This window comes from Bradyrhizobium sp. MI1.4, assembly GCF_055811315.1.
Genome location: NZ_JBVVPP010000031.1, coordinates 1 through 54432 on the forward strand (window position 1 = coordinate 1; position 54432 = coordinate 54432).

Annotated in this window: 58 protein-coding genes (1 of these 58 only partly in view); 27 read left to right on the forward strand and 31 right to left on the reverse strand. The window is 64.0% G+C overall.

Annotation, left to right across the window (positions count from 1 at the left end; all coding sequences use genetic code 11):
- Positions 1–113 precede the first annotated feature (113 nt).
- Positions 114–1130, reverse strand: a complete 1017-nt coding sequence (locus AC0L23_RS26535) for an ATP-binding protein (RefSeq protein WP_018458021.1) — start codon at positions 1128–1130, stop codon at positions 114–116.
- A gap of 180 nt (positions 1131–1310) precedes the next feature.
- Between AC0L23_RS26535 and yajC the strand changes: the two genes are divergently transcribed.
- Genes yajC through AC0L23_RS26565 form a run of 6 tightly spaced genes read left to right on the forward strand, consistent with a single transcriptional unit; the run spans position 1311 to position 6964 of the window.
- Positions 1311–1676, forward strand: a complete 366-nt coding sequence (gene yajC, locus AC0L23_RS26540) for a preprotein translocase subunit YajC (protein WP_007610701.1) — start codon at positions 1311–1313, stop codon at positions 1674–1676.
- 59 nt (positions 1677–1735) lie between these two features.
- Positions 1736–3340, forward strand: a complete 1605-nt coding sequence (secD, locus tag AC0L23_RS26545; RefSeq protein ID WP_018458020.1) for a protein translocase subunit SecD — start codon at positions 1736–1738, stop codon at positions 3338–3340.
- Between the two features lie 10 nt (positions 3341–3350).
- Positions 3351–4370, forward strand: coding sequence for a protein translocase subunit SecF (gene secF, locus AC0L23_RS26550; protein ID WP_018458019.1), 1020 nt, complete (start codon positions 3351–3353; stop codon positions 4368–4370).
- Positions 4371–4430: 60 nt separating this feature from the next.
- The gene (locus AC0L23_RS26555) at positions 4431–4814 is read left to right on the forward strand and encodes an Mth938-like domain-containing protein (protein WP_018458018.1); all 384 of its coding nucleotides are present in this window, start codon (positions 4431–4433) and stop codon (positions 4812–4814) included.
- Entirely contained in the window at positions 4811–5674 is an 864-nt protein-coding gene (locus tag AC0L23_RS26560) for a phytoene/squalene synthase family protein (RefSeq protein ID WP_085353190.1), read from the forward strand. Before AC0L23_RS26555 ends, AC0L23_RS26560 begins: the two co-directional genes overlap by 4 nt.
- Before the next feature lie 45 nt (positions 5675–5719).
- Positions 5720–6964, forward strand: a complete 1245-nt coding sequence (locus AC0L23_RS26565; protein ID WP_018458016.1) for a threonine ammonia-lyase — start codon at positions 5720–5722, stop codon at positions 6962–6964.
- 16 nt (positions 6965–6980) lie between these two features.
- Here AC0L23_RS26565 and AC0L23_RS26570 read toward each other — a convergent pair whose 3' ends face one another.
- The 5 genes from AC0L23_RS26570 to AC0L23_RS26590 form a co-directional block, all read right to left on the reverse strand.
- Positions 6981–8159 (reverse strand): aminotransferase class V-fold PLP-dependent enzyme, encoded by a 1179-nt coding sequence (locus AC0L23_RS26570; protein ID WP_085353189.1) that lies wholly within the window; start codon positions 8157–8159, stop codon positions 6981–6983.
- Between the two features lie 78 nt (positions 8160–8237).
- Positions 8238–8795 carry a CAP domain-containing protein gene (locus AC0L23_RS26575; protein WP_085384636.1) on the reverse strand — a complete coding sequence of 186 codons (558 nt, stop codon included), beginning with the start codon at positions 8793–8795 and terminating at the stop codon, positions 8238–8240.
- A gap of 105 nt (positions 8796–8900) precedes the next feature.
- Positions 8901–9995: a serine/threonine protein kinase gene (locus AC0L23_RS26580; protein WP_473357530.1), complete on the reverse strand. Its 1095-nt coding sequence runs from the start codon at positions 9993–9995 to the stop codon at positions 8901–8903.
- Between the two features lie 7 nt (positions 9996–10002).
- Positions 10003–11430, reverse strand: a complete 1428-nt coding sequence (gene trmFO, locus AC0L23_RS26585; RefSeq protein ID WP_085353185.1) for a methylenetetrahydrofolate--tRNA-(uracil(54)-C(5))-methyltransferase (FADH(2)-oxidizing) TrmFO — start codon at positions 11428–11430, stop codon at positions 10003–10005.
- Between the two features lie 126 nt (positions 11431–11556).
- Positions 11557–11709 carry a DUF1127 domain-containing protein gene (locus AC0L23_RS26590; protein ID WP_018458011.1) on the reverse strand — a complete coding sequence of 51 codons (153 nt, stop codon included), beginning with the start codon at positions 11707–11709 and terminating at the stop codon, positions 11557–11559.
- Positions 11710–12326: 617 nt separating this feature from the next.
- Between AC0L23_RS26590 and AC0L23_RS26595 the strand changes: the two genes are divergently transcribed.
- On the forward strand, positions 12327–12653 hold the full coding sequence (locus AC0L23_RS26595) for a hypothetical protein (protein WP_018458010.1): 327 nt from the start codon (positions 12327–12329) through the stop codon (positions 12651–12653).
- Positions 12654–12729: 76 nt separating this feature from the next.
- Here AC0L23_RS26595 and AC0L23_RS26600 read toward each other — a convergent pair whose 3' ends face one another.
- A complete protein-coding gene (locus AC0L23_RS26600) occupies positions 12730–13554 on the reverse strand; it encodes a lytic murein transglycosylase (RefSeq protein WP_018458009.1) in 825 nt (274 codons plus the stop codon).
- Positions 13555–13684: 130 nt separating this feature from the next.
- Positions 13685–14593: a DUF2189 domain-containing protein gene (locus AC0L23_RS26605; protein ID WP_026233481.1), complete on the reverse strand. Its 909-nt coding sequence runs from the start codon at positions 14591–14593 to the stop codon at positions 13685–13687.
- Between the two features lie 334 nt (positions 14594–14927).
- On the opposite strand from AC0L23_RS26605, the gene AC0L23_RS26610 reads away from it, so the two are divergent.
- Positions 14928–15311 carry a DUF3597 domain-containing protein gene (locus tag AC0L23_RS26610; protein WP_085384623.1) on the forward strand — a complete coding sequence of 128 codons (384 nt, stop codon included), beginning with the start codon at positions 14928–14930 and terminating at the stop codon, positions 15309–15311.
- 53 nt (positions 15312–15364) lie between these two features.
- On the opposite strand, the gene AC0L23_RS26615 is transcribed toward AC0L23_RS26610, so the two are convergent.
- Positions 15365–15640, reverse strand: coding sequence for a GNAT family N-acetyltransferase (locus AC0L23_RS26615; protein WP_018458006.1), 276 nt, complete (start codon positions 15638–15640; stop codon positions 15365–15367).
- 247 nt (positions 15641–15887) lie between these two features.
- Positions 15888–16244, reverse strand: coding sequence for a hypothetical protein (locus AC0L23_RS26620; protein WP_018458005.1), 357 nt, complete (start codon positions 16242–16244; stop codon positions 15888–15890).
- Positions 16245–16423: 179 nt separating this feature from the next.
- Here AC0L23_RS26620 and AC0L23_RS26625 point away from each other — a divergent pair, with 179 nt between their 5' ends.
- Both AC0L23_RS26625 and AC0L23_RS26630 read left to right on the forward strand, forming a co-directional pair.
- Positions 16424–18031, forward strand: coding sequence for an acyl-CoA synthetase (locus AC0L23_RS26625; protein ID WP_085353178.1), 1608 nt, complete (start codon positions 16424–16426; stop codon positions 18029–18031).
- 9 nt (positions 18032–18040) lie between these two features.
- Positions 18041–18901, forward strand: a complete 861-nt coding sequence (locus AC0L23_RS26630) for a PCC domain-containing protein (protein ID WP_085353176.1) — start codon at positions 18041–18043, stop codon at positions 18899–18901.
- Positions 18902–18917: 16 nt separating this feature from the next.
- On the opposite strand, the gene AC0L23_RS26635 is transcribed toward AC0L23_RS26630, so the two are convergent.
- The gene (locus tag AC0L23_RS26635; RefSeq protein ID WP_085353572.1) at positions 18918–20990 is read right to left on the reverse strand and encodes a DUF1217 domain-containing protein; all 2073 of its coding nucleotides are present in this window, start codon (positions 20988–20990) and stop codon (positions 18918–18920) included.
- 1174 nt (positions 20991–22164) lie between these two features.
- Here AC0L23_RS26635 and AC0L23_RS26640 point away from each other — a divergent pair.
- Both AC0L23_RS26640 and AC0L23_RS26645 read left to right on the forward strand, forming a co-directional pair.
- A complete protein-coding gene (locus AC0L23_RS26640; protein ID WP_018458001.1) occupies positions 22165–22746 on the forward strand; it encodes an SRPBCC family protein in 582 nt (193 codons plus the stop codon).
- A 2-nt stretch (positions 22747–22748) separates the two neighbouring features.
- Positions 22749–23702, forward strand: coding sequence for a YVTN family beta-propeller repeat protein (locus AC0L23_RS26645; protein WP_085353173.1), 954 nt, complete (start codon positions 22749–22751; stop codon positions 23700–23702).
- Between the two features lie 48 nt (positions 23703–23750).
- Here the strand turns inward: AC0L23_RS26645 and AC0L23_RS26650 are convergent, their stop codons facing one another.
- From AC0L23_RS26650 to AC0L23_RS26670, 5 genes are all read right to left on the reverse strand, one after another.
- Positions 23751–24425 carry an HAD-IA family hydrolase gene (locus AC0L23_RS26650; RefSeq protein WP_085353172.1) on the reverse strand — a complete coding sequence of 225 codons (675 nt, stop codon included), beginning with the start codon at positions 24423–24425 and terminating at the stop codon, positions 23751–23753.
- An 18-nt stretch (positions 24426–24443) separates the two neighbouring features.
- Positions 24444–25007 carry a DinB family protein gene (locus tag AC0L23_RS26655; protein ID WP_085353170.1) on the reverse strand — a complete coding sequence of 188 codons (564 nt, stop codon included), beginning with the start codon at positions 25005–25007 and terminating at the stop codon, positions 24444–24446.
- Positions 25008–25053: 46 nt separating this feature from the next.
- On the reverse strand, positions 25054–28035 hold the full coding sequence (gene uvrA, locus AC0L23_RS26660) for an excinuclease ABC subunit UvrA (protein ID WP_085384625.1): 2982 nt from the start codon (positions 28033–28035) through the stop codon (positions 25054–25056).
- Positions 28036–28317: 282 nt separating this feature from the next.
- Positions 28318–29007, reverse strand: a complete 690-nt coding sequence (locus AC0L23_RS26665) for an outer membrane protein (RefSeq protein ID WP_018457996.1) — start codon at positions 29005–29007, stop codon at positions 28318–28320.
- A gap of 231 nt (positions 29008–29238) precedes the next feature.
- Complete coding sequence (locus AC0L23_RS26670; RefSeq protein WP_026233477.1) at positions 29239–30021, reverse strand: outer membrane protein; 783 nt, start codon at positions 30019–30021, stop codon at positions 29239–29241.
- A gap of 459 nt (positions 30022–30480) precedes the next feature.
- Between AC0L23_RS26670 and AC0L23_RS26675 the strand changes: the two genes are divergently transcribed.
- Positions 30481–30978, forward strand: a complete 498-nt coding sequence (locus AC0L23_RS26675; protein WP_007590726.1) for a single-stranded DNA-binding protein — start codon at positions 30481–30483, stop codon at positions 30976–30978.
- Positions 30979–31349: 371 nt separating this feature from the next.
- Positions 31350–34094 carry a DNA gyrase subunit A gene (gene gyrA, locus AC0L23_RS26680; RefSeq protein WP_085353167.1) on the forward strand — a complete coding sequence of 915 codons (2745 nt, stop codon included), beginning with the start codon at positions 31350–31352 and terminating at the stop codon, positions 34092–34094.
- 105 nt (positions 34095–34199) lie between these two features.
- On the opposite strand, the gene AC0L23_RS26685 is transcribed toward gyrA, so the two are convergent.
- Together AC0L23_RS26685 and AC0L23_RS26690 are read right to left on the reverse strand one after the other, a co-directional pair.
- A complete protein-coding gene (locus tag AC0L23_RS26685) occupies positions 34200–36053 on the reverse strand; it encodes a potassium transporter Kup (protein ID WP_085353166.1) in 1854 nt (617 codons plus the stop codon).
- A gap of 206 nt (positions 36054–36259) precedes the next feature.
- A complete protein-coding gene (locus tag AC0L23_RS26690; protein WP_018457991.1) occupies positions 36260–36517 on the reverse strand; it encodes a hypothetical protein in 258 nt (85 codons plus the stop codon).
- 247 nt (positions 36518–36764) lie between these two features.
- Here AC0L23_RS26690 and coaD point away from each other — a divergent pair, with 247 nt between their 5' ends.
- The 7 genes from coaD to AC0L23_RS26725 all read left to right on the forward strand — a co-directional run bounded on the left by coaD (position 36765) and on the right by AC0L23_RS26725 (position 40670).
- On the forward strand, positions 36765–37259 hold the full coding sequence (gene coaD, locus AC0L23_RS26695) for a pantetheine-phosphate adenylyltransferase (protein ID WP_018457990.1): 495 nt from the start codon (positions 36765–36767) through the stop codon (positions 37257–37259).
- Between the two features lie 41 nt (positions 37260–37300).
- The gene (locus AC0L23_RS26700) at positions 37301–37864 is read left to right on the forward strand and encodes a peptidylprolyl isomerase (RefSeq protein WP_018457989.1); all 564 of its coding nucleotides are present in this window, start codon (positions 37301–37303) and stop codon (positions 37862–37864) included.
- An 8-nt stretch (positions 37865–37872) separates the two neighbouring features.
- On the forward strand, positions 37873–38298 hold the full coding sequence (locus AC0L23_RS26705; RefSeq protein ID WP_085384628.1) for a hypothetical protein: 426 nt from the start codon (positions 37873–37875) through the stop codon (positions 38296–38298).
- Positions 38295–38759 carry a peptidylprolyl isomerase gene (locus AC0L23_RS26710; RefSeq protein ID WP_018457987.1) on the forward strand — a complete coding sequence of 155 codons (465 nt, stop codon included), beginning with the start codon at positions 38295–38297 and terminating at the stop codon, positions 38757–38759. Before AC0L23_RS26705 ends, AC0L23_RS26710 begins: the two co-directional genes overlap by 4 nt.
- A gap of 142 nt (positions 38760–38901) precedes the next feature.
- Complete coding sequence (queA, locus tag AC0L23_RS26715) at positions 38902–39975, forward strand: tRNA preQ1(34) S-adenosylmethionine ribosyltransferase-isomerase QueA (protein ID WP_085384629.1); 1074 nt, start codon at positions 38902–38904, stop codon at positions 39973–39975.
- A 57-nt stretch (positions 39976–40032) separates the two neighbouring features.
- Positions 40033–40275 carry a type II toxin-antitoxin system VapB family antitoxin gene (locus AC0L23_RS26720; RefSeq protein WP_085384630.1) on the forward strand — a complete coding sequence of 81 codons (243 nt, stop codon included), beginning with the start codon at positions 40033–40035 and terminating at the stop codon, positions 40273–40275.
- The gene (locus AC0L23_RS26725; protein WP_085384631.1) at positions 40275–40670 is read left to right on the forward strand and encodes a type II toxin-antitoxin system VapC family toxin; all 396 of its coding nucleotides are present in this window, start codon (positions 40275–40277) and stop codon (positions 40668–40670) included. The genes AC0L23_RS26720 and AC0L23_RS26725 overlap by 1 nt, the downstream gene beginning before the upstream one ends.
- A 113-nt stretch (positions 40671–40783) precedes the next feature.
- Here the strand turns inward: AC0L23_RS26725 and AC0L23_RS26730 are convergent, their stop codons facing one another.
- The 4 genes from AC0L23_RS26730 to AC0L23_RS26745 form a co-directional block, all read right to left on the reverse strand.
- Positions 40784–41821 (reverse strand): aspartate-semialdehyde dehydrogenase, encoded by a 1038-nt coding sequence (locus tag AC0L23_RS26730; RefSeq protein ID WP_247392000.1) that lies wholly within the window; start codon positions 41819–41821, stop codon positions 40784–40786.
- Positions 41822–42040: 219 nt separating this feature from the next.
- Entirely contained in the window at positions 42041–42643 is a 603-nt protein-coding gene (locus AC0L23_RS26735) for a PepSY domain-containing protein (RefSeq protein WP_085384036.1), read from the reverse strand.
- A 247-nt stretch (positions 42644–42890) separates the two neighbouring features.
- Entirely contained in the window at positions 42891–43637 is a 747-nt protein-coding gene (locus tag AC0L23_RS26740) for a TetR/AcrR family transcriptional regulator (protein WP_018457980.1), read from the reverse strand.
- 133 nt (positions 43638–43770) lie between these two features.
- On the reverse strand, positions 43771–44955 hold the full coding sequence (locus tag AC0L23_RS26745) for a patatin-like phospholipase family protein (protein ID WP_085384037.1): 1185 nt from the start codon (positions 44953–44955) through the stop codon (positions 43771–43773).
- 227 nt (positions 44956–45182) lie between these two features.
- On the opposite strand from AC0L23_RS26745, the gene tgt reads away from it, so the two are divergent.
- Complete coding sequence (gene tgt, locus AC0L23_RS26750) at positions 45183–46331, forward strand: tRNA guanosine(34) transglycosylase Tgt (protein ID WP_085384085.1); 1149 nt, start codon at positions 45183–45185, stop codon at positions 46329–46331.
- A gap of 15 nt (positions 46332–46346) precedes the next feature.
- On the opposite strand, the gene AC0L23_RS26755 is transcribed toward tgt, so the two are convergent.
- Positions 46347–46565, reverse strand: a complete 219-nt coding sequence (locus AC0L23_RS26755; protein WP_026233474.1) for a hypothetical protein — start codon at positions 46563–46565, stop codon at positions 46347–46349.
- 199 nt (positions 46566–46764) lie between these two features.
- Between AC0L23_RS26755 and cysK the strand changes: the two genes are divergently transcribed.
- The gene (gene cysK, locus AC0L23_RS26760) at positions 46765–47742 is read left to right on the forward strand and encodes a cysteine synthase A (RefSeq protein WP_018457976.1); all 978 of its coding nucleotides are present in this window, start codon (positions 46765–46767) and stop codon (positions 47740–47742) included.
- Positions 47743–47745: 3 nt separating this feature from the next.
- Positions 47746–47988: a BrnA antitoxin family protein gene (locus AC0L23_RS26765; protein ID WP_007610629.1), complete on the forward strand. Its 243-nt coding sequence runs from the start codon at positions 47746–47748 to the stop codon at positions 47986–47988.
- Between the two features lie 75 nt (positions 47989–48063).
- Here AC0L23_RS26765 and AC0L23_RS26770 read toward each other — a convergent pair whose 3' ends face one another.
- Both AC0L23_RS26770 and AC0L23_RS26775 read right to left on the reverse strand, forming a co-directional pair.
- A complete protein-coding gene (locus AC0L23_RS26770; RefSeq protein ID WP_018457974.1) occupies positions 48064–49494 on the reverse strand; it encodes a caspase family protein in 1431 nt (476 codons plus the stop codon).
- A gap of 203 nt (positions 49495–49697) precedes the next feature.
- The gene (locus AC0L23_RS26775) at positions 49698–50573 is read right to left on the reverse strand and encodes a DMT family transporter (RefSeq protein ID WP_085353150.1); all 876 of its coding nucleotides are present in this window, start codon (positions 50571–50573) and stop codon (positions 49698–49700) included.
- A gap of 150 nt (positions 50574–50723) precedes the next feature.
- On the opposite strand from AC0L23_RS26775, the gene AC0L23_RS26780 reads away from it, so the two are divergent.
- Positions 50724–51122 (forward strand): RidA family protein, encoded by a 399-nt coding sequence (locus AC0L23_RS26780; protein WP_085384038.1) that lies wholly within the window; start codon positions 50724–50726, stop codon positions 51120–51122.
- A 51-nt stretch (positions 51123–51173) separates the two neighbouring features.
- Here the strand turns inward: AC0L23_RS26780 and AC0L23_RS26785 are convergent, their stop codons facing one another.
- The 3 genes from AC0L23_RS26785 to AC0L23_RS26795 form a co-directional block, all read right to left on the reverse strand.
- Positions 51174–51719: a hypothetical protein gene (locus AC0L23_RS26785; protein WP_026233473.1), complete on the reverse strand. Its 546-nt coding sequence runs from the start codon at positions 51717–51719 to the stop codon at positions 51174–51176.
- Entirely contained in the window at positions 51664–52008 is a 345-nt protein-coding gene (locus tag AC0L23_RS26790; protein WP_018457970.1) for a hypothetical protein, read from the reverse strand. Before AC0L23_RS26790 ends, AC0L23_RS26785 begins: the two co-directional genes overlap by 56 nt.
- A gap of 199 nt (positions 52009–52207) precedes the next feature.
- Entirely contained in the window at positions 52208–52795 is a 588-nt protein-coding gene (locus AC0L23_RS26795) for a formyltransferase family protein (RefSeq protein WP_018457969.1), read from the reverse strand.
- Positions 52796–52982: 187 nt separating this feature from the next.
- Here AC0L23_RS26795 and AC0L23_RS26800 point away from each other — a divergent pair, with 187 nt between their 5' ends.
- Entirely contained in the window at positions 52983–53270 is a 288-nt protein-coding gene (locus AC0L23_RS26800; protein WP_085384040.1) for a hypothetical protein, read from the forward strand.
- Here the strand turns inward: AC0L23_RS26800 and AC0L23_RS26805 are convergent.
- On the reverse strand, positions 53267–53464 hold the full coding sequence (locus AC0L23_RS26805; RefSeq protein WP_143273395.1) for a hypothetical protein: 198 nt from the start codon (positions 53462–53464) through the stop codon (positions 53267–53269). The genes AC0L23_RS26800 and AC0L23_RS26805 overlap by 4 nt on opposite strands.
- Positions 53465–53608: 144 nt before the next feature.
- Between AC0L23_RS26805 and AC0L23_RS26810 the strand changes: the two genes are divergently transcribed.
- The gene (locus AC0L23_RS26810) at positions 53609–53845 is read left to right on the forward strand and encodes a hypothetical protein (RefSeq protein WP_026233472.1); all 237 of its coding nucleotides are present in this window, start codon (positions 53609–53611) and stop codon (positions 53843–53845) included.
- Between the two features lie 3 nt (positions 53846–53848).
- On the opposite strand, the gene AC0L23_RS26815 is transcribed toward AC0L23_RS26810, so the two are convergent.
- Both AC0L23_RS26815 and AC0L23_RS26820 read right to left on the reverse strand, forming a co-directional pair.
- The gene (locus AC0L23_RS26815) at positions 53849–54151 is read right to left on the reverse strand and encodes a hypothetical protein (protein ID WP_026233471.1); all 303 of its coding nucleotides are present in this window, start codon (positions 54149–54151) and stop codon (positions 53849–53851) included.
- Positions 54152–54242: 91 nt separating this feature from the next.
- Positions 54243–54432, reverse strand: partial view of an acetoacetate--CoA ligase gene (locus AC0L23_RS26820; RefSeq protein WP_473350744.1) — the 3' portion only. 1859 nt of this gene lie beyond the right edge of the window; 190 of the gene's 2049 nt are visible here — the last part of the coding sequence; its start codon lies beyond the right edge, outside the window — the gene reads right to left on this strand; the stop codon is at positions 54243–54245.

Sequence of the window (54432 nt, forward strand, 5' to 3'; positions counted from 1 at the left end):
CCCCGGGGCGACCCAGTCCGCCGCGGCCTCTCTATCGATCACAACCGTCTCTGTAATACTGGATCGCCCGCTTTCGCGGGCGATGACAGTTTTGGGTTGGGCTATGACTGTGGCTACGTCGCCGCCAGCTTGACGCCGAGCCGTCCCGCAAGCTCCTGGACGAACTGCCAGGCGACACGGCCCGAGCGCGAGCCGCGCGTCGTCGACCATTCAAGTGCCTCGCGTTCCAGGGCGTCATCGTCGATCTTCACGCCGAAATGGCTGCAATAGCCCCGCACCATGGCGAGATATTCGTCCTGGCTGCACCGGTGGAAGCCGAGCCAGAGACCGAAGCGATCCGACAGCGAGACCTTCTCCTCGACGGCTTCGCCGGGATTGATCGCGGTCGAGCGCTCGTTCTCGATCATCTCGCGCGCCAGCAGATGGCGGCGGTTGGAGGTGGCGTAGAGGATGACGTTCTCCGGCCGCCCCTCGATGCCGCCTTCGAGCACCGCCTTGAGCGATTTGTAGGACGCATCATTGCCGTCGAACGAGAGGTCGTCACAGAACACGATGAAACGGAAGGATGAGGCGCGAAGCTGTTCCATGAGGGCGGGCAGGCTCTCAATGTCCTCTCGATGAATCTCGATCAGCTTCAGTCTGTCGGCCGGTTTGCGCTCCGCGTTGATGCTGGCATGCGCCGCCTTCACCAGCGACGACTTGCCCATGCCGCGCGCGCCCCAGAGCAGCGCGTTGTTGGCGGGCAATCCGTTGGCGAAACGCTCGGTGTTCTCCATCAGGATGTCGCGCATCCGGTCGACGCCCTTGAGCAGGAACATTTCGACGCGGCTGACCCGCGGCACCGCCGCAAGGCGGCCGTCCGGGTGCCAGACGAAAGCATCCGCCTGCTTGAACGACTCGCGTTCGGCGGCGGGCTTGCCTTGCGCGGAGAGGTGCGCCGCAATCGTCTCCAGCGCGCGAACGATGCGCTGCTGGGAGACGTTTTGGTTCGTCTTGGACGTCGTCTTGGAAATCGTCTTGGAAGCCGCCTTGAGGGCCACCTTGGGACGTTTTGCCGCGACGCCGGCTGCCTTCGCGGCAGGGGTGCGAGGGCCTTTGCCGGCCGGGCTTTTGCTTGGTTTTTGGGGCATGTCCGAAGTTCCTGAGAATGCAGCCTTATCGGGCCTGTGCGCGCGCCGCAAGGTGGCTAAAAGGGCGGTCTGGCAGCGTTGCAATTGGGGCAATGGCCGCTATAGTCCGCGCGAATTTGACCGAACCGGTCGCCATTTGGGCCTGACCGGTTTTCCCCCGTTCTCACGAGGATCGTCCGAATGCTGATTACCCCTGCGTATGCCCAGGCTGCGGGCGCCGGCGACACCAGCGGCATGTTGATGTCGCTGCTGCCGTTCGCCCTGATCTTCGTGATCATGTACTTCCTGATTCTGCGTCCGCAGCAGAAGAAGGTCCGTGACCACGCCGACCTGGTGAAGAACATCCGCCGCGGCGACACCGTCGTGACCTCGGGCGGTCTCGTCGGCAAGGTCACCAAGGTCGTCGACGACGACCAGATCGAGTTCGAGATCGCCGATGGCGTGCGCGTGCGGCAGATGCGCTCGATGGTCTCCGGCGTACGCGCCAAGGGCGAGCCGGCCAAGGAATCCAAGGAAAGCGCCAAGGAAGACGCCGCGTCGAAGTGAGTGCTTCCGCGAGTCTCTCAAGTTTTCCTGCAAATCTCCTGATCTGACAGGTCCAGTCGATGTTGTATTTCACGCGGTGGAAGGCGCTCGGGATTATCCTGACGGCGCTGATCGTGTGCCTCTGCGCGGTCCCGAACTTCTTCCCCGAAGCGCAGGTCAAGACCTGGCCCGCCTGGGCGCAGCGTCGGCTCGTGCTCGGCCTCGATCTTCAAGGCGGCTCCTATCTGCTGCTCGAGGTCGACGGCAACTATGTGAAGAAGGAGCGGCTCGACCAGGTCCGCGACGACGTTCGCCGGACGCTGCGCGATGCCAAGATCGGCTTCACCGGCGGCGTCACCGTGCGCAACGACGCGGCCGAGGTTCGGATCACCAAGGAATCCGATCTGCAGCCTGCGCTCGCCAAGCTGCGCGAGCTGTCCCAGCCGCTGGGAGGACTGGTCGGATCCAGCGGTCAGCGCGACCTGGATGTGACTGACGCCGGCGGTGGCGTGATCCGCCTTACGATCCCACAGGCCGCGATGCTCGACCGCATGCGCAAGACGATCGAGCAGTCGATCCAGATCGTCGAACGCCGCGTCAACGAGCTCGGCACCGTCGAGCCTGTCATCCAGCGCCAGGGTAACGACCGCATCCTGGTGCAGGTCCCCGGCCTCCAGGACCCGACTCGTCTGAAGGAATTGCTGGGCAAGACCGCGAAGATGGAATTCCGCATGGTCGATACGTCGGTGCCGCCCGATCAGGCGCAGCAAGGACGTTTGCCGCCGGAATCCGAGCTTCTGATGAGCGCGTCACCGCCGCCCACACCCTATGTGGTCAAGAAGCAGGTGCTGGTCGCCGGCGGCGACCTGACCGATGCCCAAGCGAGCTTCGACCAGCGCACCAGCGAACCCGTCGTGAGTTTCAAGTTCAATACGTCGGGCGCGCGCAAGTTCTCGCAGGCCACGCAAGAGAACGTCGGGCTGCCTTTTGCGATCGTGCTCGACAACAAGGTCATCTCGGCTCCCGTGATCCGCGAGCCCATCACCGGCGGACAAGGCCAGATCTCGGGCAGTTTCACGGTGCAATCGGCCAACGATCTCGCGATCCTGCTGCGCGCCGGCGCGCTGCCGGCACCGCTCACGGTGGTCGAGGAGCGCACCGTCGGTCCGGGCCTCGGCCAGGACTCGATCGAAAAGGGCGAGCTCGCCGCCTATGTCGGCTCGATCTTGGTCATCATCTTCATGCTCTTGACCTACCGGCTGTTCGGCGTGTTCGCCAACATCGCGGTGGCCATCAACGTCGCCATGATCTTCGGCCTGTTGTCGCTTCTCAACGCCACGCTGACGCTGCCGGGCATCGCGGGCATCGTGCTCACCGTCGGTATCGCGGTCGATTCCAACGTGCTGATCTACGAGCGCATCCGCGAGGAGTTGCGTGGCGGCCGCAACGCGATCTCGGCGATCGACGCCGGCTTCAAGCGGGCGCTTGCGACCATCCTCGATTCCAACATCACCACTTTTATTGCCGCCGCGGTGCTGTTCTACATCGGTACCGGTCCGGTGCGCGGCTTCGCCGTGACGCTCGGAATCGGCATCATCACCACGGTGTTCACCGCTTTCACCCTGACCCGGCTGATCGTGGCCTGGTGGGTGCGGTGGAAGCGGCCGCAGAGCGTGCCGATCTAGGAGCCTGATCGTGAATCACACTGTTCTCATCGGGCTCGGCGTCCTCATTGCCATTCTCACCGTGGTTGCGGCATTCGGCTGGCTGCCGTCGCTGCGCATCGTCCCCGACGATACCCATTTCGACTTCACGCGTTTTCGCCGGATCAGCTTCCCGATCTCGGCGGCGTTGTCGATCGTCGCGATCACGCTGTTCTTCACCCATGGACTGAATTTCGGCATCGACTTCCGCGGCGGCACCCTACTGGAGGTGCAGGCCAAGTCCGGCACCGCCGATATTGCGGCGATGCGTACGACGTTGGATGCCCTGCGTCTGGGCGAAGTCCAGTTGCAGCAATTCGGCGGCCCCGCCGATGTCCTGATCCGTGTCGCGGAGCAGCCGGGCGGCGACGCCGCCCAGCAGGAGGCCGTGCAGAAGGTCCGCACCGCGCTTGGCGATTCCGTCGACTATCGCCGCGTCGAGGTGGTGGGACCGCGCGTATCGGGCGAATTGCTCGCCTACGGCATGCTCGGCCTGATGCTGGCGATCGTCTCGATCCTGATCTACCTCTGGTTCCGATTCGAGTGGCAGTTCGCGCTTGGCGCCATGATCGCCAACGTGCACGACATCGTGCTCACGATCGGGTTCATGTCGATCAGTCAGGTCGATTTCGACCTGACCAGCATCGCGGCGCTTCTGACGATTTTGGGCTATTCGCTCAACGACACCGTCGTCATCTACGACCGCATCCGTGAAATGCTGCGGCGCTACAAGAAGATGCCGATGCCGCAGCTCCTCAACGAATCAATCAACTCGACGCTGTCGCGCTCGATCATCACCCATTTCACTGTGACGCTGGCGCTGCTGGCCCTGCTGCTGTTCGGCGGCCATGCCATCCACAGCTTCACCGCGGTCATGATGTTCGGCGTGGTGCTGGTCGGCACCTATACCTCGATCTTCATTGCGGCCCCGATCCTGATCTATCTCGGCGTCGGCGAGCATCGCGAGGATGCGGTCGATAAGGCTACGCCGGCGAAGAAAAGCAAGGCATGATCCGAACCGCATGCCCTCGCAGGAGTTTGGGAGGGCAGTAAGCTCATTCGGACGAAGCTCATGGCCGGCGATCCCAACGCACCGCATTTCCCCCGCTCGGCGCCGATCGAAGCCTATGGCAAGGGCGGCTTTGCCTTTGCCGGCATGTCGCATCGGGGATCGCTGCTTTGCCTGCCCGACGCGATCTGGGCCTGGGACATAACGGACCCTGCAAAGATCGACCGCTATTCGCTGGATCGAGTCTTCAAGTCTGCCAACAGCATCGACACGCTCCTGGTCGGCACCGGAACCGGGGTCTGGCTGCCGCCGCCGGAACTGCGCCAGGCGCTCAAAGCGGCGAGGGTGGTGCTGGATGCGATGCAGACCGGTCCCGCCGTGCGTACCTACAACATCATGATGGGCGAACGGCGGCGCGTCGCGGCCGCGCTGATCGCCGTGCCATGAGTGGCTCCGCGCCGCCGCCGGATTCTGCTGCGTTGTGTGCTGACCTCGTGCGCAGCCACGACTTTCCGCACTATGCCGCGACCCTGTTCGCGCCCGCTGCCGAGCGCCGCGGGCTGCTGGCGCTCTATGCCTTCAATGTCGAGATCGTCCGCGTCCGCGATCAGGTGAGCCAGCCCTTGCCCGGTGAAATCCGCCTGCAATGGTGGACCGACATGCTGTCGGGCCAAGTCCATGGCAGTGCCGAGGGCAATCCGGTGGCGGCGGAGCTGCTCCGCGCAATCCGTGATTTCGACCTGCCGGTCGAGCCGCTGTCGCTGCTCGCCGACGAGCATCAATTCGATCTCTACAACGACCCAATGCCAACAATGGCGGCGCTGGAGGGCTACCTCGCGGCGACCTCATCGGCGCTGTTCGATCTCGCCGCCCGGATCATGGGACCACCGTCGGCGGCGGCCGAGCATCTCGCCCGCCATGCCGGGCTGGCGCAGGGCATCGTACAGGTCATCGCCAATCTGCCGCGCGATGCGGCGCGCCGGCAATTGTTCCTGCCGCAGCAGGTGCTGGCGAGCCACGATTGCGACGTGGAAGACGTGTTCGCCGGAAAGGAGACGCCAAACTTGCGCGCCGCGCTGGGCCAACTCTCGGGCGAGGCGCAGCAACATTTGACGACGGCCTTGTCGCTGCTGGTGGAGGTGCCGGCATCGGTGCGTCCAGCGTTCCTTCCGCTCGGACAAGCGCAGGCCGACCTCAAGCGCCTGTCGCAACCCGGGCGCAATCCATTTACGCCGCAACCGTCATCGCGGCTGCGTACGCTGTGGACGCTGTGGCGGGCTTCACGTTCGCGGGAATTTACCAAATAGCGGTTGGCTTATCGCCGGAGCCGGGCAAATGCTCTATGTTGTCCTATGGCTGAGTTGTCCCAAACCATATCTTCCGATCTGGGCGGCCTTCCGGTCGTACCGGCCGACATCCATGCCGCCGCCGAGACGATCCGCGGCGCCGTCGTCGAGACGCCCTGTAGCTACAGCCGCACGCTGAGCAATATCTGCGGCTGCGACATCTGGCTGAAATTCGAGAACCTCCAGTTCACGTCCTCGTTCAAGGAGCGCGGCGCGCTCAACCGCCTCAAGGCGCTGACGCCGGAGGAGCGCGCGCGGGGCGTCGTCGCGATGTCGGCGGGTAACCACGCGCAGGGCGTCGCCTATCACGCCAAGCGGCTCGGCATTCCCGCCACTATCGTCATGCCGGTCGGCACGCCCATGGTGAAGGTCGAGAACACCAGGCATCACGGCGCCGAGGTGGTGGTGACGGGCGCCACGCTGGAGGAGGCGGCCGCGTATGCGCGCAGCCACGGCGAAGTCCATGGCATGATCTTCGTCCATCCCTATGACGATCCGCTTGTCATCGCAGGGCAGGGCACGGTCGGGCTGGAAATACTCGAGGCCGTGCCGGAGCTCGATACGCTGGTCGTCCCGATCGGCGGCGGTGGCCTGATCAGCGGGATCGCCATTGCCGCGAAATCGATCAAGCCGTCGCTGCGGATCCTCGGCGTCGAGGCCTGGCTCTACCCCTCGATGTACAATGCCATCCATGACGGCAATTTGCCGGCACGTGGCGACACACTCGCGGAAGGCATCGCGGTGAAGTCGCCCGGCAAGATCACGACCGAAATCGTCCGCCGCCTTGTCGACGACATTGCGCTCGTCAACGAAGCCGAGCTCGAGCGCGCGGTGGCGACCCTGATCTCGATCGAGAAGACGGTCGTCGAAGGCGCCGGTGCCGCTGGCCTCGCCGCGCTGATGTCCGACCCGTCCCGTTTCGCCGGTCAGAAGGTCGGGCTGGTGCTAAGCGGCGGCAATATTGACACACGTCTGATCGCATCGGTCCTGACCCGCGAGTTGGCGCGCGAGGGGCGGCTCACCCAATTGTCGCTCGACATTCCCGACAGGCCCGGCCAATTGGCTGCGGTCGCGGCACTGCTGGCCGAGGCCGGCGCCAACATCATCGAGGTCTCGCACCAGCGCACGTTCTCGGATCTTCCGGCCAAGGCGACGTTGCTGCAATTGGTGATTGAAACCCGCGACAGCGCCCATCTCGACGAGGTCATGGCGAAGCTTGGCGCATCCGGATTGAGTGCGCGCTGCACCTGAGCGTGCATGATCGCCGCTATCGCCGCGTCAAACCCGCCAAATGGGCGATCAGCCGATCGATCTCCGCGTCCGTATTGTAGTAGTGCGGGGAGGCGCGCACCACCGGCGGCAGCGAGCGGATTTCGGCATCGATGCGCGTGCTCGACGGATCTGAGGCACCGATCGTGATGCCGGCTGCGGCCGCGTCGCTGACAACCGCTTCCGCCTCGTACCCTTCCACCGTGAAGCTGACGATGGCTCCCGGAGCGCGTCCGAGGTCGCGAACTCTGATGCCGCGAATGGATGCAAGGCCGCCCCGGAGGCGGTCCGCCAGCATGCGGCAACGCCGCTCGATCGGGCCGATCCCGATATCGAGGGCATAATCGACAGCCGCGCCGAGCCCAAGCCGCGCTGCGTAGTTGTTCTCCCAGGTCTCAAAACGGCGCGCATCGTCACGCAGCCGAAAAGCGTCCCGGGAGACCCAGGGTGCGGCGAAGTGATCGATCATTGGCGGTTCGAGCCGCTGCAGCATTTTTCGGCCGACGTAGAGAAAGCCGGTGCCGCGCGGGCCGCGGAGGAATTTACGCCCGGTCCCCGACAACATGTCACAGCCGATGGCCTCGACGTCGACCACCATCTGTCCGACTGCCTGGCAGGCGTCGAGCAGATAGGGGATGCCGTGCGCCCGCGCTATCTTGCCGACGGCTGCAGCCGGATTGACCAGCCCGCCATTGGTCGGAACCCAGGTGATCGCAATCAGCTTCACGCGCTCATCGATCATGCGTTCGAGCGCGTCGACGTCGAGCTCGCCGCTGGCATCGCTCGGCACGACGTCGATCGCGACGCCTGTTCGGTTGGCGACCTGAAGAAAGGCGACATAGTTGGCCGCGTACTCCGCCTCGGCGGTCAGGATCCGGTCGCCCTTGCTGAATGGAAGCGCGTAGAAAGCCATCTGCCAGGCAACCGTCGCGTTCTCCATGAGGGCGATCTCATCGGGCGCGGCGTTCAGGAGGCGGGCGACCGAGCCGTAAACGGATACAAGTCGGCGCGCCTCGCGGTCGGCGGCGGCATAGCCTCCGATCTCGCTCTCCAGATCGATGTGTTCCTTCATCGCCGCAACAACCGGCGCCGGCATCAGCGCTGCGCCCGCGTTGTGGAGATAGGCGAGCCGAGAGGCAGCCGGCGTGTCGCGACGAATTCGGTCGATATCCATCATCCATGCCTCCGCGTCTCGCGATCCTCGTGCATGGATTAAACGCGTCGAGGGATGCGAACAAGATGGCCAAGCTTGGTCTCAGATGCAAAGGCCGAGCAGCTTGATGTGGCAGCCGCTGGATTTTGGCTTGCTGGCGGGCGCAGCCTCGCGCTTCACCGCAACCAGCGGCTCCCCGTCTTTCTTGCCTTTGCCTTTGCCCTTCGGCTCGTAGTCGCCGGCGATCACCATTGCCCAATAGGTGCGCTTGCCGCTAGCGTTTTTCGCGCTCGCGATCCCGACGCGGGAAGCGTTGTGCAGCAGCAGATTCTTGCGGTGTCCCGACGAGTCGATCCACTGTCCGAGGGTCTTCTCGAAATTGTCGTAGCCGTAGGCGATGTTCTCGGCGGCGCGGCCTGCGCCGGCCGGTGCGACCCGGCGGTTGAACGGGCCGAGGGCGTCGTGACTGAGGTCGTCCTTCGTCGCCATCGCGCGCGCCTGGTCCATGGCGATGCGGTCGAGGGTCGAATCGCGGACGACGCGGACCTCACCATGCTTGAGGCGGAAGCTCGAGATCAGCTCGGCGGGGGACTCGGCCATTGCGGACGTGGTGGCGAGCAGCAGAAGGCTAGCGATCAGGCCGCCAACCACGCGATGCATCATGTACCCCCGAGTGCCCATGACCCCGCCAAGTCCCCCCGCCAAGTTCGAATTATCGGATCGCTTCTCTATCGCCAATGTGGACGCTTCAAGGCGTGATCCACGTTAGCTCGCCGGCAGGTCGGCCTCGAAATTGAAGCGGTCGCGCAGGTTCTTGCGCTGCTCCAGGATGTCCTTGAGGAAAGCACGGTCCTGATCGTTCTTCATCATCGGCTCGATCAGGTCGAGCTGGTTCATGGCGACCAGTTGCAGGATCTCCGTGCGCGGCTTGCCGTCCGGATTGCGTGGCAGTGCGTGCACGACCTGGATGTGTTCCGGCGGCTTTGGCCCCTTGGCAGCGGTGAGCTCGTTGCGCAATTGGCCTTCGAGCGCGGCCTGATCGGCTTCGACGAAGGCATAGAGGCCGACACCGGAGCGGCGGTCGGCAAAGGCGACGATGGCGGTGTCGCGCACGGCGGGGTTCTCGCGGATCAATTCTGCCAGCACCGGCGCGTCGTTGACGAGCCTTCGGCCGCCGCCTTCACGGTCGGTGAAGTTGAACAGGCCGCGGGTGATTGCCCGATAGACCTTCTTGCCGGTGGCGAGCCAGAGGCTGGCGGCTAACGACTTCTTCGCCAGGATCTTGCGCTCGCGCGGCGTCAGCGCCTCGGGCGCGTAGGATCGCTTGTGCTTGAGCAGATGCCGGAGATCTTCATAGGCCAGGATCCGGTAAAGCCGGCCGCGACGGTCGAAGCAGGCGGCGAGCTGGAAGTCGGTCACATAGGCGCGACCGTCGCGGCCGACCAGCCAGTTCTGTTCCTTGGCAAGATCGTTGTGGCAGATTCCGGCGCGGCGCAGCCGTCGCAGCGCGGCCTTCGCCGAGCGAAAATAGGCGAGGTCGCCATGCGGTTTCGCCAGATGCAGTGCGACACCATCGACGAAGCTGCGCACCAGCGCGCGGCGTCCGGCCCACAGCAGCTCCGGGCCGACATCGAGTCCCTTAGCGAGTGCCAGCGCATGCTTCTCGCGGGCGAACAGGTGGCGCGCCAAAAGGAATGACCACCACGGCACCTCGTCGAGGCGGCGCAGCACCGCGTCGACCTCGCCGTCATCGTCGCGGAATCGGCCGCGCTCGACGGTCGAGAACACGTCGCGCTTGAGCAGCACGCCCTCGGTCCAGCGCGCCGAGAGTGTTGCGGCGTCGTCTTTGGGAAGGTTCATCGAAAACTCACGCCGCGGCGGCAATGCGCAGGTGATCGGCGATCCAGCGATCGAGATCGGCGAGCGCCAGCGCGCTCATCGCCTGCTTTTTGGCCACCGTCTTCTCGTTCCCGCGCAGCCGGCTTCCGTCGGGCTTCTTCGTCGGTGCGCTGGCGAGCGGCGGGAACAGGCCGAAATTGATGTTCATCGGCTGAAACGAGCGCGTGCCGGGCTCGATGGTCTCGATATGGCCGCCGGTGATGTGGCCGAGCAGGGATCCGAGCGCAGTCGTGACCGGCGGACTCGCAAGCGTCTCGCCGCGCACCTCCGCTGCCGCATAGAGACCGGCAATCAGGCCGACGCTGGCGGATTCCACATAGCCCTCGCAGCCCGTCATCTGGCCGGCAAAGCGCAGCCGCGGCTGCGCGCGCAGGCGCAATTGGCCGTCGAGCAGCTTTGGCGAGTTGAGAAAGGTGTTGCGATGCAGGCCGCCGAGGCGAGCAAATTCGGCCTTCTCCAGCCCCGGAATGGTGCGGAAGATGCGCTGCTGCTCGCCGTATTTCAGTTTCGTCTGGAAGCCGACGATGTTGTAGAGCGTGCCGAGCTTGTTGTCCTGGCGCAGCTGCACGATCGCGTAGGCCTTGGTGGTGGGATCGTGCGGATTGGTGAGGCCGACCGGCTTCATCGGTCCATGGCGGAGAGTCTCGGGGCCGCGTTCCGCCATGACCTCGATTGGCAGACAGCCGTCGAAATAGGGCGTGTTGGTCTCCCATTCCTTGAACTCGGTCTTCTCGCCGGCGACCAGCGCTGCGACGAAGCCGTCATACTGCTCCTTTGTCATCGGGCAGTTGATGTAGTCGGCGCCGGTGCCGCCGGGACCGACCTTGTCGTAGCGTGACTGAAACCAGGCCACCGACATGTCGATGGATTCGCGGTGCACGATCGGCGCGATCGCGTCGAAGAAGGCGAGGGCGTTCTCGTCGGTCAACTCGCGGATCGCATCGGCCAGCGGCGCCGAAGTGAGGGGGCCGGTCGCAACGATGACGTTGCTCCACTCGGCCGGCGGCAGGCCTGCGACCTCACCGCGGGCGATCTCGATCAGCGGATGATCGTTCAGCGCCTTGGTGACGGCCGCCGAGAAGCCGTCGCGGTCCACCGCCAGCGCGCCGCCGGCGGGTACCTGGTTGGCGTCGGCTGCGCGCATGATCAGCGAATCGAGGCGGCGCATCTCGGCATGCAACAGGCCGACGGCGTTGTTGGCGGCATCGTCCGAGCGGAACGAATTGGAGCAGACGAGCTCGGCAAGCCCATCGGTGCGGTGTGCCTCGGTCATGCGGGTCGGCCGCATCTCGTGCAGCACCACGGGCACGCCGGATTTGGCCACCTGCCAGGCGGCTTCGGAGCCGGCAAGGCCTGCGCCGATCACGTGCACGGTATTTGATTGGGGTCCTGTCATGGGGCGGACAGGTAGCGCTTTTCGGCGATCAGTGGAATCGCCGAGATCGAGTTTTCTGCCTCCGGATGCGACAACGCCCGCACGAGGCGGGCGCTATCGGTCCGTCCGGTTCAGGGCTGAACGATATCAGCCCTGATACTGACCGGCGGCAACGCGCGGGATGTCCGAGCGATCGAGGCCGATATCGGAAAGCTCGCGATCGCTGAGCTGGGACAGCTCGGCAACATTGCGCTGATAGTCCCGGAAAGCTTGGATCATGCGGATGAGCGAGAGCAGCATTGGTAATCTCCTGTAGTTCGATTCAGCTCTTGCCCGAGCCTCATCGTTGAATTGAATATAGGTGAGAGTGGTGCAGTGCGAAAGTTCCGATGCTGCGATGCAGCTAAGCGCTGAATGCATGGCGCTGGTAACGGACGATTAACCCGAAAGCACTCCCGCCCAAAGCGTAGGCGGAACAGGGAGCACAGGTCTGAAGTCCCGTGAATTCACGGATTTGCTATGGGCTAGTCGGTTCCGTTCGGAGCGAAATAAGTCGCTTTGCTCTTGTCCGCAAGCGGATCGACTAGCTTCTATAACCAAGTCTCACATGCGAGAATCGCATGATTCTAATGAACTTATACTCATTACTTGGCGCGTGCGTACACTTTTGCCAACTCTCGCCAGCGGTTCGCCTGGTTGCAGCGGATCCACATGACGAAGGGCGGCGAGTCAGGACTATCCCGCTTGGTTAGCCACAGCCGTCCCCGCTCGCAGTGCACACACGCTGAACGTGTGGCGTTGATTACAAGCGTGTAATGAAAATCAGAAATTTTGCATGCAGCTCTGCGCGCCGCGCAACATCACGCAATTCTCGCGGGGAATTCATTGCGTCAAGTTGCCGCGCCCGGAGGAAGGTGATGTCGCAGATTCCGGCAATGTCGCTGGCTCTGGCCCAAGAACAAGAGAAGGAAGGTAACGTCATGACGAAGTTACTCGGGGTTATCGCAATTGCCGCCGTTGCGTTCGCCGTCACGCCGGCCCAGGCCGCCAAGCACGCCGCCGGCGGCTGCAGCTCGGCCAATCTGGAGAAGACAGAGACCGCGATCGAAAACATGGCCGATGGTGACGGCAAGTTCGTCGCGCAGAAGGAGATCGCGGCCGCGCAGGACTCGCTGCTCAACGGCAAAATGGGTGCGTGCGGCGCGCATCTGAACAAAGCGATGCACGCCACCATGGGCAAATAGGAACTTCAGGAACGCATTAGGAGAGGGCCGGTCGCCGAGCGATCGGCCCTACGCTTTTGTCCTGCAAGCATCTCATCTAAGGGGCGCGCGCGAGCTGGGTGGCGAAATAGGCGACGGTCTTCGAGTAGACCTCGCTCTTGTTCCACTGCTGCAGCACCGCGAAATTCGGACTGCCCGGCTGCCAATCCTTACCCTTCTGCCAGCCATAACCGGCAAGATAGTTCGCGGTGGAGGCGAGCACGTCAGGGGCGTTGTGCAGGAGATCGCGCTTACCATTGCCGTCGAAATCGACGGCGTATTTCATCCATGACGACGGCATGAACTGGGTCTGTCCGAGCTCGCCGGCCCAGGCGCCCTTCATGTCGGCCGGTGCGAGGTCGCCGCGCTGGACAATGCGGAGCGCATCCAACAGCTCGGCGCGAAACTGCTCGGAGCGCCGGCAGTCATAGGCCAGCGTCGCCAGTGAGCGGATGGTCGCGAACTTGCCGGTATTGACGCCGAAATCGGTCTCGAGACCCCAGATCGCGACCAGCACCTCGCCAGGCACGCCGTAGGTCTGCTCGATACGCGACAGCACCGAGCCGTATTGCTTCATCATGTTGGAGCCGCGCGTCAGGCGCGGCGGCACCATGCGGCCGGAAAACTCCTCGAAGGTCTGGCTGAAGACCTTCTGCGAGCGGTCGCGGTTGAGCACGTTCTGATCGAGCGTCACACCGGCGAGCCCGGCGGAAATGGCCTGTTGCGAGACGCCCTTGGCCGCGGCGTCCGTTTTGAAGTCTGCAAGCCACGCGTCGAAATTGCCTGAACCGCAGGCAACAGCGGCGAGCGCTGGCTGAGCGGATAGGATGGACGCGGTGATGGCTAAGGCTGCGAGGGCGAGACGAGAAATCGTCGGGGTCATTCGAGCAAATAAATTCCGTGAAGTGATCTGAACGGCGCGCGCAATCTCGATGGAAACCGCGGCCAAAGCAAGGCGTATGACAGTGCGCGATCCTGCCCGCACCGGGGCAGGATCGCATGTCACGATATCGTCAGGCGTCGGTCCGATTGCGCCAGGGGAAGAGGTTGGCGGGGAAGTCGGCGGCCGGCTTGCGTGCACGATGCGGCGGAGGCGGCACCGGACGCGCGCCCGGATCGGCCGCGATCACCTTGCGGTAGAGATGCCAGGTGGCATGGCCGAGCACGGGGACCACCACGGCAAGGCCGAGGAAGGCCGGAATGGTGCCCAGCGCCAGCAGGACGGCCACGATCAGGCCCCAGGCCGCCATCGGCACCGGGTTCTTCGCGACGACGCGCAGTGACGTCACCATGGCCTCGAACGCGCCGGCATGGCGGTCAAGCATCAGCGGGAACGACACGGCGCTGATGCACAGCGCGGCAAGGGCGAACAGGAAGCCGGTGCCGCAGCCGACCACGATCAGCCACCAGCCTTGCCGGCTCGTGAGCACGCGCGTCAGAAAATCCGAGATCCCGGATGCGCCTTCATAGCCGAAAGCGGCGACATAAATTGCCTGCGCGGTCGCAACCCAGGTCACGAACAGGGCCAGCAGCAGCGCGCCGAGACCGAGCATGGCGCCGAACGAGGGCGAACGCAGCACCTCCATGGCATCCCAGGCGCTGGCCTCCTCATGGCGCTCGCGCCGGCTGGAGAGCTCGTAGAGACCGAGAGCGGCGAACGGGCCGATTAGCGCGAAGCCTGCGGCCAGTGGGAACAACAACGGCAACACTGAATAGCCCATCACCACGCGGGCGAGCACGAGGCCCAGCACAGGATAGATCACGCAGAGGATGATGGCGTGGCTCGGCACCGCCTTGAAATCGTCCCAGCCGCGCTTGAGCGCATCCTGCAGATCGGAGAGTTGGATGGTTCGGATCACCGGTCCAGCCGCTTCGGCGGTCTGGGCCATGGACGGGACATTGCCCGGGTAGAGTGTGGCCATGGTCGCTAGCTCCCTTGCCATGCGGCCGCATCTGGCGCCAGCAACGGCGCAAGCGGCCGCTATTCTGAGTTTCGCGATCCCCAACCAGACGCGAATTCCGGATGGCATCGCGAACTGAACGTCAACCGTACGCCCATTTGCGAGTCCTGTCCCTCACGCTTGGGTGAGATTCGATGCCGCGGTGCAATCTCTACAGTGTCATTCGGTCGTTATTTCGCCGCAGATAAGCTGATGCTGCGTGCTTGTTCGCGGAACTTTGGCGGGCGCAACGACGCAACTTGGTCTATAAGTGCCACTCAAGGCCCTTCCAGCGGGTCCTTTTCGGGGAGCAGACATGAGCATTTTCGGGAAAATTATGGGCGCGATCTTCGGTAGCCAGCCAGCTTCCGCCGCGCCCGCAGGCAGCGCACCGTCGGGCAGCGCGCCCGCAGGGGCCGCGCCGAGCGGATCCGCGGCGACGGTGGACGTTGCCTCGATCGTCGACGCGGCGGCCGCTGCGCACAAGGGCGAAAAGCTGGAATGGCGCACCTCGATCGTCGATCTGATGAAGGCGCTCGACATCGATTCCAGCCTCGCTGCGCGCAAGGACCTCGCCAAGGAGCTCGGCTACAGCGGCGACACTAACGATTCCGCGACCATGAACGTCTGGCTGCACAAGCAGGTGATGTCCAAGCTCGCCGCCAATGGCGGCAAGCTGCCGCCGGAGATCAAGCACTGACCGATCGCCCGGTCGCAATCCAAGGGCCCGCGATCGCGCGGGCCCTTTTGCATTCAGGCGACGAGATCCGCATCTTCCGGATGCCTGTCGAGATAATCGACGACGAAACCGCAACCGGCAATCACCTTCCTGCCGTCGCGCCGGATCAATTCCAGCGCGCCCTTGACCAGCTCGGAGCCGATGCCGCGGCCGCGCAGCGCGCGCGGCGTCTCGGTGTGGGTGATGATCACCGCCGACGGCGTCAGCCGGTAATTGGCGAAGGCGATTTCGCTGCCGACATCGAGCTCGAAGCGGCTTCTGTCCTTGTTATCCCGTACCGACGGCGCCATGCAAAAATCCTTCCGACATGCTGCTTGCCTCTGATCTAGGCGCCTCAACCGGTCCTTGCCAAGGTGCGGCAAGAGTGGTTGCCGCAGGGGAGATATCCGGAAACTGCGTGTCCCGCTCAGCCTGGAATTGAAGCCGGGCTTGCCGACGGTGCAGGAGTCGTTATGGAAGCTCGGGGCGTTGTAGCCCCCCGCCGCTTCTCGCAACGCCGGCGTTGGATCTCTTCCTAGGCCTGATCGCCCGGATGCTTCAATCGGTCGCCTTGGCGAGCCTGGAATCCTCCGGCTGCGCCTGCGGGCGCAGGCATCCCTGGCAGATGACGAGGGAACGGTTGACCATGGCGTCCCGTTCCTCCTCGATGCCATCCTTCGCCTGCCACCATTCCTTTGAATAGGGCTGAAGCGCGGCTTGCGACCTGTTGCGCTCGGATCGGGCCGCGCGCACTGGTTCTGAAGCAGCGCGCGGGTGATTGGGATTTTCGCCGGCGCCGTCCCAGGCATAGCGCGCGGGCTTGAAGGCAGGATCGGAGGCGAGGTGCGCTTGTGGGCCCACGGCACACCCGGCAAGCGCCAGCGATAACATGAGGAGGGCGGGCGCTTTGACCATGATGCGGCACTCTGTACGCGAGAACTGAGCGAGGTTGCGCCGATCATGTTTAAAATTTCCTGAACGGTTGGATGGGCTGCGCTGCGCCCGGCAACCTTGCAGGGCTCCTGGCGATGGCGATAAATGGGCTGCAATGAGCGGGCGGCTCGCGTGCCGTCCGCCGCCGAAGAGGAAGCCCGATGCAGCCCCTGCGCATGTCCCGCCGCGTCATGAATCTCGCTCACATGCTGACCCAGAATGCGCGGCGGCATGGGGCGCGTCCCGGTTTCGTCTGGGGCGACAGATCCTGGACCTGGCGCGAGATCGATGCGCAGGTCTCGGCACTGGTAGCCGCTCTCGCGGCGCGCGGGATCGCGAAGGGCGACCGCATCCTCGTTCATTCCAAGAACGGCGATGAGATGTTCTTCTCGATGTTCGCCGCGTTCCGGCTTGGCGCGGTCTGGGTACCCACCAATTTCCGCCTGATGCCGGACGAGGTCGCCTATCTCGCGCAGGCCTCCGGCGCGAAGGCGTTTCTGTGCCATGTCGATTTTCCCGAGCACGCCGCGGCCGTAAGCGGTGGCGCGCTGGAATTCACCTGGAGCATCGACGGTCGGGCGCCGTTTGCCGAGACGTCGGTTGCGGATGCCGTCGCGTCGCGCGCCGGCACGGTGGTCGAGAACGTCGCAGTCGAGCACGACGATCCCTGCTGGTTCTTCTTTACATCGGGCACCACCGGCCGCTCCAAGGCTGCGGTGCTCACCCACGGTCAGATGGGTTTTGTCGTCACCAACCATCTCGCCGATCTTACGCCCGGCGTCACCGAAGCAGATGCCTCGCTGGTGGTGGCGCCGCTGTCGCATGGCGCCGGCGTGCATCAGCTGGTGCAGACCGCGCGCGGCGTGTGCACCGTGCTGCTGCCGACGGAGAAATTCGACATTGACGAGGCGTTCCGCCTGATCGAGGCGCATCGCGTCAGCAATCTCTTCGTGGTGCCGACCATTCTGAAGATGATGGTCGAGCATCCCGCCGCCGACAAATACGATCATTCCTCGCTGCGCCATGTGATCTATGCGGGTGCGCCGATGTATCGCGAGGACCAGAAGGCTGCGCTGAGGAAGCTCGGCAAGGTGATCGTGCAGTATTTCGGCCTCGGCGAGGTGACCGGCAACATCACCGTGCTGCCGGCAGCGCTGCATGACCCCGAGGACGGGCCGCACGCGAAGATCGGCACCTGTGGCTTCGAGCGTACCGGCATGCAGGTCTCGATCCAGGACGACGAGGGCCGTGAACTCGGCGCCAACCAGAGCGGCGAGATCTGCGTAATCGGCCCCGCGGTGCTGGCCGGCTACTATGACAATCCCGAAGCCAATGCGAAGGCGTTCCGCAACGGCTGGTTCCGCACTGGCGATCTCGGCCACATGGACGAGGAGGGGTTCGTCTACATCACGGGACGAGCCTCCGACATGTACATCTCCGGCGGCTCCAACATCTATCCGCGCGAAATCGAGGAGAAGATTCTGACCCATCCTTGCGTCGGCGAGGTCGCGGTGCTCGGCGTGCCCGATGCGACCTGGGGCGAGGTCGGCGTTGCCGTCTGCGTCGCCCGCGAGGGCGCGAAGCCGGTGAGCGAAGCGGAGATGGCGGCATTCCTCAGCCCCAAGGTGCCGCGCTACAAGATGCCGAAGCGGTTCTTCTTTTGGGAGGCCTTGCCGAAATCCGGCTACGGCAAGGTTCCCAAACGGATGGTTCGCGACGAGCTCGAGGCGCGCGGGCTGCTCGATCTCGACAAGACACGGGCGGGCTGAGCGAAGGTCATGCGCAGCATCAAGCAGCCCGGCGCGCCGGTCGCCGAGCGCATCCAATGGGCGGAGGCGAGGGGACGCGCTTTCTCCTTCACGCTTCAAGCAGGTCTGCCGCTGCTGGAGGCGGCGCGCCGCGGTTTCGCCGCGGAGGGATTCGCCGGCGGCGTGCTCAGCTTCGAGCGCGGCGCGCTCGGGCCGTTCGGCTATGTCATGCCGGCGCTGTCGAAGACCAGTGAGAACGCCGCGTTTTATAGCGACACATTCCGGCCAAGCGGCGTGACGCGCACCAGGCTCGGCAGCATGACGCTGGGCATGCGCGATGGCGCCCCGTTCTTTCATTGCCATGGGCTGTGGACGGAGGCCGATGGCCGCGCCGGTGGTGGCCACATGCTGCCGGACGTGACCGATGTCGCCGAGCCGTTCGAGGTCGAGGCCTTCGGCATCGATGGTGCGATGTTCGCCGCAGAGCCAGATCCCGAGACCAATTTCAAGCTGTTCGGGCCCGTGGCGGCTGCGAGCACCGGCGCACGCACGACCAGCCGCGCTTTCGCGCTGCGGCTGCGCCCCAATCAGGATTTCGCGGGCTGTCTCGAAGACTTCTGCCGCGCGCAAGGCATCGCGCGCGCGAGGATCCATGGCGGTGTCGGCTCGACCATTGGGGCGCGCTTCACCCATGGCGGCGTGACTGAGCCCTTCGCGACCGAGCTTGCGGTAACCGGCGGCGCGATTGCGGCCGGCTCCTCCGGCGCCCTCGAAGCCGCACTCGATGTCGCCCTGATCGACTACACTGGCGGCATAGCGGAGGGCCGTCTGATTCGTGGCGACAATCCCGTGCTGATGACCATGGAGCTGGTGCTCGAGGTGTTGGGCTAGTATCGGCGAGCGATCATCAGCGGGTGCGCAGCTTGGCGATGGCCAAGTATGTGGAGTCACTGATCCCCGAACTGGATCCCTGAAACAGGTTGAGCAGGGGGGATTGACCCTGGCCGGTGCTCTGGCTGTTTCTGATGTCATACATGGCGGAGAAACGGCTCAACAGCTTTGTCACCTTCGCGGGATCGGACAGATCCTTGATCTTCATGAATCTGTCTACGAACTTGGCCTGCTGATCGATCGGCATCGCCGCCATCGAGTCAGGCAAATCGAAAGTGGTCCTGAACACCTCCGAAAGAGCCTTGTCGGCAAGGATGTCGTATGCGGACGTGATGTCCCCCGCCTTTCGCTGGAAATAGAGCGCAAGGCGCACGCCGGGATTGGCATCGCCCTGCTGCTGCTCCAGGCTTTGCTCGACATAGTTCGCTTGTGTTTCCCGAAACTGATCCCGCTTTTGCGGACCCATCATCGGAAGACGCGCGACGTTGCCTTTACTGTCGAAATTGAACGACGCCACGATTTCGGCAAAGCGAGGATCGCTCTCGGTGTTCGCGAAGCTCTTTGGATCGTTCAGGTCGGAGCTGAAGATCTTCTTGAGAAATTCGGTGCTGACCTTCCTGGGATCCAGACCCTTGGCCAAGAGAATGAAATCGACCATCGGCCTGTTTGCGAGAAGATCGGAAACACTGTCGATGCCGGCGATGGCCTGCTGATATTCCGACGCATCCTTCGTGGCCTGTGCCCGAACTGCGGCCTGCTGCTGGGGAGTCGCCGTGCTGGCGCTCTTCACCGCTCCAATGACGTAGTCCTTGGCGATCTGGAGGACTTCAGCCGAGTCCTGAGCCACCAAGGGGGTGGTCAGATTGCCTTTTGCGTCGAAGTTGAAGGCGCGTGCCAGCTCCAAATATCGATTGTCCTTGAGGGTATAGACGTAGCTTTTGGGGTCGTTGATGTCGCTTTCGAGCACGGCCTTGACAGTCGCCGGCGAGACGTTCGCGGGCTCGAGGCCGACAGCTCCCAGCGCAAATTCATACACGCCCGGTGTCGATACGAACGCCTGGACTGAATTGATCTTGAGGATGGCAGTTCTGAATTGCCTGATTGCAAAAGCTTCGTTCAACGGGCTCGCCGCCGAATAGACGGCGGACTTGCTGTCGTCGAACTTCTGTTTCGTGATCGTGACATTTGCAGCAGTCTGCGCCGACACACCTGACGGAAGCGACCCGTCGGAGGAAAACTCGAACGCACCGGCCAGGTCGACGAACCCGCCAATCGTCCCTATCTGCTCGCTAAGGCTGGAAATGCTGCTCGCATATGACTCCAAATGATGCTTTTCGACCAGAATCTGGACGTTCAACTGGGCCACGTTCGCGCCCGGTTGCGATAGTTGGGCGGTGTAGTCGGCGATCCTTGAATTGGCCGCGGTGACATCCGATCGGGCCTGAGCAAGGTCGGCGTTGAGGCCACTTAGCTGAGAAGCGAAAGTGGTGTTGACGTAGCTGTTGGGATCGGATGGATCGCTGCGCAAGACCTGGCTTATGGTGTCACGCGACCACTTGCTTTGATCGATCCCGTACGCCGAATAGACATAGTTGCGAAGACGGTCGTTGTTCAGGAGCTGGTCTGCACTGCTGATGTTACCGATTTCGGCGCTGTAGTAATTCGAATCGCCGGCAAGTGCATCGACCTGGCTTTTCCTGGTCGCCGTGTACAGACCAATCATCTCGTCGGTCTGGTTCTCCGATTGCGCCACCGGCGTGGCACTGCCATTGAAGGAAAACGCGGCGGCGAACTCACGGTAACGCTTGTCGACCAGCTTGTTGACAAAGCTGTTTGCGTCGGAGAGGTCGCTCTCCAGCACCTTTTTCATGAAGGCCTTGGCGTAGGCCATGTCTTCCAGGCCATACGCCTTCGTTGCATAATGATAAAGGCGATAGTCTTTCATGAAGTCGTCGACGGACTTCACCTTGCCGATGTGGGCTTTGTAATAGGCGGCCTCTCGCGCTACGTCCTGTTGCTGTTCGACCCGCGTCAGGGACTGCTTGAGATTGCGCGTGATGTAGCTGTAACTGAAATACGTTGATACCATCGCGCACTCCTCGCGGCTCTTACGGTCCCGGACGTCCGTCAATCATTGCGGGGTCGCGAGGTGGGCGCGGGCCTTATGCCGGCAAACTGTCTCAGAGCCAGGTTCTCCAAGGCCATTTCGGACCGCGATCCCAGATTCAAGTTTGCCCTCGCGAGGCATATCGGGTTTTGTTGCTGCATGTTTCTCAGATACAGCTTTCGTGAGGGTTGCGTTCCGGATATGTCCCGATCAAGAGATCGATCGGAATGGCTCTCGTCCCGAACGCGACGCAGCGCCATAGCGCGTCGAAGACGCGCGTAAACGCGCTTACGGCGGTGTGGCGTTGAGCCGGGATCCAGAAGCCGTGCATTCTGCCGCAGGATGGGTCACGGCTCTGCGGCGCATCGCCGAAGGGGCGCTGCGCCGCGTCCGGGGCACGAGAGCCCGAAGTCATCTGGCATTGCTATTCACGTGATACGCGCGGTTTCGCATTCTCGCGGGCTGTGCGGCCCGAGCTTTGCGGCATTCTTTGCCCCCAAAATGCCGAGGGCGCAGGGAAGGCCGGGTGCCGGCTGGCACCCACGGTCCACTGTGCGAAGGTTGCGCTACGAGAGGCTGCACAGCGGCATACAGGTGAAGCCCAACACACGGCCTTCCCTGCGCAGTGGTTTTACGGCTTATGTCGTGATCTCCCCGGGGAGCGATGCACTATTGCCCCCGTCGCCTTGCGGATGGCTGACGCTGCGGCCCGGTCGGCCCGCACGCATCACCGCAAGACTTGGCGCACAGACCCCGGGCGCCAGGACCACACGATTTTGCCGTACGCAGGCTGCACCGGTCGTGTGCGCGACACTTTCGCTCACGGTTGCCCGCCCTGCGAAGCCTTCGCGCCGGGTGTGGCCCACGTCCACCACGTCCCATCCCGCGTTCGTGACGATCGCGATCCGCCCCTCGGCCGGGTTGGGATGGCTCTTTATATGATAATCCGAAATGCGGATAAAGAGAAATATTTTTAAGCGCCGTGATTGACCCGCTTATTGGTGTTTTGCCCGCCGGGGCGGCAAGGGGTTGTGGGGCGCGCGGGCCCCGCCGCAACGCGGCCACGAACGGGTCTCCCCGCGGCCGCAAAATGCGCTACCATGATTCCAGCGCGCTTCAAGTCGCGCATGATCAACGACACGTATGAGGAAACGAGATGAGGGTGACGATTGGACGGCGCACGGTCCTGGCCGCGGTGCTGATTGCCGCGGGCGCGGTGGCTTTGACGGCGGCGTTTGGCCCGGTTTCGACATCGGCCTGGGCCCACGGGCCGACCCGTCAGAAGGTGCGCGAATCCATCGAGATCAACGCCGCCCCGGCCAAGGTGTGGGCCGCAATGGGCAATTTCCAGGACATGAGCTGGCTGCCACCTGTCACCAAGACCGAGGGCGAGAAGGGCAACGAGATCGGCGCGACGCGGAAGCTGACGCTGACGGGAGGCGCGACCGTCGACGAGGAGCTCTACAAGTTTGACGCCGCCGCGATGAGCTATTCCTACCGGATCACCAATGTGGACGTGAAGGTGCTGCCGGTCACCAATTATTCCTCGACATTGACGGTGACGCCGAGCGCTGACGGCAAGGGCTCGACGCTGGAATGGGCCGGCGCGTTCTATCGTGGCTTTCCCAACAACGAGCCGCCGCCGGAGCTGAGTGACGAGGCCGCGGTCAAGGCGGTGAAGGGGCTGTACCAGGCGGGCCTCGAGGCACTCAAGAAGAAGATCGAGAGCGGAAGCTGACGGTGCGGGCGCTGGTCCTGGCGGCGCTCGCCGCCAGCTTTTGCCTGGCCGGCATCGCGCATGTGTTCGCCGAAGAGGCATTCGTCACCAACCAGCTCAGCGACGATCTGATGGTCGTGGACCTCGCCACGGCGCGCAGCGTCGCGACCATCCCGATCGGCGGCAAGCCGGCCGGCGTCGCCGTCAGCGCGGACGGACGTTTTGCCTATGTCACGAGCCCGGATGCCAAAGCCGTGACGGTGGTGGACGCAGCAACGCGGCAGGTTGCGGCGCGGATCGAGGTCGGCGGCGGGCCGCTCGGCATTGCCGTCGCGCCGGATGGCCGCACCGTCTATGTCGCGGACTGGTATGCGGCGGCGGTGCGGGTGATCGACGCGGCCTCGCGCAGCGTCACGGCCAGCATTGCGGTCGGCGCCTCGCCATCGGGGCTCGCGGTAACGCCGGATGGCAAGCTGCTGCTCTCGGCCGACCGCGACGACGACAGTGTGTCGGTGGTCGACACCGCGACGCGCCAGCGCACGACGACCATCAAGGTCGGCACCCGTCCGTTCGGCGTCACCATCGATGCCGAGGGCAAGCGCGCCTACACCGCCAATGTCGGCTCCAACGACGTCTCCGTGATCGACATCGCCACTGGGGCCGAGACCGGCCGCGTGCAGGTCGGGATGCGCCCTTATGCGGTGGCGCTGGCGCAGGGCCGCGGCTTCGTCACCGATCAGTATGGCGGCACTGTCAGCGTGTTCGATCTGGCGACCTTGAAGCCGCTCAAGCGCATCAATGTCGGCGATTATCCCGAAGGCATTGCCGCGACTGCCGACGGCAAGCGCATTATCGTCGCCTGCTGGGAAAGCAACACGCTCGATATCATCGATGCGGTCGAGCTGAAGCTGATCGGCGAGGTCAAGACCGGCGACGGCCCGCGCGCGTTTGGGGCATTCTTGCGCAGGACGGAGTAGGGGCGTGTAGCCCGCGTGAGCGGAGCGACATGCGGGACGGGGCTCTCCTCATCCACCGGCGTTCCCGGATATCGCTTCGCTCATCCGGGCTACGGCACCGGGGCACAGCGTCCATACAATCTCATCCATCTGATCAAACATGTGATCCGGCGCCATCGCCCGCAGCGCCGCCGGCGCCGCATAACCCCAGCCCACCGCTCCGCAGGCAATTCCCACTGTCCGCGCCGCCTCGATGTCGCGCACTTCGTCGCCGATCGAGATGACCTTGCCCGGCTCCACGCCGGCGCGGCGGATGACCCGTCGGAACTTCGCGGGCTTGCCGAAAAGCGAGGCCGCGCAATCGAAATGGGCGAACAGCGTCGCGCAATCGCCGAGCTTCTCGCGCGCATTGGCTTCGCTGTCCGACGTCACCATCGCGAGCTGCACGCCACTCTCCGCCAGCGTCCGCAGCATTGTCTCGACCCCCGCAAACAGCGAAATCTCCGCTGCAGCCTCCGCCTTCAGTCGCCGCGCATGCCGCGCGATCGCCGGCAGCTTCCACAGCGGCACCTCGAGCCGGCTCAGAATCTCCCGCGAAGAAGCATGCCGCAGCCCCTCGATATCCTCGTCCGCGACGCGGCGGAAGCCGAAGCGATCGGCGACGTCGTTGATGGTGCGCAGGAACCACGGAAAGCTGTCGGCCAGCGTGCCGTCGAGATCAAAGATGGCGAGGGAGTAGGGCATGGAGACGAAGCTACACCGCTAGGCTTTCCACACGGTTTCCTCGGTCCATCCGAGTTGGTCGAATTCGGTGGCCCTGAGCGGCGCCTCTCCCTCGGCGAAGAACTCGTCAAGCTGAGGCGGCGCGACGCTCGTTTCGGACAGCATGGCGTGCGCTTGTCCGCGGTGATGAATTTGATGCTGGAACAGATGCATGAGCAGTCGGTCGCGGCGTTCGGTCTGGACCCGCGTGTCGCGGTTGATCCGCACAATGCCGTTGAGAATCTCGGGCGTCAGTCCATCGCAGACGGCAATCAAGCGCTTGTCGATCGCGGCCTGCGCAGCCTTCAACGCGGCAAGGGAGGGGTGCGGCACCTCGTTCTTCCAAGCCGCCGGTCCTAGCCATCCGCCCTCCAGTGCATCGACATAGAAGAGGTCGATGACATGGATGTGGTTCAGCGTGCGTTGCAGGCTCGGAAAGAAGCCGGTCCGCTCGGCTTCGAAGTCGGCCTGAGACAGCGCCGCGCAAGCGGTGAGCAGCCGGTGGTTTGCCCAAGCATTATTGTGGGCGAACGCACGATAGGTTTGCACAAGTCCGGCAGGCAAACTCAGTCTCCCTCAGACAATGTGTCGGCCGCTCCCGCGGCGTAACCTACTCGGCCGCCTCGCTCGCCGCGCGTCTCCGCTTCGGCTTCCGAGCCTTCGCCAGCACCGGCGCCAGGAACTTCCCCGTATAGCTCCGCGGCGCTTTTGCGATGTCCTCTGGCGGGCCCCAGGCGACGATCTCGCCGCCGCCATCGCCGCCTTCGGGGCCGAGGTCGATGACCCAGTCGGCGGTCTTGATCACTTCGAGATTGTGCTCGATGACGACGACCGTGTTGCCCTGCGCGACCAGCTCGTGCAGCACCTCCAACAGCTTCTTGACGTCGTGGAAATGCAACCCGGTGGTCGGCTCGTCCAGGATGTAGAGCGTGCGGCCGGTGGCGCGCTTTGACAGCTCTTTTGCGAGCTTGACGCGCTGGGCTTCGCCGCCCGAGAGCGTCGTGGCCTGCTGGCCGACATGGATGTAGTCGAGGCCGACGCGATGCAGCGTCTGGAACGTCTCGCGTACACGTGGGACCGCCTTGAAGAACTCGGCCGCTTCCTCGACGGTCATGTCGAGCACGTCGGCGATGCTCTTGCCCTTGAATAGGACCTCCAGCGTCTCGCGGTTGTAGCGCTTGCCCTTGCAGACGTCGCAGGTGACGTAGACGTCGGGCAAGAAGTGCATCTCGATCTTGATGACGCCGTCGCCCTGGCAGGCCTCGCAGCGGCCGCCCTTGACGTTGAAGGAGAACCGGCCGGGCTCGTAGCCGCGCGCTTTCGACTCGGGCAGGCCGGCGAACCATTCGCGGATCGGCGTGAAGGCACCGGTATAGGTCGCGGGGTTGGAGCGCGGCGTGCGACCGATCGGCGACTGGTCGATGTCGATGATCTTGTCGATGTGCTCGAGGCCCTCGATGCGGTCGTGCGGCGCGGCGCCTTCGCTGGCATTGTTCAGCTTGCGGGCGATCGCCTTGTAGAGCGTGTCGATCAGCAGCGTCGACTTGCCGCCGCCGGAGACGCCGGTGACGCAGGTGAACAGGCCGAGCGGAATTTCGGCCGTAACGTTCTTGAGGTTATTGCCGCGCGCGTTGACCACCTTGATGGTGCGGCGATGGTTCGGCGGGCGCCGCTCGGGCACCTCGACCTCGAGCTCGCCGGTGAGATATTTGCCCGTCAGCGAGTTGGGGTTGCGCATGATCTCGGCGGGCGTGCCTTCGGCGATGATGTTGCCGCCATGCATGCCGGCGCCGGGGCCGATGTCGAGCACGTGGTCGGCGAGCAGGATCGCGTCCTCGTCGTGCTCGACCACGATCACGGTGTTGCCGAGGTCACGAAGTCTCTTGAGCGTGTCGAGCAGGCGCGCGTTGTCGCGCTGGTGCAAGCCGATCGAGGGCTCGTCGAGCACGTAGAGCACGCCTGTCAGGCCCGAGCCGATCTGCGAAGCCAGCCGGATGCGCTGGCTCTCGCCGCCGGACAGCGTGCCGGAGGAGCGGGAGAGTGTGAGGTAGTTGAGGCCGACATCGAGCAGGAAGGTAAGGCGCTCGCGGATCTCCTTGAGGATGCGGCCGGCGATCTCGTTCTGCTGAGTGTTCAGCGCCTCCGGCACGGTCTCGAACCACGCGCCGGCGCCCTTCACCGACATCTCGGAGATGTCGCCGATATGCTTGCCGCCGATGTTGACGCAGAGCGCCTCGGGCTTGAGCCGAAAACCGTGGCACGCCTCGCAGGGTACGTCGTGGAAATACTTCGCCAGCTCCTCGCGCGCCCACTCGCTCTCGGTCTCGCGATAGCGGCGGTTGATGTTGGTGATGACGCCCTCGAACGGCTTCTTGGTGTCGTAGGAGCGGACGCCGTCCTCGTAGGAGAACTTGATCTCGTCCTCGCCGGAGCCATGGAGGATCGCGTTCTGCGTCTTCTTGGGCAGATCCTTCCATTTGGTGGTCAGCGTGAACTTGTAGTGCTTGCCGAGCGCAGTCAGCGTCTGAATGTAATAGGGCGACGAAGACTTGGCCCAGGGCGCGATCGCGCCCTTGCCAATGGCGAGCTCCTTGTCGGGAATGACGAGGTCTTCGTCGACATGCTGCTCGACGCCGAGGCCGCCGCACGCGGGACAGGCGCCATAGGGGTTGTTGAACGAGAACAGCCGGGGCTCGATCTCGGGGATGGTGAAGCCGGACACCGGGCAGGCGAACTTTTCCGAGAACAGCATGCGCTCGGGTCCGCTCTTGTCGTGGATCTTTGCGGTCTTCTTCTTCTCTTCCGCGAGTGCTGCCGCAGCCGGCGCATCCGCGAATTCGATGACGGCGAGGCCCTCGGCAAGTTTCAGCGCGGTCTCGAAACTTTCGGCGAGGCGCTGGCCGATGTCGGGGCGCACCACGATGCGATCGACGACGACGTCGATGTCGTGCGGGAATTTCTTGTCGAGAACAGGGGCTTCGGCGAGCTCGTGGAAGGCGCCGTCGATCTTGACGCGCTGAAAGCCCTTCTTGAGCCATTCGGCAAGCTCTTTGCGGTACTCGCCCTTGCGGCCGCGCACGACCGGCGCGAGCAGATAGAGGCGCGAGCCCTCGGGCAGCGCCAGCACGCGATCGACCATCTGCGAGACGATCTGGCTCTCGATCGGCAGGCCGGTGGCGGGCGAATAGGGCACGCCGACGCGCGCCCACAGCAGGCGCATGTAGTCGTAGATTTCGGTCACCGTGCCGACGGTGGAGCGCGGGTTCTTCGACGTCGTCTTCTGCTCGATCGAGATCGCCGGCGACAGGCCGTCGATCTGGTCGACGTCGGGCTTCTGCATCATCTCCAGGAACTGGCGGGCGTAGGCAGACAGCGATTCGACGTAGCGGCGCTGGCCTTCGGCGTAGATGGTGTCGAACGCGAGCGAGGATTTGCCGGAGCCCGACAGCCCCGTGAACACCACCAGCTTGTCGCGGGGAATCTCGACATCGACGTTCTTGAGATTGTGCTCGCGCGCGCCACGGATGGTAATTGCGCGCAGGTTTGATCCCACGTTCTGCTGTTGGCGCTTCGCCTTGATCACTTCATCCATCCGGGTTGCCCTCAAGGAATCCCAAAGGCGCGCGATCGCGCCAACAAAAAAGGCGCGCTTCGCCCGGAACCGGGATCGGCGCCGATGGGGTTGTCAGCGAACGTAGGAAGAACGGAGACGGATTTCCAGTGGGACTTGCGAATCGTCAACGGATTGTTGGCGCACTGGCGGCATCTGGCAGGAGCAGGGTGGAACTGCGCGGCAACGTGCCCGACAAAACAAAAAGGCCGGCACAAGGCCGGCCTTTCGTAACGCGGATGGCGTTGGGGCTAAGTACTGAACTCAGTACTTGGCGACCACCGGGCCCCCGAAGTGATAGTTCACGCCGACCTGCACGGTGTGAAACTCGAGCGTGCCGGAGGGCAGGGCGCCCGAGAAGTAGGTCTCGCCGCCGAGGCTGCGAAAGAGGTACTCGCCCTTGACCGACCACTGCGGAGCGAAGAACGCTTCGACGCCCGCACCGACGGTCCAGCCGGAGTGCCACTTGCTGTCGGAAACGGTCACGCCGAGCGCGCTGACGCTGAGCTTGTTGTCGATCCAGGCGTAACCACCGGTGCCGTAGAACAGGACGTTGTTGACGGCGTAGCCGATGCGGCCGCGCACGGTTCCCATCGCATCGGTTTTGGAGCTGAGGGTGGTGCTGACGAGGCCGAAGCCGGGGACGGCAACGGGGCCGGTGACCGACGCGCTGACATCAGCCCAGGAACCATCGGCCTCGACGCCGAGCACGACATTGCCGGTCTGCCAGTTGTAGCCGGCAGTACCGCCGACGAAGCCGCCCTTCATCTTCGGGTCGGTCGAGGAATTTTCCCAAGCGCCGCCACCGACGATACCGAGGTAGAAGCCGGTCCAGTTGTAGACCGAAGCCATGGCCACGGGGGCCTTGGTGTAGGGGCGCGCCGCGAGATCAGCGGCCGAAGCCGGGGCAGCGAGAGCGAACAAACAGGCCGAAGCCAACAAAACCTTTTTCATTTTCAACTAATCCCAGTCCCAGTTTCTGATTGTGCCTTCCAAGATAGGGAAGGGCATCGGACTCACTTGCCCAACTGATGCCGTACTTACACCAGTGAAGCCGCAAGTTGTGTCACTCAAAAGCAACAACGGTCGGAAAACGGAACGGTTATTGACCGATTAATATCGGAGGACTGCACAGCAAAAGGCCGGCGCAAGGCCGGCCTTCGAAGTGCGATATGTCCAGCGCGATCAGTACCTTGCGATGGCCGGACCGCCCCAGCGATAGTTCAAGCGGACCAGGCCCATGTCTACGTCCTGGCGAATCCGGTCGCTGCCGAATACCGCACCCGCGGGCGTTGTGAAGCCGATCGTGCGATCGCCAAGGAAGATGTGGTCGTACTCAAAGCCCAGCGACCAGTTCGGGGCGAAGCCGAATTCCAGACCGGCCCCGACCGTGCCACCCCAGCGAGTCTCCCGGGCCGAAGCCAACAGCGCGCCCGCGCCGGGCGTACCCGCAGCAGCGTAGATGTCGTACTTGTCACCGACGACGGCGGCGCCGCCCTTCACGTAAAGCAGCACGTTGTTCCAGGCGTAACCGACCTGACCGGTGATGAGACCGAAAGCGTCGATGCGGGAACGGTTGCGATCACCCGTCACCAAAGCGGTACCAGGGAAGAGGGTGCTCACGTTGTCGCCCCGGAAGTCAGCCCAGTTGCCCTGGCCTTCCAGACCGAACACCCAATTGGCGGACTGCCAGCGATAGCCGATCTGGCCGCCGACGGTGCCCCCTGTTGCATTGTGACAGCCTTCGCCGACGAGAACGCCGGTCGCGGGCGTGACGAAGTCCCAGCACTTGTGGCTGGAGCCACCGCCGCCGTTGATGCCGATGTAGAAGCCGCTCCAGTCGTAGATGGCGGCAACCGCCGGCGGCGGGGCTTTGGTGTAGGGACGCGCGGCCATGTCCGCCGCGCTTGCGGGAGCCGACAAGCCCATCGCCACTGCACCGATTGCACAAATAAGAAGCTTATTCATTGCCAGTCTCCCCAGGTTTCGTCCGCTTCTTATGTCCCCGAAGCGGCTGATCAGGCGCGAGGGCCCATATGAACTAAGTCCGAGGCAACCGTAGCTCTACGGAGCGGCAGAGTCCGTCTCCCAAATGCAACAAGACCGGGGCAGTGCGAGTACCCATAACTTGCTGAATGTTAAGTTCTTTCTTCCATTTTTGGGAACCTACAAAGGTTCCAATCGACGTGTGCCTTTCCGCAACACATGTGGCCGATCGATCCCACGCCTTCAGATCTGTCTTCGCCAAGAACAAATCTGGAACGAACCGGAGGTCGATGCTATATGTGGGGATAACCGGAGGGGTGACGGCCTGATCGTCGTCCGCAAGTGTTCGGCGAGCGTATAGGGTCGCCTCAACAGGCACGGCGGAACGCGGGAGCGGACCGGCCTTCTTGAATTCAGTGGCATTCGGAGCGGAGAGCGGAGATGGCGGGAAGCGTCAACAAGGTCATTCTGGTTGGAAATCTCGGCAAGGATCCTGAAATCCGCCGCACCCAGGACGGGCGGCCGATCGCCAATCTGAGCGTCGCGACCTCGGAGACGTGGCGCGACAAGGCGACTGGCGAGCGCAAGGAAAAGACCGAGTGGCACCGCGTCGTGATCTTCAATGAAGGGCTCTGCAAGGTCGCCGAACAGTATCTGAAGAAGGGCGCCAAGATTTACGTCGAGGGTGCGCTCCAGACCCGCAAATGGACCGACCAGAGCGGTGTCGAAAAGTACTCGACCGAAGTCGTGCTCCAGGGGTTCAACTCGACCTTGACGATGCTGGACGGTCGTAGCGGCGGTGGCGGAGGCGGCAGCTTCGGCGACGAGCCGGGCGGCGATTTCGGCTCCTCCGGTCCGGTCAGCAGCGCGCCGCGGCGCCCTGTTGCCGCCGGCGGCGGTGGCCGCAACAGCGACATGGACGACGATATCCCGTTCTGAGCGATTCCGCTCCAAGAACGCGGCGCCTGATGCGGACGCGCCGGCCGGATGGGCGGCGCTTCTCATCTCATGTCAGAACATCCCACTAATCGACAGGACGGGCTCGGCATTTCCGGGCCCGCTTCATGTTTGGGGTGAGCTCGGATTGCGGCTTGGCAAACGCGCCGACGCGGCAAGCTCACCGCGCGGTTTTCCACGCGTGAGCGGCGATTTTGCAAGGCCGATGCGAGTGCTGTCCGAGACACCGCTCGCAAGGGCTTAAGTTGTTGGAAAAATAGGCGGAAAAAGCGCTTCCCAGAACGCCGCGAGGGTGGTTATCAGAGGCTCGATGCGCTATATGATTCCCAGATAAAACCTCACCGGATTTCCCCTTGGCTGACGACGACGACAAGCCCGGCGACCAGCCGGCGCAACCCTCGGATATTCGCCCCGTCTCCATCTTCGAGGAGATGAAGAAGTCCTATCTCGACTACGCCATGAGCGTGATCGTGGCGCGGGCGCTGCCTGACGCCCGCGATGGCCTGAAGCCGGTGCATCGCCGCATCCTGTACTCGATGAACGAGCAGGGGCACACGCCGGACAAGAAGTACGTCAAGTCCGCCCGCGTGGTCGGTGACGTCATCGGTAAATATCATCCGCATGGCGACCAGTCGATCTACGACGCCATGGTCCGGATGGCGCAGGACTTCTCCATGCGCGTGCCGCTGATCGACGGCCAGGGCAATTTCGGCTCGGTCGACGGCGATCCCCCGGCTGCCTATCGTTATACCGAAGCCCGATTGACGAAGGCGGCGCTGGCTCTGCTGGCCGACATCGACAAGGACACGGTCGACTTCCAGCCGAACTACGACAACAACGAGACCGAACCGTCGGTCTTGCCAGCCAAGTTCCCGAACCTTCTCGTCAACGGCGCCGGCGGCATCGCGGTCGGCATGGCGACCAACATCCCGCCGCACAATCTCGGCGAGGTCATCGACGCCTGCGTCGCGCTGATCGACAACCCCGCGCTCACCATCGACGAGCTCATCAACATCGTGCCGGGACCGGACTTCCCGACCGGCGGCGTCATCCTCGGACGGCAGGGCATCCGCGCCGCCTATCACCTCGGCCGCGGCTCGGTCATGATGCGCGGCAAGGTCGCGATCGAGACCATCCGCAAGGAGCGCGAGGCGATCATCATCACCGAGATTCCCTACCAGGTGAACAAGGCGACGATGGTCGAGCGCATCGCCGAGCTGGTCAAGGAAAAGAAGATCGAGGGCATCGGCGACCTGCGCGATGAATCCGATCGCGACGGCTACCGCGTCGTCATCGAATTGAAGCGCGACGCCGTGCCGGACGTGGTGCTCAATCAGCTCTACAGGTTCACGCCGCTGCAGACGAGCTTCGGCGTCAACATGGTGGCGCTCGACAGCGGCCGTCCACGGGTCATGCACCTGAAGGACCTGCTGGCGATCTTCGTCGACTTTCGCGAGCGGGTCGTCACGCGGCGCACCAAGTTCCTGCTCGCCAAGGCCCGAGATCGCGCCCATGTTTTGGTCGGTCTCGCCATCGCAGTCGCCAATATCGACGAGATGATCCGCGTCATCCGGACCTCGCCCGACCCGACCACCGCCCGCGACACCCTGATGTCGCGCGACTGGCCGGCCCGGGACGTCGAAGACATGCTGACGCTGATCGACGATCCGCGCCACCGCATCAGCGAGAACGGCACGATCCGGCTGTCGATGGAGCAGGCGAGGGCCATTCTCGATCTGCGCCTGCAACGCCTCACCGCACTCGGCCGCGACGAAATCCGCGAGGAGCTCGACAAGCTCGCCGGCGAGATCGCCGACTATCTCGACATCCTGCGCTCGCGCGACCGCGTGCTGGGCATCATCAAGTCCGAGCTCGCCGAAGTGAAGGCCGAGTTCGCAACCCCGCGCCGCACCGTCATCATCGAGCAGGAAGGTGAGGTCGAGGACGAGGACCTGATCCAGCGCGAGGACATGGTCGTCACCGTCTCGCACGCCGGCTACGTCAAGCGCGTGCCGCTGTCGGCCTACCGGGCCCAGCGCCGCGGCGGCAAAGGCCGCGCCGGCATGCAGACCCGCGATGAGGATTTTGTCAGCCGGCTGTTCGTGGCGTCCACGCATACTCCGATGCTGTTCTTCTCCTCGCGCGGACAGGTCTACAAGATCAAAGTCTGGCGCCTGCCGATGGCCGCGCCGAATGCGCGCGGCAAGGCGCTGATCAACATCCTGCCGCTGGAGCAGGGCGAGCGCATCACCACCATCATGCCGCTGCCGGAGGACGAGTCCACCTGGGGCAATCTCGACGTGATGTTCGCCACGACAGGCGGCAACGTCCGGCGCAACAAGCTGTCCGACTTCGTCGATGTCCGCCGCTCCGGCATCATCGCGATGAAGCTCGACGACAACGAAGCGATCGTCGACGTGCAGATCTGCACCGAGCACGACGACGTGCTTTTGACCGGCGCCGGCGGCCAGTGCATCCGCTTCCCCGTGACCGACGTGCGCGTGTTCACCGGCCGCACCTCGATGGGCGTGCGCGGCATTGCGCTTGCCGAGGGCGACAAGGTGATCTCGCTGGCGATCCTGCGCCACGTCGAGACGACGTCCGACGAGCGCTCGGCGTACCTGAAGATGCGTCGTGCGGTCGCCGGCGAAGCTGCGGCCGAGGAGCCGGCGGCGGACGCCGAGGCCGAGGAGACCTCCGGCAGCTTCCAACTCGCCCAGGAGCGCTACGTCGAGATGTCAGCGCAGGAACAGGTCGTGCTGACCGTCTCCGTCAACGGCTACGGCAAGCGGACGTCGTCCTACGAGTACCGCACCACGGGCCGCGGCGGCAAAGGCATCGTCGCCATGAGCGTCAACAACCGCAACGGCAACCTCGTTGCGTCGTTCCCCGTGGAGGATGCTGATCAAATCATGCTGGTTACCGACAAGGGCCAGCTGATCCGCTGCCCGGTCGAAGGCATCCGCGTCGCCGGCCGCTCGACCCAGGGCGTGATCGTGTTCGACACCGCGGAGGACGAACACGTCGTCTCGGTCGAGCACATCACGGAAGAGGCCGAGAGCGGAAACGGGGCGAATGGGGAGTCGAACGGGGAGTGATGCGTCACCCCCTAGCCCGGATGGAGCGCAAGCGAAATCCGGGTTCTTCATTCGGACGGCTGTCCCGGATTGAGTTGTGCTCGATCCGGATACTTCACTGACCAGCTAAATCTCCAGCTCCGTGCCGAATTCCACCACCTGCTTGGTCGGTACGCCGAAGAACGCGGCGGAGCGTTCGGCGTTGCGTTGCAGGAAGGCGAACACGGTTTCGCGCCAGACCCACATGCCCGGCACGTCCTCGCGCGGGATGATGGTCTCGCGGCCGACGTAATAGGTGATGTCGGAGAGATCGATGCCGGGCAGCTTGCCGTGGCGGCAGGCGAAGGTCAGCCCTTCGTAAATCGTCGGGTTCTGCATGAAGCCGTAATGCAGAACGACGCGGGTAATGCCGGGAATGATCTCGATCACCTCGATGCGGTCTTCGTCGGCGATGTGAGGAAGCTCCTCGATCAGCACGGTGACCAGGACGATGCGCTCGTGCAGCACGTGGTTGTGCTTGACGAACTGGGTCAGTGCCAGCGGCACGCCGCGCGGCGCCGAGGCCAGGAACACGGCGGTGCCGGGGAGTCTGGCGCTGCACTGGTTGACCGCGGTCTCGATCAGATCCTCCTCGGGCTGGCGCAGCTTCGCGCGTGCGGCTTCGACGAGCTTCACGCCGCTGCGCCAGGTCAGCATCAGGAAGGCGACGAAGCCCGCCAGCATCAGCGGAAACCAGCCGCCCTCGAACAGCTTGATCGAATTGGCCGAGAAGAAGATCAAATCGATCACGAAGAAGAAGCCGTTCACGGCAACCACGAGCCACGGTGAATAGCCCCACTGGATCGCGACCAGGGCGGCGAGCAGCGTGGTGATCGCCATCAATAGCGACACCGCGATGCCGTAGGCGCCGGCCAGCGCCTCCGAGCTGCCGAAACTCAGCACGGCGCCGAGCGTTGCGGCGGCGAGCAGCCAGTTCACCAACGGCACGTAGATCTGACCGATCGCGTCGCTCGTGGTGTGACGGATCTGCATGCGCGGCAGGAAGCCGAGCTGGATCGACTGCTGCGTCAACGAGAACACGCCGGAGATGATGGCTTGCGAGGCGATCACGGTCGCGACCGCCGAGAACGCGACCAGCGGATAATGCAGGGCGTCGGGGCAGAGCTGGAAGAACGGATTTTCGATCATGGTGGGATCGGTGATCAGCAGCGCGGCCTGGCCGAAATAGTTCAGCACGAGCGCAGGCAGGCAGATCGCGAACCAGGCCAGCCGGATCGGCAGGCGGCCGAAATGCCCCATGTCGGCGTACATGGCTTCGCCGCCGGTCACCGCGAGGAAGGCGGCCCCCAGGATCGCGAAGGAGACATGAAAATCCTGATGGATCAGGAAGTCGAACGCATAGAGCGGGCTGAGCGCCGCCAGCACCGCCGGCGCCTTGACGATGCCGTGGATGCCGAGCGCTGCCAGCACGAAGAACCAGGCCAGCATCACCGGTCCGAAGATGCGGCCGATGAAGCCGGTGCCCTGCTTCTGCATCATGAACAGTCCGATCAGGATGACGACGGTCACGGGCACAACCGCCGGCGCGAGCGAGGGTGCGTCGACCTTCAGACCTTCGATGGCTGAGAGCACGGAGATGGCCGGCGTGATCGCGCCGTCCCCGTACAGTAGCGCGGCGCCGACGAGGCCGACGACCAGCAAATGCGCGCGCCAGGTACCGGGTTGAGCGTTGCGGGCATGCAGCAAGGCCAGCAGCGCGACGATGCCGCCTTCGCCGCGGTTATCCGCACGCAGAATCAACAGCGCATATTTCAGTGAGATGATCAGCAACAGCGCCCAGAGGATCAGCGAGGCGACGCCCAGAACGGCATCGTTCGTCAAAGTGCCGCCGTGGGCGGCGGCCTTGGCGGCTTCCTTCAGGGCGTAGAGGGGGCTGGTGCCGATATCGCCATAGACCACCCCGAGGGCGCCCATGGTCATGGCAATCGGCAGTGGATCAGGTTGATGGCCGGAGGCGACTGCAGGCGTACTGGACAATGGCGACCCCCCGATGGGATCGCGCCCGACGGGTCATTCCGACGGGCGCGAGCATCAGGCAGTGTGCGACGGGACGTCGCAAATATCCATGGGGTATATCTTTGGGGTTTATCTTGAGAGTTAGCTGACGCGAAACTGACAGACCCCCACTACGGAGTACGGTTGGCAGTCACAAGGCGAGCCTCGCGGATGTTGGCTTTGGTGCCGGCCTGGCGGAGGCAGGACGCTTCGAAATTCGGCCAGGCCTGCTGCGAGCAGTCCTTGCCGACGGTGCGGATATCGAGCCGGTCGCTCTTGGCAAGCGGCTGCGGCACGCTCGCCTCGACGGTGGGGGCGAAGCCGGGCAGGAGCGTGAGGGTGGCAGCAACACACGCAGAAATGGCGATCGCCGAAAGAGCCTTGATCATGACAGTCCCCTGTGATGCGGCCGCTACGCCCAGTGTGCGGCCCGTCGTTCGTTGGCTGGATTAGTAACCATGGCCAGTTTCCGGACGTCTTCGCGAACGCGGGAAATGGTTTCGTTCGCGCTCCGTTTTGTGTCGTGGCCGCCCTCAGGACGAAACAATTCGGCGCATTCCGACACGCTTCTGCGGAAAAACCGCCAGGGAACCTGACCGGCTTGCCGGGCCGGGCAGGGCGCGGTAGGACGTGGCCATGCCGCGCATTGCCTTCTATCCAGGTTCCTTCGACCCCATCACCAACGGCCATCTGGACGTGGTCCGGCACAGCGTGTCGCTGTGCGACAGGCTTGTTGTCGCGATCGGGGTGCACCCCGGCAAGAAGCCTCTGTTCTCGACCGAGGAGCGGCTGAAGATGCTCCATGACGTCTGCGGGCCGGTGGCCGCCCAGGCCGGCTGCGTGCTCGAGGCCGTGACGTTTGACGATCTGTCGGTGACCTCGGCGCGCAAGCACGGTGCCACGATCATGATTCGGGGCCTGCGCGACGGCACCGACCTCGACTACGAGATGCAGCTCGCCGGCATGAACGAGGCCATGGCGCCCGAGGTGCATACGATCTTCCTGCCGGCCTCTCCCATGGTCCGCCCGATCACCGCCACTTTGGTGCGCCAGATCGCTGCCATGGGCGGGGATGTCTCGGCCTTCGTTCCGCCGCTGGTTGCGGCCCAGCTCAAGGCAAAATTCGCCTGATAACGGCGCGTTTCCTTTCTCATCTCTGATCCGGAGTTGTCATGATCCGAATTCTCGCAGTTCTTGCCGCGGTTCTGTTCGCGGTGCCGGCCTTCGCGCAAGCCTTGCCGGCCGGCCTCGACAAGGCCAACGCCATCGTCATCGACTCCACCAAGGGCCGCATCGTCATCAAGCTCCGGCCGGACCTTGCGCCCCAGCACGCCGAGCGCATCAAGCAGCTCGCGCGCGAGGGTTTTTACAACAACGTGCCGTTCCACCGCGTCATGGATGGCTTCATGGCGCAGACCGGCGACGGTCAGAACTTCAATGGCACCGGCGGCTCGAAATATCCGAACCTGAAGCAGGAATTCTCGAAGGTGCATTTTGCGCGCGGCATCGTCGGCATGGCCCGGCGCGGCGACAGCGTCGACACCGCAAATTCGCAGTTCTTCATCATGTTTGCCGACGGCGGCAGCCTCGACAACCAGTACACCGTGATCGGCGAGGTCGTGCAGGGCATGGACGTCGTCGACAAGCTGAAGAAGGCGCCTCCCGGATCGAGCGGCGGCACCGTCACCGACCCCGACAAGATGGTGAAGGTGCAGGTCGCTTCCGACATCAAGTAGGAGCGGCGATGGCGCGCTGCGGTGGCAAGCTCCTGCTGGTTGCCGCGGTGCTGCTGCTCGGCGTCCCGGGCGCGGTCGCCGAGGACGCACAGGTCAACACCATCCAGGACATCTTCCGGCATTTGCGCACCTGCTGGAAGCCGCCGCCCGCCGCCAGGGCCCGCCCGATCGACATCACCGTCGTGGTGAGCTTCAACCGGGCTGGAAACATTCTGGGCCATCCGAGGATTACCTATGAATCCGCGGAGGCTTCCGACAATGACCGGCTGCAATACCGGGTCGCGGTGATGGAGGCATTGCAACGCTGCACGCCGATGCCATTTACCGATGCGATGGCCGGCGCCGCTGCGGGGCGTCCGTTCGCGATCCAGTTTCGCAGCCGCAAATCTTCACCTGACAGGACTTTACCCCCAACCCAAGAGAGACGAGCATGAGCGCCACCGAAAACACACTGATCCTCGAGACCACGCAGGGCCCCGTCACCATCGAGATGCGGCCTGATCTGGCGCCCGGCCACGTCGCGCGCATCAAGGAACTCGTGCGCGAAGGCTTCTACGACGGCATCGTGTTTCATCGCGTGATCGACGGCTTCATGGCGCAGACCGGCTGCCCCCAGGGCACCGGCACCGGCGGCTCCGGCCAGAAGCTGAAGGCCGAGTTCAACAAGGAGCCGCATGTGCGCGGCACCACCTCGATGGCGCGCGCCGCCAGCCCGGATTCCGGCGATAGCCAGTTCTTCATCTGCTTCGACGATGCCCGCTTCCTCGACAACCAGTACACGGTGTGGGGCAAGGTCACCGAGGGCATGGAGAACGTCGACAAGATCAAGCGTGGCGAGCCCGTGCAGAACCCCGACAAGATCGTCAAGGCGCGGATGGCGGCTGACGCGGCGTAGGCGTTCAACCCTCATGGTGAGGAGGCGCGTAGCGCCGTCTCGAACCATGAAGGCCGAGCTGCAGCAGCGGGGCCTTCATCCGTCGAGACGCGCGTTCCGCACCCCTCAGGATGAGGAGTGACTGTGCGGCCCTGAGTCCGAGATGCGCACCGACCTCTTCGATTTCGACCTGCCCGCCGAGCGCATCGCATTGCGCCCGGCGAGCCCGCGCGACTCCGCGAAGATGCTGGTCGTCGATCGCGGCACGCTGCGCGACCAAATCATCACCGACCTGCCGCAATGGCTGAAGCCGGGCGACCAGCTCGTCGTCAACGACACCAAGGTGATCGCGGCGCAATTAAAAGGCCGTCGCATCGGCCGCGAGACCGTGCCGAAGATCGAGGCAACGCTGATCAAGCGCCTCGACGGCTCGCGCTGGCAGGCGTTGGTGAAGCCTGCCAAGAAACTCATCGCCGGCGACCGCATCCGCTTCGGCAATGAGGGCAAGGTCTGCCTGCTCGGCCATCTCGACGCCGAGGTCGAGGCGAAGGGCGGGGAAGGCGAGGTGACGCTGTCATTTTCGTTTCACGGCCCGACGCTGGATCAAGCCATCGCCGATCTCGGCAGCCCGCCGCTGCCGCCCTACATCGCCTCGAAACGCACGCCTGATGATCAGGATCTCGCCGACTACCAGACCATGTTCGCTGTGAACGAAGGCGCCGTTGCCGCGCCGACAGCAGGCCTGCATTTCACCCCGGCGCTGGAGCAGGCGATGCACGCGCGCGGCGTCGGCATCAATCGCGTCACGCTGCATGTCGGGGCAGGGACCTTCCTGCCAGTGAAGGTGGACGACACCGAAGGCCACAAGATGCATGCCGAGTGGGGCACGCTGTCGGCCGAAACGGCGGAGCGGCTCAACACTGCGCGCAAGAACGGCGGCCGTATCATCGCGGTTGGCACCACGTCGTTGCGCCTGCTCGAAAGCGCAGCCAGCGAGGACGGCACCATTGAGCCGTTCGCCGCCGAGACGTCGATCTTCATCACCCCCGGCTATCGCTTCCGCGCCGTCGATGTTCTGCTGACCAATTTCCATTTGCCGAAGTCGACACTGTTCATGCTGGTGTCGGCGTTCTCCGGGCTGGAGGCGATGCAGCAGGCCTATGCACACGCGATCGCGACCGGCTACCGGTTCTATTCGTACGGGGATGCCTGTTTGCTGTTTCCGGCGCGGGAGTGACGCGGGCGGCGTTCTCGTGCTATATTGCTCATACGTTTTGCATGGATCGAGTGGCCGATGAACATCCGTTCCGCGAAAGTAGATGAGCTTGCCCGGCGCCTCGCCCGCCTGACGGGGGAAGATATCGAGACGGCGCTCGAACGCGCCATCGAGGAGCGCTTGTCTCGCGTGGCATCGCCGGCGGTCGATAGGAGGGCCGCCCTGACGTCGTTCTTCGAGCGAACCGCTGGCTTGCCCGTTCTCGATTCTCGGCCTGCAGACGAAATCCTCGGCTATGACCGTTTCGGGCTGCCGTCCTGATGGTGCTGGATACGTCTGCGATCGTCGCGACCGTCACCAACGAGCCAGATGGGCAGCGCTATCGGAAAGCCATGCTGGATGCTGCCAGCCTGTCGATGTCAGCAGTAGCAATCCTGGAAACCAAGATCGTTCTCTCTGCTCGCTTCGGAGCATCGGCCGTGAAGTTCTTCGACGAATTGCTGGAGACTGCCGGGATTGTCGTAGTGCCGTTCGACGCAGACATGGCGAAAGGCGCGTTCGAGGCATTTCAACGCTTCGGCAAGGGTCGGGGGACATCCGGCGCAGCTCAACATCGTCGATTGTGCGGTCTACGCTTGGCGAAAGCGCGTTCGCAACCGCTGCTCTTCAAGGGAGCCCACTTTGCTAAGACAGACATTCTCCCCGCGTTGACCTGACCGCGCTGTTTGCCATTGTAGGGTGGGCAAAGCGAAGCGTGCCGACCAACTTTCTTGATGCGAAGTGGTGGGCACGGCGCTTGCGCGCCTTTGCCCACCTTACGCATCTTCCGTTACGCCATCATCCGCTGCGGCAGGAGCTCCGCGATCTGCACCGCGTTGAGTGCAGCGCCCTTGAGCAGCTGGTCCGCCGCCACGAACATCGAGATCGAATGTCCGGAGGGGTCGCTGAGGTCCTTGCGGATGCGGCCGACCAAGACGTCGTCCTGGCCCGAGGCATCGATCGGCATCGGGAAGTAGTTCCTGGCACGGTCGTCGACGACCTTGACGCCGGGCGCTCGTGCCATGATGGCGCGGACCTGGTCCTCGCTGATCGGCTTCTCGCATTCGAAGGTGATGGCCTCGCAATGAGCCCGCAGCACCGGCACGCGCACGCAGGTGACGCCGATCGCGATCTTGTCGTCCTCGAAGATCTTGCGGGTTTCGTTGATGACCTTGGTCTCTTCGTCGTTGTAGCCGGTGTCAGGGTCGATCGCGGTGTTGTGGCTGAAGAGGTTGAAAGCGTAGGGATGCGGCATCACCTTCGGCGTATAAACCTGCCCGTTGAGATTGGCGCGGGTGGACTCGACCAGCTCGTCCATGGCGGCAGCGCCGGCGCCGGAGGCCGCCTGGTAGGTCGAGATGATCACGCGCTTGATGCGGTTGCTCTGGTGGATCGGCCACAGCGGGACCAGCGCCGTGATGGCGGCGCAGTTCGGGTTGGCGATGATGCCCTTGTGGTCGCGGATGCGGTTCGCGTTGATCTCGGGGATCACCAGCGGCACGTTCGGGTCCATGCGGAAGGCGGAGGAGTTGTCGACGACGACGGCACCGGCCTTGACCGCGATCGGCGCGAACTTCTTGGAGATGCTGCCGCCGGCGGAGAACAGGGCGATGTCGACGCCCTCGAAGGCGCGTTCGGTCAGCTCCTCGATGATGACGTCTTGCCCACGGAACGACACCGTCTTGCCGGCCGAGCGCGCGCTCGCCAGCGCCTTGAGCTTGCCGACGCGGAAGCCGCGCTTGTCCATGGTGGCGATGAATTCGGCGCCCACCGCACCGGTGACGCCGACAATCGCGACGACGGGATCGTTACTCACTTTGTCCTCCATTGAATTGCGATCTAAACAACAAAAAAGCCCCGGACCATCATGGGCGGGGCTTCGGTAGAGTGGATTGCGTTCTAGTCGACGACTACACGCGCACGCCTCCCCGGGCCCCGAAGGCCGTGGTGGTTTTAGTCGTGCGTTTGGTGGTCGCGAACATGGCGGGAGCTTATGCGGGAGAGTCCTGCCCCCGTCAATGGCTTTTCGGCGGGATTGGGGCTGCCGCTATTTGGTCCGGGCGCCCGGCGGTTCGAGGATGACCTCCTTGAGGTTGTCGCCACTGATGACGACGATCGCGAAATTCAGCCGGCCGCGTTCGCGCACCAGTCCGCCGCTGATGGCTTTGCCGGAGGCCGCGCGTTCGGCGACGTGGACGGCATCCGCAAGTCGGTGCTTGATGGCACCGAGCGCTGCGAGATTGCTGCGATCGTCGAGGTCGAGCTCGGCGAGAGGGAGGGCGGCTTCCCCGCCGACGAGCTCGCCGGTCGCGGCATTGATGGTGTGGCGCCAGACCCGGTCGTTGTGCAGGGTCTTCACCCGGTAGACCGGCACGCCTGAGGCTCCGTCGAAACTCACATCCGCCGTGGTGGCACCGACGTGGCGGGCTTCCGCAATCGCCATGGCCTGGTTGATCGAGATCGACGAGCTGCGGAAGCGCTCGATCTCGCGGCTGACCGCTTGGCGGTCGGCCTCGGCGTCACCATCTGTGTCGCTGTGAAGGGTGGTCGGCGTGCCCGTGCTCACGATCGCCCGCGCCGGCGCTGCGAGGAGGAGTGCGGACAGGGCGATCGCGAGCAGTCCCGAGATCCGTCGTTTGGCCGTCGTCATGCTCGAACCCTCGGCCAGCGAGTATGCCGGATGATCGTCAAGAATTTGCGGCCGACCTTGGGCATCGGTCGGCCGCTGAACGTCGCGACGGGCTGTACCGCCGCGACGATCGAAGCGGTGCGGACCTCTTGGGGCTGGTGAAAAAGCGATCCGCATCGCCCTATAATTAAACCATACCGTATCGTTTTGTTTCGGTCAACGGCGCGGCCACGGGATCTCCTGGAAAGTTCGCAAGCTCACGGAATTGTCAGCGCGATGGGCGCCGCCGCTGCGTGCCCTTGGCGGCACTCTGGCTGCCGTCCGCTGATCCCAGCGCGCCTGCCAGGAAGAGCTTGATCGCAGCGCGCATGCGCTTTTCCGCGGCCTTCATCTCCGGCGGCGTTCCAAACGTCGCCAGACGATGGTTATGACCGACGACGACGTCGAGAAACACTTCCGCCGCGATGGTGGTGTCGTCGACGTCGAGCGCGCCTTGCGCCACCAGATGGTCGAAGAAGCGTGCCGTGGTGGCGACGGCCTTGAGCCAGCCTTCCTCCTTGCCGAGCTTGGCGATGTCGGGAAAGTTGATGGCCTGCGACGTCATCATGCGGCTGAAGGCGACGGCATCGGGTCCGCAGGTGAATGTCAGCATCTCGCGCCCGATCTCGACCAGCCGTTGCTCGACCGAGATATCCGAGGCGCTGCCGAGCTGCGTCTCGGCGGCCGCGGACAGCGGTGCCAGCCATCGCGCGATCTCGCGTCTCAGCACGGCTGCAAACAGGCCGCGCTTGTCGCCGTAACGGGCATAGACGGTGGGCTTGCTCACTCGCGCGGCTTCCGCGACCGCATCGAGCGAGGTCGCGTCAAAGCCGCGATCCAGGAATAGGCGGGTGGCGACCTCGATCAGCCGCTGATCGCGCTCGATCGCGGCGCTTTTCGTCGGCCGGCCGCCGCGCGATTTCGGCACCTCGCGCCGCGGCGCCGCCGGTCTTGTCCTGGTCGCAGTCAATCCCATGCCCAATGATTCCTGCGCGGTCGTGACATCAGTCATTGCTCTATAACGCGCGGCAACGAGTGCGTCATGGCTAATCTGGCCGAATGACCGCATCGTCAACCGTCTCGGCACGGCCCCGTTCCTCACCGAGCGCTCACGGAAGCGTCGAAGTCCAGGCCTCGCCCGAAGCCGCCTTCTCATATCCGTACTGATACAGCGCCCGCATATAAGCGGTGTCGAACCCTTCCGAGGGGGCGGCCGGATAATCGCGCGCGATATAGGAGAGATGGAAGCCCAGGCGGTTGCGCTTCGCAAAATCATAAGTCGAGAAGATGATCGAGCGGGTCTGCGACTGGGTGATCGACGACAGGCTGCGGGAGGCAACGTCGATGGTGCTGTTGGAGACGAGCTCGAAATTGCGTTCGATCTTCTTGTTGACGAGGATGTAGATGTCCAGCTTCGCGGGGCCGGGCAGGCGACTGCCCTGGAAAAGCAGGGCTTCCGGCAGTGTCAGCACCGGGGCCGTCACGCCGCCGTCGACATGCATCTCCTGAAATCTGCGGCCCTCGCCTTCGGCGTCGATCATGATCGGCGGAAACACCAGCGGGATGCTGGCGGAGGCCGCCATCACGTCGCGAAACAGCTTGAGCGCCTCGGACGTGCCGACCGCGGCGATCTTGCCCATGTCCCAGATCGCGGTGCGCTGGGTGTCGAGATCGGTCGTCACCACCAGCAGCCTTCGGCCCTTGGCGTTTTCACGAGCGACTTGCGCCATGATTTCGGGGCCGACATAGCGGGCGACGAGCTCGCGCAGCCGCGTGTTGCCGAACAGGCCGGACCCGAACAGCACGCGCATGATGCTGGGATCACTCAAGAGGCTCTCCGCGACACCGCTGGTGTAGACCTCCTTCAACGTGTCGTCATATCGCGAGCCGAGAAACGCAAAGGGCGCAATCAGGCCGCCGGTGCTCACGCCCGAGACCACCGAGAAGGTGGGACGGGTTTTGGCCGCGGTCCAGCCGTTGAGCACACCGACGCCGTAGGCGCCATCTGCGCCGCCGCCTGACAGCGCCAGGTAGGACTTCGTCGCGGTGCTGGTGTCCTTCTCGAAATTGAATTTCGTGATGGGTTCGTCGGCGTAGCGCCGCAGGCCATCAATATCGAGCACGCGCGATGTGCTGGCTTCGGTGGCCGTATAGGGCGTGCGGGGCAGGGAGGTGCAGGCGCCGAGCGCCAAGCTGCACGTCAGGACCAGCAATCCGAACAGGCGGGCGCCGGTCCACCTCGTCCAGCCATGCGAACGGCCGGCTGGGTCAGTCGAACTTGAAGGGAGGGGCATTGCGGTGGCTGGCGATCACGCATCTACCGCCGCCGGCAACATCGCCGCGGCATCTCGTCCAACCCAAGGTAAAACTACACTGTATCGTTTTGTTTAACAAGCGTCGCAGGCGCACAATTCCGTGTCCCCCAATATTTGCACCCATTGTCCCAGTCTGATGCATAAGCCGGCCGAGGCATCGCCCGAGCGGGTTGATCGGCCTGCTCCGACACGCAATAAGCACCGTCATGAATCGTCCTGACACCGGTCTGCCCAATCATTTCGAACTGCTCGCCACCAATGGCGCCGCGCGCACCGGGCGCCTGACCACGCCGCACGGCGTGGTGCGCACGCCCGCCTTCATGCCGGTCGGTACCGCCGGCGCGATGAAGGGCATGCACTGGCGCGAGGTGCGTGAGGCCGGTGCCGACATCGTGCTCGGCAACACCTATCATCTGATGCTGCGTCCCGGCGCCCAGCGGATCGCGGCGCTTGGCGGCTTGCAGACATTCACCGGCTGGAACGGGCCGATGCTGACGGATTCCGGCGGCTTCCAGGTGATGTCGCTGGCGGATCTGCGCAAGGTCAGCGAGCAGGCCGTGACCTTCCGTTCGCATATCGACGGCGCCAAGGTCGAGCTGTCGCCGGAGCGCTCGATCGAGGTGCAGCGTTTGCTCGGCTCCGATATCGCTATGCAGATGGACGAATGCGTGCGACTGCCCGCCGAGCGCGCCGACATCGACCGCGCGATGCAATTGTCGCTGCGCTGGGCCGAGCGAAGCAAGCGCGCCTTCGAGAGCGCGCCCGACGGCTACATGCTGTTCGGCATCGTGCAGGGCGGCGACATACCCCAGCTTCGCCATGCCAGCGCGCAAGGCCTCATCGAGATCGGTTTCCATGGTTATGCCATTGGCGGCCTCGCCGTCGGTGAGCCGCAGGCGGTGATGCTGGCGATGATCGACGAGACAGCGCCGCTGCTGCCGAGAGAGCGGCCGCGCTACCTGATGGGCGTCGGCACACCCGACGACATCCTCGAGGCGGTCAAGCGCGGCATCGACATGTTCGACTGCGTGATGCCGACGCGCAATGGCCGGCATGGCGTTGCCTTCACACGCTTCGGCCAGGTGAATTTGCGCAACGCGCGCCACGCCGACGATCCCCGTCCGCTCGACGAAGAGAGCTCCTGGCCGTCGGCGCGCAGCTACGCGCGCGCCTATTTGCACCATCTCGTCAAGGCGGGCGAGACGCTGGGTGCGATGCTGCTGTCCGAGATCAATATCGCTTATTACCAGTTCCTGATGCAGGGCATCAGGGACGCGATCGCACAGGGAACGTTCGAGGAGTTCTATCGGCGTACGCGCGAAGACTGGGGGAGGGGCGACATCGCCCCGCGCTAGGTCAAGTGCAAAACGTCAGTTGCAGACGAGGCGCTGCTTGACGGAGTGCTTGGTCACGAAGCCGTAGCCGCAATTGTCGCAGGTCCAGAGATAGCTGATCACGTGTTCCGACAAATACGCAGAACCTTCGGCGGCGATCATGGAGTCGGCGCAGACGGGACAGGCCGGCAACTCACTGCAACGCGGAGCGCGGTTCGGTGCGACGGTCGACAACACTTCAGCGACTGCTGACATCGTGGTGACCTCCCAGCTTGAGACCTAAGTCTAACATAAGCAGAATCAGTTGACGAGGTCGCAACACAAATGCGTTGGTTTTCTGATAATTATTGCTCACGCGATTTTGCGATGCAGCGTATTTAACATGTAACGCAATCTCGCTTGCGTGTCGCCGCAGGCTGTCTAGAAGCACAATCGTCGCCACAGGGAGTTCATCATGGACGCATCGTCCACCACGGGTGCAGCGCACCAACCCGGCCGCGGCCGGATCTATGACTCGATCGTCGATGCTTTTGGCGACACGCCGATCGTGCGCTTGCGCCGGCTGCCGGGCATGCATGGCGTGAACGCGACCATTTTGGCAAAGCTTGAATATTTCAATCCCGCCGCAAGCGTGAAGGATCGCATCGGCGCGGCCATGATCATCGCCATGGAGAAGGCCGGAATCGTCAAGCCCGACACCGTGCTGATCGAACCGACCTCCGGCAATACCGGCATCGCGCTGGCCTTCGTCGCGGCGTCGCGCGGCTATAGGCTCAAGCTGGTCATGCCGGAGTCGATGTCGATCGAACGCCGCAAGATGCTGGCCTTTCTGGGCGCGGAGCTGGTGCTGACACCGGCCGCGCAAGGCATGAAGGGCGCGATCGCGACGGCCGAAGAGCTGTTGAAGACGACGCCGAATTCGGTGATGCCGCAGCAGTTCAAGAATCTCGCCAATCCCGAGGTGCACCGCCGCACCACCGCGGAGGAGATCTGGAATGACACCGCCGGCAACATCGACTTCTTCGTCGCCGGCGTCGGCACCGGGGGCACCATCACCGGCGTCGGCCAGGTGCTGAAGCCGCGCAAGCCCTCGCTGCGCGTGGTTGCGGTCGAGCCGGAGGAGAGCCCGGTGCTGTCGGGTGGCCAGCACACGCCGCACAAGATCCAGGGCATCGGTGCGGGCTTCGTCCCTGACATTCTCGATCGCTCGGTGATCGACGAGATCGTCAAGGTCAACTCGACGACGGCGATCGAGACCTCGCGGGCACTGGCGCGGCATGAGGGCATTCCGGGCGGCATCTCCTCGGGCGCCGCGATTGCCGCGGCCGTCGAGATCGGCAAGCGACCCGAAGCTGCGGGAAAGACCATCCTGGCTATAGTGCCGTCCTTCTCCGAGCGGTATCTTTCGACGGCTCTGTTTGAGGGAATCTAGGACATGGCGGATCAACCACCGAGGCGGCCGCGGACGTTGGGCGACGCCAGGACGGAGGCCGAGGCGGCGTTCAAGAAGGTGACGGCGAAGGTCGCTGCGGCGCCGCCAAAGCAGAACGTGGCGCCGGGGGTCAAGGAGCAGGTCACGCTGCGGATCGACCAGGACGTGCTGGAGCATTTCCAGTCCGGCGGGCCCGGCTGGCAGGACCGCATCAACGAGGCGCTGCGAAAGGCCGCCGGGAAGTAGACGCCAAAGCTTTGGTTATTCGTAACGAAAAAGCCCGGCGCGAGCCGGGCTTTTGTATCTGCGATTGGCCTCGCCTCAGCGGCGGAACATGCCGCCCATCATGCCGCCGACGACACCGCCGACGAAGGCTGCGCCGGCAGGATCGCCGCCGCTGCTGCGATGGGGAGCCGGTGCGGGCGCGCTGCTGGCCGCGGGGGCGGCGGCCCGGCGGGCTGCCTTCTGGCTGTTGTCGCTCGCGGTCGGCGGGCCGGCCACGACTTCCGAAAGCAGAGCCTTGTGCTGGAGCTTGTTCAGGTAGCCAGACGCGGGATAGCCGCGCGCCGCCTGCCAGCGCTTGAGCACCGACCGGGTCTCGTCGCCGAAGACGCCTGTCTGTTTGTTGTCGAAGCCGAGCCCGCCCAGGCGACGCTGAACGTCGCGGCGCTGGTTCTTGTCGAGGCCGATTTGGTCCTCGGTAAGCTGGGTGGCCTCTTCGGTGAAGGTCGCGGGATCGACGCCAGCGGTGAGGGTGCGCGTCGCGGTCGAGGGGCCGCTCTTGATGGCCGCGAGGCGTGCCAGCGCAAGCGCCTTGAACTGACCGTTCGGGTAGGCGGAGAGGTAAGCGTTGAGCTCTTCCGACTTATTGCTCTCCTTGACCGAACGCCAGTATTCGAGCTCGACACCGTCCGAGCTGCCGCCCGTCGCCATTGGCACGCTGCCAGCAGCCGTCGGTGCCGCATTGGCGACCTGCGTCGTCGGAGCCTGGTTGAGATAGACCGCGCCGGTCAAATTGGTGTGGCCCCAGGGCAGCTGCCCCTTGTGGGTCTCCTCGTTGACCTGGGCGCGGACCGACGTCATCGCCTGCTGGATCTCGACACCAGGCTTGGTGATGTTGTCGATGAGCGCACGGGTGAACGGGCTGTTGTTGCCCTCTTGGCCGTCGAGCGCGGTCTGGCCCGGGCCGGTGGCGAACGCGATCAGCGTGCCTTCGCCGGATTTCATCTCGGCAAGACCGCTCTGCACGTTGACGCTGCGGGTCGCGGAGTTCGATTTGATCTTGGCGGCAAACGGATTGTCGCGGCAGGCGTCAAGGAACACCAGCTTGACCTTGGCGTCGCCCATGGTCTGCTCGAGCGTCAGATCGATGTTGATGGCGGCACCGAGCTTGACGTCCATCTCCGACTTGATGTCGGCGTCGACAGGCAGAAGATAATTGGAGCCGCCGACCGCGATGCCGTGACCGGCATAATAGAACACTGCGACGTCGGAGCCCTGCGCCTTGCGGCCGAAGTCCAGCAGCTTCTCCGTCATCTGGTCGCGCGAGAGGTTCGAACCTTCGATCACCTCGAAGCCGACATTGCGCAGCGTTGCCGCCATCGCCTTGGCGTCGATCGGCGGGTTCGGCAATTGTGCGACGTTCTTGTAGGTGCCGTTGCCGACGACGAAAGCAACGCGGCGGTCGGCCTTCGCGGCACTGACCGACAGTGCCATGCACATCAGCGACGCGAGGAGGGTGAGAGTGCGCATCTGGAATCCCCAACAGAATCGAAATTGCAGGCAGCAACGAATTGGCACGAACTTACATGAAGTGCCCGCCTCGGCGCCACCAAAACGGCAGTTCGTCGCGTTCAACCCGCTGCTGTGTGGCAGAATGTGCACGATGGAATATCCTTCCAACGTGATCCAAATCACACGGCCACTTGGTTTTGTCGCGCGAGGCGGCGCGAGGTTCAGCGCGCGGGAGCAGGATCTGCCGGAGCTGGCTTTAGATTCAGGAGATTGCCGAACAGGATCAGCGCGGCGCCGACCACCGTCCAGGTGTCAAGCCGCTCCGAATACAGCAGCCAGCCAGCGGTCGCGGTCAATGGAACTCGCAGGAAGTCCATGGGAACAACGATGGTCGCATCCGCATAGCGCATCGCGCTGGCGAGGCAGTAGTGCGAAAACGTGCCGCAGACGCCGATCACGCCGACCCACGCCCAGACGTAGGCGGAGGGCCACGTCCAGACGAACAGCGTCGGAATGAAGCCTGCGACCGATTGCACCACCAGCATCCAGAACAGGATCGACAGCGCGCTTTCGGTGCGGGTCAGCGATTTGACGAGCACCATGGACACGCCAAAGCCCATGGCGGCGCCGAGTGCGATGAGTTGACCGGGATTGATCTCGCCGGTGGCGGGTCGGACGATGACGATCACACCGAAAAGGCCAAGCGCGATGGCGGCGATCTTCCACGGCGTCATGCGCTCGGAGAGAAGGCTCGCTGCGAGCAGCGCCGTCCAGATTGGCATGGTGAACTCGATTGCCACCACCTGGCCGATCGGGATCAGCGTCAGCGCGAAGAACCAGCCGAGCTGCGCAACATAGTGCACCAAATTGCGCCCGATGTGCTGCGGCAGGCGCGACGTCCTGAGCACTTTGAAGCCGCCGGCCCGATAGATGAACGGCGAAAGCAACAGGAATCCTAGCAGCGAACGCACTTCCATGATCTGAAATACATTCAGCTCGCGCGTGGTCTCGCGTCCGGCGACCGCCATGACCAGCATCAGCGACAGCCAGCCGGCCATCCACAGGGCAGCCATCGTTTTGGACGGTGTCGTGTTCATCGGCGCGGGTGTGAGAGGCGAGGTCTTGAGGAAAGGCCGGTATCGGCGACATCCTCGCCGTTTGCAACGGTCAAATCTGCCGGTGCAGCGATGCAGGGCGCCGTGCTAAGGCATCAGTGAACAACGAGAACAATCGGGAGATCTTCGCTCATGCACATCTTGCAGCCGGCCGAGTGGAAAAAACCGCGCGGCTTTTCCCATGGTGTCGTGGTCGAGGGGCCGGGCCGCTGGGTGGTGCTGGCCGGGCAGACGGGCGGCGACGAGACCGGCAATTACGCGCCTGACATGGCAGCGCAGGTCGGGACCGCGCTGAAGCGGATCATCATGCTCCTGGGCGAGGCCGGCGCCAGCCCCGAGCATATCGTCCGCCTGACCTGGTACCTGACCAGCCGCAGCGAATATGAGGCAGCCGGGGCCGGCATCGGCGCGGCCTGGAAGGAAACGCTGGGGCGCAATTTCCCGCCCTCGACCTTGCTCTACATCGGCGGCCTCGTGGACGACCGGGCCAAGGTCGAGATCGAGGTCACGGCGTTCGTGCCGGGCACATAAAAATCGACCCGGCGAGATCGCCGGGTCGATTGTCAATCTACTCGTATCGGCTTAGCGCGACAGCGAGATGTTGGCGCCGCGGAACTGGCTGTCAGCGCGCATCGTGACGTTCTGCTTGTTGCCGGACGTCTTCAGCGAGATGTTGGCGTTGAAGCCGGCAGTGGAGGCGAGCAGTTCATAGTTTCCGCCGGCGCCGCGACCCGAAAGGGAGCCGCTGATATTGCGGCTGGCCTCGGACCAGCTGCCCGCGATGGCGCTGCCTTCAGCCTTGACGTTGGCACCGAGGTTGAACTTGTAGGCGTCGCTGGCGCAGGTCAGAGACAACTCCATGGTCGGTCCGATCGGAGCGTATTTCGCCCGGCAGCGGATCCGTTCGGTCGAGCCGTCATCCAGGGTGACCGTGCCTGAGCCGCTCCAGCTGCCGGCCAGCGGGGCGAACGGGCCGGACTGGGCCTTGCTCTCGGAGTTGGCAATTCCGGCGGCAAACATAACGGCGGCCGCGATCAGCAGCCGCCGGCCCACACCGCTCGTCACGATTTTTCTATTGGCGCGATGCTTCCCACCGCCCGCTGCACGGTATGCCTGCAGATGCTCCATTCCACTTCCCCGATCCGGCGTTGCCGCTGAGTTGACCGTTGGCATATGCACCATTGATCGAAACTTTCACAAGTCCCCCGCTGCCGATGGTGCCGGAAACGTTAGCGCCGGGCGCGGTGATCTTGCCGTCGGCAACCGTCAGCAAGGAGCTCGCGGTCGGCTCGCAGGTGCCGCTCTTGGTGACGATGGTGACGTGCCAGTTGCCGTCATAGGGGGTCTGGGCAAAGGCGGGCGCGGCGAGGGTGGTAACTGAGGCGGCACAGAACGCCGCAATGCGAGCAAAACGCATAAAATCCGTCCTTGAATTTGTCTGATATGCTGACCCTTATTCGGGCCAAATGTGACGGAAATTTGGTGCAGTGCCAAATCGAAAATTGTTCCTGTGGGAACAATGGTTTATTTGGGTTTCAGGCTGGGATTCTTGAAGCAAAATCAATGCCCCGTCACGTTAAGGGTAAACGTCAGGAGATCGACTCAGGAAAAGGGCCTCAGGAAAGACTTGGCGCTGAAGTCGCGAACTGCTCGTCTTGAGTCTTGGACGGCAGCGCCTTGTGGACCTTGGCATAGTCGATCACGTCGGCCAGCAATTTGAGCCCGAGCGGGGCGAGCGCGCGCTCCCACAGTTCCCGCGCCGTCTCGCCCTTCTTGACGAAGCACCACTCCTGGGCCGCGATGGCGCCAGCGTCCATGCGGTCGGCGAGGTGATAGATCGTGCCGCCGGCGATCGGATCGCCTTCCTTGATGGTCCATTCCACGGCCGCCTTGCCGCGGTGACGCGGCAGCAGCGAGGGATGATAGCCGATCCCGCCCAGCTTCGCTGCCTCAAGCGCGTCCTTGCCGATCCGGGCGTGGCTGTGCGCGGTGACGATCAGATCGGTGTCGGGGGCGATCTCGGAGGCCACCACCAGTTTGGGATTGGCCTGGACCACGACGTCGATGCCCGCCGCCTTGGCTGTTGCGGCGAGACGATCCTCGGCGTCGGCCACCACGACGCGCACGATCGAGACACCATGCTCCCGGAGCATGTTCAGGGTGGTCACGCCGAAATGGCGGGAGCCGACAAGAGTAATGCGCATGGGTGTCCGATCCGTCTCGCAACTGCGTCATCTCCCGATAACACGTCCGGACGTCCTGTCACCACCCGCGCTGGGTTTGCGCCGGTTATCAACAACGCGCCGGGCGAGGCTGCGCGATGAATTCCGCGATTGCGGTGTCGGCCGGTCCGGTGCTTCCATGCGCATGGCATCGGCTCGGAGTGAACGCATGCGGAGCGCGTGGTTTGTCCTTCTCGCGGCCTTGGTTGCAACCACTTCGGCGCGCGCTGGCGGACCGCCCTATCCCGTGGTTCCGCCCGAGGTCGGGGTGGCGCCCTTCATCGGCCCGACCTGGGACACCTATCGCTGCGCGGAAGGGCCGGTCACCAATTTTTATCACGGCGCCTATTACGGCCAGGAGCCGCCGGCGCTCTATCGCGGCTACGCGTACCGGCCGCATTACCGCTACAGCGCCTACCGCAAGCTGCCGCGCAAATATTTCTGCGTCACAGACTAGCGTTGCCGCGCCGCCACGGTGGTGCGGCGAGTGCCGACGGCCGGTTCCTGTGTTTCGTTTTTAACAGAGAGACCCAGGGATTTGCCGTTAGAACGTGGACCGACCGGGGCTGGCGACATTTCAACCCGCATCCGTTTTCGAACCCGGATTTGGCCGCTGGCGTGATCGCCTGCGGCTTTTTCATGCTCGGCCATCACGAAATCATCTGACGGTAACGTGATCTCAACCAGCTTGGCGTATCGACGAATCCGTCGCGGATTTGTATTGCGTACCGCGACACCGAGATTGTCGCGCCGGCGCGGGTGCGCCGTGCGGGCTTTTTCGCCGGGACCTATTTCATGCCGAGCGCGATTGAGCAGATCGTCGACGTCTATGTCCGGCTGAAGAACCGGCGCGGCCTCGACGAGCTGATGATGCACAGGCAACGGCTTGCAGTCGATCTGAAGAGCAGGTCCGGCTACGACTTCAGCCTGCCGATCGGCCAGATCGACGAGGAGATCGCGATCATCGAAGCCGGCCTCAGCCGGCTCAAGTCGGGCGATATCGCCGCGACGGACGACGGACGGCCAGTTTGACGTTCAGTCGCGCCGGCCACCGTCGATGACGGTGAACAACGGCCGCGCCTGGGTCGGCTCGACCAGCAATTCCTCCACCAGCGCGGCCGCCGCATCGACATATTTGCGCGTCGGCTTGTCGAGGGGACGCGTGGCCTCGTCGTCGAGCGCGACCTTGGCGGCCTCGACCAGCTTGCGCATTCGCGCCGCGTGGTCATCGCCCGCCGTCAGCGTCGCGCGGGCCAGCGAGCGCAGCACGAACAGCTCGCCCTCGAGGCGGAGCAGACGGTCGTTCAGCCTGGAGAGGACGGCGTTGAGGTCGGCCATGGCGCGCGTTCGTTGCGGAAGATGCATCCTGCTCTAGCGGCGATCGGTGAACGGAGTCCAAACGGCATCGGCGCAATTGCGGCGATCTCCTTCAAGTCTCGCTCCGCGCCAGATAGTCGCGTGCGAAGGCGAGATACCAGTCGAGACAGGCGGGATTGGCCATCGCCTCGCGGTTGATGACCTTCTCGACGGGCTGGCCGAGCAGCAGCTTCTTGATCGGCAGCTCCTGCTTCTTGCCCGAGAGCGTGCGGGGAATTTCGGCGACCGCAAAAATCTCGTTG

What these genes read in the sequence shown, in the direction of transcription:
- AC0L23_RS26535 (WP_018458021.1), bottom strand. Translation starts at nt 1,130, where the DNA reads ATGCCCCAAAAACCAAGCAAAAGCCCGGCCGGCAAAGGCCCTCGCACC.
- yajC (WP_007610701.1), top strand. Translation starts at nt 1,311, where the DNA reads ATGCTGATTACCCCTGCGTATGCCCAGGCTGCGGGCGCCGGCGACACC.
- secD (WP_018458020.1), top strand. Translation starts at nt 1,736, where the DNA reads ATGTTGTATTTCACGCGGTGGAAGGCGCTCGGGATTATCCTGACGGCG.
- AC0L23_RS26555 (WP_018458018.1), top strand. Translation starts at nt 4,431, where the DNA reads ATGGCCGGCGATCCCAACGCACCGCATTTCCCCCGCTCGGCGCCGATC.
- AC0L23_RS26560 (WP_085353190.1), top strand. Translation starts at nt 4,811, where the DNA reads ATGAGTGGCTCCGCGCCGCCGCCGGATTCTGCTGCGTTGTGTGCTGAC.
- AC0L23_RS26565 (WP_018458016.1), top strand. Translation starts at nt 5,720, where the DNA reads ATGGCTGAGTTGTCCCAAACCATATCTTCCGATCTGGGCGGCCTTCCG.
- AC0L23_RS26570 (WP_085353189.1), bottom strand. Translation starts at nt 8,159, where the DNA reads ATGATGGATATCGACCGAATTCGTCGCGACACGCCGGCTGCCTCTCGG.
- AC0L23_RS26575 (WP_085384636.1), bottom strand. Translation starts at nt 8,795, where the DNA reads ATGCATCGCGTGGTTGGCGGCCTGATCGCTAGCCTTCTGCTGCTCGCC.
- AC0L23_RS26580 (WP_473357530.1), bottom strand. Translation starts at nt 9,995, where the DNA reads ATGAACCTTCCCAAAGACGACGCCGCAACACTCTCGGCGCGCTGGACC.
- trmFO (WP_085353185.1), bottom strand. Translation starts at nt 11,430, where the DNA reads ATGACAGGACCCCAATCAAATACCGTGCACGTGATCGGCGCAGGCCTT.
- AC0L23_RS26590 (WP_018458011.1), bottom strand. Translation starts at nt 11,709, where the DNA reads ATGCTGCTCTCGCTCATCCGCATGATCCAAGCTTTCCGGGACTATCAG.
- AC0L23_RS26595 (WP_018458010.1), top strand. Translation starts at nt 12,327, where the DNA reads ATGTCGCAGATTCCGGCAATGTCGCTGGCTCTGGCCCAAGAACAAGAG.
- AC0L23_RS26600 (WP_018458009.1), bottom strand. Translation starts at nt 13,554, where the DNA reads ATGACCCCGACGATTTCTCGTCTCGCCCTCGCAGCCTTAGCCATCACC.
- AC0L23_RS26605 (WP_026233481.1), bottom strand. Translation starts at nt 14,593, where the DNA reads ATGGCCACACTCTACCCGGGCAATGTCCCGTCCATGGCCCAGACCGCC.
- AC0L23_RS26610 (WP_085384623.1), top strand. Translation starts at nt 14,928, where the DNA reads ATGAGCATTTTCGGGAAAATTATGGGCGCGATCTTCGGTAGCCAGCCA.
- AC0L23_RS26615 (WP_018458006.1), bottom strand. Translation starts at nt 15,640, where the DNA reads ATGGCGCCGTCGGTACGGGATAACAAGGACAGAAGCCGCTTCGAGCTC.
- AC0L23_RS26620 (WP_018458005.1), bottom strand. Translation starts at nt 16,244, where the DNA reads ATGGTCAAAGCGCCCGCCCTCCTCATGTTATCGCTGGCGCTTGCCGGG.
- AC0L23_RS26625 (WP_085353178.1), top strand. Translation starts at nt 16,424, where the DNA reads ATGCAGCCCCTGCGCATGTCCCGCCGCGTCATGAATCTCGCTCACATG.
- AC0L23_RS26630 (WP_085353176.1), top strand. Translation starts at nt 18,041, where the DNA reads ATGCGCAGCATCAAGCAGCCCGGCGCGCCGGTCGCCGAGCGCATCCAA.
- AC0L23_RS26635 (WP_085353572.1), bottom strand. Translation starts at nt 20,990, where the DNA reads ATGGTATCAACGTATTTCAGTTACAGCTACATCACGCGCAATCTCAAG.
- AC0L23_RS26640 (WP_018458001.1), top strand. Translation starts at nt 22,165, where the DNA reads ATGAGGGTGACGATTGGACGGCGCACGGTCCTGGCCGCGGTGCTGATT.
- AC0L23_RS26650 (WP_085353172.1), bottom strand. Translation starts at nt 24,425, where the DNA reads ATGCCCTACTCCCTCGCCATCTTTGATCTCGACGGCACGCTGGCCGAC.
- uvrA (WP_085384625.1), bottom strand. Translation starts at nt 28,035, where the DNA reads ATGGATGAAGTGATCAAGGCGAAGCGCCAACAGCAGAACGTGGGATCA.
- AC0L23_RS26665 (WP_018457996.1), bottom strand. Translation starts at nt 29,007, where the DNA reads ATGAAAAAGGTTTTGTTGGCTTCGGCCTGTTTGTTCGCTCTCGCTGCC.
- AC0L23_RS26670 (WP_026233477.1), bottom strand. Translation starts at nt 30,021, where the DNA reads ATGAATAAGCTTCTTATTTGTGCAATCGGTGCAGTGGCGATGGGCTTG.
- AC0L23_RS26675 (WP_007590726.1), top strand. Translation starts at nt 30,481, where the DNA reads ATGGCGGGAAGCGTCAACAAGGTCATTCTGGTTGGAAATCTCGGCAAG.
- AC0L23_RS26685 (WP_085353166.1), bottom strand. Translation starts at nt 36,053, where the DNA reads ATGACCATGGGCGCCCTCGGGGTGGTCTATGGCGATATCGGCACCAGC.
- AC0L23_RS26690 (WP_018457991.1), bottom strand. Translation starts at nt 36,517, where the DNA reads ATGATCAAGGCTCTTTCGGCGATCGCCATTTCTGCGTGTGTTGCTGCC.
- coaD (WP_018457990.1), top strand. Translation starts at nt 36,765, where the DNA reads ATGCCGCGCATTGCCTTCTATCCAGGTTCCTTCGACCCCATCACCAAC.
- AC0L23_RS26700 (WP_018457989.1), top strand. Translation starts at nt 37,301, where the DNA reads ATGATCCGAATTCTCGCAGTTCTTGCCGCGGTTCTGTTCGCGGTGCCG.
- AC0L23_RS26705 (WP_085384628.1), top strand. Translation starts at nt 37,873, where the DNA reads ATGGCGCGCTGCGGTGGCAAGCTCCTGCTGGTTGCCGCGGTGCTGCTG.
- AC0L23_RS26710 (WP_018457987.1), top strand. Translation starts at nt 38,295, where the DNA reads ATGAGCGCCACCGAAAACACACTGATCCTCGAGACCACGCAGGGCCCC.
- queA (WP_085384629.1), top strand. Translation starts at nt 38,902, where the DNA reads ATGCGCACCGACCTCTTCGATTTCGACCTGCCCGCCGAGCGCATCGCA.
- AC0L23_RS26720 (WP_085384630.1), top strand. Translation starts at nt 40,033, where the DNA reads ATGAACATCCGTTCCGCGAAAGTAGATGAGCTTGCCCGGCGCCTCGCC.
- AC0L23_RS26725 (WP_085384631.1), top strand. Translation starts at nt 40,275, where the DNA reads ATGGTGCTGGATACGTCTGCGATCGTCGCGACCGTCACCAACGAGCCA.
- AC0L23_RS26730 (WP_247392000.1), bottom strand. Translation starts at nt 41,821, where the DNA reads ATGGAGGACAAAGTGAGTAACGATCCCGTCGTCGCGATTGTCGGCGTC.
- AC0L23_RS26735 (WP_085384036.1), bottom strand. Translation starts at nt 42,643, where the DNA reads ATGACGACGGCCAAACGACGGATCTCGGGACTGCTCGCGATCGCCCTG.
- AC0L23_RS26740 (WP_018457980.1), bottom strand. Translation starts at nt 43,637, where the DNA reads ATGGGATTGACTGCGACCAGGACAAGACCGGCGGCGCCGCGGCGCGAG.
- AC0L23_RS26745 (WP_085384037.1), bottom strand. Translation starts at nt 44,955, where the DNA reads ATGCCCCTCCCTTCAAGTTCGACTGACCCAGCCGGCCGTTCGCATGGC.
- tgt (WP_085384085.1), top strand. Translation starts at nt 45,183, where the DNA reads ATGAATCGTCCTGACACCGGTCTGCCCAATCATTTCGAACTGCTCGCC.
- AC0L23_RS26755 (WP_026233474.1), bottom strand. Translation starts at nt 46,565, where the DNA reads ATGTCAGCAGTCGCTGAAGTGTTGTCGACCGTCGCACCGAACCGCGCT.
- cysK (WP_018457976.1), top strand. Translation starts at nt 46,765, where the DNA reads ATGGACGCATCGTCCACCACGGGTGCAGCGCACCAACCCGGCCGCGGC.
- AC0L23_RS26765 (WP_007610629.1), top strand. Translation starts at nt 47,746, where the DNA reads ATGGCGGATCAACCACCGAGGCGGCCGCGGACGTTGGGCGACGCCAGG.
- AC0L23_RS26770 (WP_018457974.1), bottom strand. Translation starts at nt 49,494, where the DNA reads ATGCGCACTCTCACCCTCCTCGCGTCGCTGATGTGCATGGCACTGTCG.
- AC0L23_RS26775 (WP_085353150.1), bottom strand. Translation starts at nt 50,573, where the DNA reads ATGAACACGACACCGTCCAAAACGATGGCTGCCCTGTGGATGGCCGGC.
- AC0L23_RS26780 (WP_085384038.1), top strand. Translation starts at nt 50,724, where the DNA reads ATGCACATCTTGCAGCCGGCCGAGTGGAAAAAACCGCGCGGCTTTTCC.
- AC0L23_RS26785 (WP_026233473.1), bottom strand. Translation starts at nt 51,719, where the DNA reads ATGGAGCATCTGCAGGCATACCGTGCAGCGGGCGGTGGGAAGCATCGC.
- AC0L23_RS26790 (WP_018457970.1), bottom strand. Translation starts at nt 52,008, where the DNA reads ATGCGTTTTGCTCGCATTGCGGCGTTCTGTGCCGCCTCAGTTACCACC.
- AC0L23_RS26795 (WP_018457969.1), bottom strand. Translation starts at nt 52,795, where the DNA reads ATGCGCATTACTCTTGTCGGCTCCCGCCATTTCGGCGTGACCACCCTG.
- AC0L23_RS26800 (WP_085384040.1), top strand. Translation starts at nt 52,983, where the DNA reads ATGCGGAGCGCGTGGTTTGTCCTTCTCGCGGCCTTGGTTGCAACCACT.
- AC0L23_RS26805 (WP_143273395.1), bottom strand. Translation starts at nt 53,464, where the DNA reads ATGGCCGAGCATGAAAAAGCCGCAGGCGATCACGCCAGCGGCCAAATC.
- AC0L23_RS26810 (WP_026233472.1), top strand. Translation starts at nt 53,609, where the DNA reads ATGCCGAGCGCGATTGAGCAGATCGTCGACGTCTATGTCCGGCTGAAG.
- AC0L23_RS26815 (WP_026233471.1), bottom strand. Translation starts at nt 54,151, where the DNA reads ATGGCCGACCTCAACGCCGTCCTCTCCAGGCTGAACGACCGTCTGCTC.